At 44.7% G+C, this 57,146-nt stretch carries 66 protein-coding genes, 1 tRNA gene, 1 pseudogene and 1 riboswitch (1 of these 69 running past the window's edge); of the genes and pseudogenes, 12 read left to right on the plus strand and 56 right to left on the minus strand.

The window, feature by feature from the left end; all coding sequences use genetic code 11:
- The 42 genes from Q5873_RS07875 to Q5873_RS08080 form a co-directional block, all read right to left on the minus strand.
- Window positions 1-1,822, minus strand: a 1,822-nt coding sequence (locus Q5873_RS07875) for a hypothetical protein (protein WP_303060270.1), incomplete at its 3' end; no start/stop codon positions are given.
- Complete coding sequence (locus Q5873_RS07880; RefSeq protein ID WP_303060272.1) at window positions 1,809-2,444, minus strand: putative phage tail protein; 636 nt, start codon at window positions 2,442-2,444, stop codon at window positions 1,809-1,811. The genes Q5873_RS07880 and Q5873_RS07875, both read right to left, overlap by 14 nt.
- Window positions 2,441-3,454 (minus strand): baseplate J/gp47 family protein, encoded by a 1,014-nt coding sequence (locus Q5873_RS07885; protein WP_303060274.1) that lies wholly within the window; start codon window positions 3,452-3,454, stop codon window positions 2,441-2,443. The genes Q5873_RS07880 and Q5873_RS07885 overlap by 4 nt, the downstream gene beginning before the upstream one ends.
- Window positions 3,447-3,869 (minus strand): DUF2634 domain-containing protein, encoded by a 423-nt coding sequence (locus Q5873_RS07890; protein WP_303060276.1) that lies wholly within the window; start codon window positions 3,867-3,869, stop codon window positions 3,447-3,449. Before Q5873_RS07890 ends, Q5873_RS07885 begins: the two co-directional genes overlap by 8 nt.
- Window positions 3,866-4,294, minus strand: a complete 429-nt coding sequence (locus tag Q5873_RS07895; protein WP_303060277.1) for a DUF2577 family protein — start codon at window positions 4,292-4,294, stop codon at window positions 3,866-3,868. The genes Q5873_RS07890 and Q5873_RS07895 overlap by 4 nt, the downstream gene beginning before the upstream one ends.
- Entirely contained in the window at window positions 4,278-5,258 is a 981-nt protein-coding gene (locus Q5873_RS07900) for an XkdQ/YqbQ family protein (protein WP_303060279.1), read from the minus strand. Before Q5873_RS07900 ends, Q5873_RS07895 begins: the two co-directional genes overlap by 17 nt.
- A complete protein-coding gene (locus tag Q5873_RS07905) occupies window positions 5,255-5,956 on the minus strand; it encodes a hypothetical protein (RefSeq protein ID WP_303060281.1) in 702 nt (233 codons plus the stop codon). The genes Q5873_RS07900 and Q5873_RS07905 overlap by 4 nt, the downstream gene beginning before the upstream one ends.
- Complete coding sequence (locus Q5873_RS07910) at window positions 5,953-9,048, minus strand: phage tail tape measure protein (protein WP_303060283.1); 3,096 nt, start codon at window positions 9,046-9,048, stop codon at window positions 5,953-5,955. The genes Q5873_RS07905 and Q5873_RS07910 overlap by 4 nt, the downstream gene beginning before the upstream one ends.
- 3 nt (window positions 9,049-9,051) lie before the next feature.
- Window positions 9,052-9,183: a hypothetical protein gene (locus tag Q5873_RS07915; protein ID WP_303060285.1), complete on the minus strand. Its 132-nt coding sequence runs from the start codon at window positions 9,181-9,183 to the stop codon at window positions 9,052-9,054.
- 56 nt (window positions 9,184-9,239) lie between these two features.
- On the minus strand, window positions 9,240-9,608 hold the full coding sequence (locus Q5873_RS07920) for a phage tail assembly chaperone (protein ID WP_303060287.1): 369 nt from the start codon (window positions 9,606-9,608) through the stop codon (window positions 9,240-9,242).
- Window positions 9,609-9,626: 18 nt separating this feature from the next.
- On the minus strand, window positions 9,627-10,082 hold the full coding sequence (locus Q5873_RS07925) for a phage tail tube protein (RefSeq protein ID WP_303060288.1): 456 nt from the start codon (window positions 10,080-10,082) through the stop codon (window positions 9,627-9,629).
- Between the two features lie 16 nt (window positions 10,083-10,098).
- The gene (locus Q5873_RS07930) at window positions 10,099-11,229 is read right to left on the minus strand and encodes a phage tail sheath subtilisin-like domain-containing protein (RefSeq protein WP_303060290.1); all 1,131 of its coding nucleotides are present in this window, start codon (window positions 11,227-11,229) and stop codon (window positions 10,099-10,101) included.
- Entirely contained in the window at window positions 11,219-11,680 is a 462-nt protein-coding gene (locus tag Q5873_RS07935; protein ID WP_303060292.1) for a phage tail terminator family protein, read from the minus strand. The genes Q5873_RS07930 and Q5873_RS07935 overlap by 11 nt, the downstream gene beginning before the upstream one ends.
- Entirely contained in the window at window positions 11,673-12,041 is a 369-nt protein-coding gene (locus Q5873_RS07940) for an HK97 gp10 family phage protein (RefSeq protein WP_303060294.1), read from the minus strand. The genes Q5873_RS07935 and Q5873_RS07940 overlap by 8 nt, the downstream gene beginning before the upstream one ends.
- Window positions 12,025-12,411, minus strand: coding sequence for a hypothetical protein (locus Q5873_RS07945; protein WP_303060296.1), 387 nt, complete (start codon window positions 12,409-12,411; stop codon window positions 12,025-12,027). Before Q5873_RS07945 ends, Q5873_RS07940 begins: the two co-directional genes overlap by 17 nt.
- Window positions 12,408-12,770 carry an HAD family hydrolase gene (locus Q5873_RS07950; RefSeq protein ID WP_303060297.1) on the minus strand — a complete coding sequence of 121 codons (363 nt, stop codon included), beginning with the start codon at window positions 12,768-12,770 and terminating at the stop codon, window positions 12,408-12,410. Before Q5873_RS07950 ends, Q5873_RS07945 begins: the two co-directional genes overlap by 4 nt.
- Before the next feature lie 53 nt (window positions 12,771-12,823).
- Window positions 12,824-13,009, minus strand: a complete 186-nt coding sequence (locus tag Q5873_RS07955; protein WP_303060299.1) for a hypothetical protein — start codon at window positions 13,007-13,009, stop codon at window positions 12,824-12,826.
- Window positions 12,978-14,654 (minus strand): minor capsid protein, encoded by a 1,677-nt coding sequence (locus Q5873_RS07960; protein WP_303060301.1) that lies wholly within the window; start codon window positions 14,652-14,654, stop codon window positions 12,978-12,980. The genes Q5873_RS07955 and Q5873_RS07960 overlap by 32 nt, the downstream gene beginning before the upstream one ends.
- Window positions 14,655-14,666: 12 nt before the next feature.
- Entirely contained in the window at window positions 14,667-15,584 is a 918-nt protein-coding gene (locus tag Q5873_RS07965; protein ID WP_303060303.1) for a major capsid protein, read from the minus strand.
- 88 nt (window positions 15,585-15,672) lie between these two features.
- On the minus strand, window positions 15,673-16,302 hold the full coding sequence (locus Q5873_RS07970) for a phage scaffolding protein (protein WP_303060305.1): 630 nt from the start codon (window positions 16,300-16,302) through the stop codon (window positions 15,673-15,675).
- Window positions 16,292-17,707 carry a phage portal protein gene (locus tag Q5873_RS07975; RefSeq protein WP_303060306.1) on the minus strand — a complete coding sequence of 472 codons (1,416 nt, stop codon included), beginning with the start codon at window positions 17,705-17,707 and terminating at the stop codon, window positions 16,292-16,294. Before Q5873_RS07975 ends, Q5873_RS07970 begins: the two co-directional genes overlap by 11 nt.
- Before the next feature lie 5 nt (window positions 17,708-17,712).
- On the minus strand, window positions 17,713-18,948 hold the full coding sequence (locus Q5873_RS07980; RefSeq protein WP_303060308.1) for a PBSX family phage terminase large subunit: 1,236 nt from the start codon (window positions 18,946-18,948) through the stop codon (window positions 17,713-17,715).
- Window positions 18,938-19,387 carry a terminase small subunit gene (locus Q5873_RS07985; protein ID WP_303060310.1) on the minus strand — a complete coding sequence of 150 codons (450 nt, stop codon included), beginning with the start codon at window positions 19,385-19,387 and terminating at the stop codon, window positions 18,938-18,940. Before Q5873_RS07985 ends, Q5873_RS07980 begins: the two co-directional genes overlap by 11 nt.
- Before the next feature lie 368 nt (window positions 19,388-19,755).
- Window positions 19,756-20,298, minus strand: coding sequence for a hypothetical protein (locus Q5873_RS07990; RefSeq protein WP_303060312.1), 543 nt, complete (start codon window positions 20,296-20,298; stop codon window positions 19,756-19,758).
- Window positions 20,295-20,528: a hypothetical protein gene (locus Q5873_RS07995; RefSeq protein ID WP_303060314.1), complete on the minus strand. Its 234-nt coding sequence runs from the start codon at window positions 20,526-20,528 to the stop codon at window positions 20,295-20,297. The genes Q5873_RS07990 and Q5873_RS07995 overlap by 4 nt, the downstream gene beginning before the upstream one ends.
- Before the next feature lie 19 nt (window positions 20,529-20,547).
- Window positions 20,548-20,772 carry a hypothetical protein gene (locus tag Q5873_RS08000; protein ID WP_303060316.1) on the minus strand — a complete coding sequence of 75 codons (225 nt, stop codon included), beginning with the start codon at window positions 20,770-20,772 and terminating at the stop codon, window positions 20,548-20,550.
- A gap of 1 nt (window position 20,773) precedes the next feature.
- The gene (locus Q5873_RS08005) at window positions 20,774-21,259 is read right to left on the minus strand and encodes a hypothetical protein (protein ID WP_303060317.1); all 486 of its coding nucleotides are present in this window, start codon (window positions 21,257-21,259) and stop codon (window positions 20,774-20,776) included.
- A 1-nt stretch (window position 21,260) separates the two neighbouring features.
- The gene (locus tag Q5873_RS08010) at window positions 21,261-21,644 is read right to left on the minus strand and encodes a RusA family crossover junction endodeoxyribonuclease (protein WP_303060318.1); all 384 of its coding nucleotides are present in this window, start codon (window positions 21,642-21,644) and stop codon (window positions 21,261-21,263) included.
- Entirely contained in the window at window positions 21,641-21,883 is a 243-nt protein-coding gene (locus tag Q5873_RS08015; RefSeq protein ID WP_303060320.1) for a hypothetical protein, read from the minus strand. The genes Q5873_RS08010 and Q5873_RS08015 overlap by 4 nt, the downstream gene beginning before the upstream one ends.
- Before the next feature lie 15 nt (window positions 21,884-21,898).
- On the minus strand, window positions 21,899-22,354 hold the full coding sequence (locus Q5873_RS08020) for a hypothetical protein (RefSeq protein ID WP_303060321.1): 456 nt from the start codon (window positions 22,352-22,354) through the stop codon (window positions 21,899-21,901).
- Window positions 22,355-22,368: 14 nt separating this feature from the next.
- Window positions 22,369-23,124, minus strand: coding sequence for an MBL fold metallo-hydrolase (locus tag Q5873_RS08025; protein WP_303060323.1), 756 nt, complete (start codon window positions 23,122-23,124; stop codon window positions 22,369-22,371).
- Complete coding sequence (locus tag Q5873_RS08030; protein ID WP_303060324.1) at window positions 23,075-24,142, minus strand: recombinase RecT; 1,068 nt, start codon at window positions 24,140-24,142, stop codon at window positions 23,075-23,077. Before Q5873_RS08030 ends, Q5873_RS08025 begins: the two co-directional genes overlap by 50 nt.
- Window positions 24,143-24,153: 11 nt before the next feature.
- Complete coding sequence (locus Q5873_RS08035; RefSeq protein WP_303060325.1) at window positions 24,154-26,094, minus strand: AAA family ATPase; 1,941 nt, start codon at window positions 26,092-26,094, stop codon at window positions 24,154-24,156.
- A 9-nt stretch (window positions 26,095-26,103) separates the two neighbouring features.
- A complete protein-coding gene (locus Q5873_RS08040) occupies window positions 26,104-27,750 on the minus strand; it encodes a PcfJ domain-containing protein (RefSeq protein ID WP_303060327.1) in 1,647 nt (548 codons plus the stop codon).
- A gap of 22 nt (window positions 27,751-27,772) precedes the next feature.
- Window positions 27,773-28,345 carry a hypothetical protein gene (locus Q5873_RS08045; protein ID WP_303060328.1) on the minus strand — a complete coding sequence of 191 codons (573 nt, stop codon included), beginning with the start codon at window positions 28,343-28,345 and terminating at the stop codon, window positions 27,773-27,775.
- Complete coding sequence (locus tag Q5873_RS08050; protein ID WP_303060329.1) at window positions 28,329-29,060, minus strand: hypothetical protein; 732 nt, start codon at window positions 29,058-29,060, stop codon at window positions 28,329-28,331. Before Q5873_RS08050 ends, Q5873_RS08045 begins: the two co-directional genes overlap by 17 nt.
- Window positions 29,061-29,089: 29 nt before the next feature.
- Window positions 29,090-29,410, minus strand: a complete 321-nt coding sequence (locus Q5873_RS08055) for a hypothetical protein (RefSeq protein ID WP_303060330.1) — start codon at window positions 29,408-29,410, stop codon at window positions 29,090-29,092.
- Window positions 29,411-29,413: 3 nt separating this feature from the next.
- Window positions 29,414-29,926, minus strand: coding sequence for a hypothetical protein (locus tag Q5873_RS08060; protein WP_303060331.1), 513 nt, complete (start codon window positions 29,924-29,926; stop codon window positions 29,414-29,416).
- A gap of 42 nt (window positions 29,927-29,968) precedes the next feature.
- On the minus strand, window positions 29,969-30,148 hold the full coding sequence (locus tag Q5873_RS08065) for a hypothetical protein (protein WP_303060333.1): 180 nt from the start codon (window positions 30,146-30,148) through the stop codon (window positions 29,969-29,971).
- 116 nt (window positions 30,149-30,264) lie between these two features.
- Complete coding sequence (locus Q5873_RS08070) at window positions 30,265-30,447, minus strand: hypothetical protein (protein ID WP_303060335.1); 183 nt, start codon at window positions 30,445-30,447, stop codon at window positions 30,265-30,267.
- Window positions 30,435-30,815 (minus strand): SAM-dependent methyltransferase, encoded by a 381-nt coding sequence (locus tag Q5873_RS08075; protein WP_303060337.1) that lies wholly within the window; start codon window positions 30,813-30,815, stop codon window positions 30,435-30,437. Before Q5873_RS08075 ends, Q5873_RS08070 begins: the two co-directional genes overlap by 13 nt.
- Before the next feature lie 365 nt (window positions 30,816-31,180).
- Entirely contained in the window at window positions 31,181-31,339 is a 159-nt protein-coding gene (locus Q5873_RS08080) for a hypothetical protein (protein WP_303060339.1), read from the minus strand.
- 57 nt (window positions 31,340-31,396) lie between these two features.
- On the opposite strand from Q5873_RS08080, the gene Q5873_RS08085 reads away from it, so the two are divergent.
- On the plus strand, window positions 31,397-32,041 hold the full coding sequence (locus tag Q5873_RS08085; protein WP_303060341.1) for a hypothetical protein: 645 nt from the start codon (window positions 31,397-31,399) through the stop codon (window positions 32,039-32,041).
- On the opposite strand, the gene Q5873_RS08090 is transcribed toward Q5873_RS08085, so the two are convergent.
- Both Q5873_RS08090 and Q5873_RS08095 read right to left on the minus strand, forming a co-directional pair.
- Window positions 31,998-32,213, minus strand: a complete 216-nt coding sequence (locus tag Q5873_RS08090) for a hypothetical protein (RefSeq protein WP_303060343.1) — start codon at window positions 32,211-32,213, stop codon at window positions 31,998-32,000. The two genes, Q5873_RS08085 and Q5873_RS08090, sit on opposite strands and share 44 nt — an antisense overlap.
- A gap of 32 nt (window positions 32,214-32,245) precedes the next feature.
- The gene (locus Q5873_RS08095) at window positions 32,246-32,446 is read right to left on the minus strand and encodes a helix-turn-helix domain-containing protein (RefSeq protein WP_303060344.1); all 201 of its coding nucleotides are present in this window, start codon (window positions 32,444-32,446) and stop codon (window positions 32,246-32,248) included.
- A gap of 147 nt (window positions 32,447-32,593) precedes the next feature.
- Here Q5873_RS08095 and Q5873_RS08100 point away from each other — a divergent pair, with 147 nt between their 5' ends.
- The 4 genes from Q5873_RS08100 to Q5873_RS09695 all read left to right on the plus strand — a co-directional run bounded on the left by Q5873_RS08100 (window position 32,594) and on the right by Q5873_RS09695 (window position 36,066).
- Complete coding sequence (locus Q5873_RS08100) at window positions 32,594-32,983, plus strand: helix-turn-helix domain-containing protein (protein WP_303060346.1); 390 nt, start codon at window positions 32,594-32,596, stop codon at window positions 32,981-32,983.
- Complete coding sequence (locus Q5873_RS08105) at window positions 32,980-33,255, plus strand: hypothetical protein (RefSeq protein ID WP_303060348.1); 276 nt, start codon at window positions 32,980-32,982, stop codon at window positions 33,253-33,255. Before Q5873_RS08100 ends, Q5873_RS08105 begins: the two co-directional genes overlap by 4 nt.
- Window positions 33,256-33,269: 14 nt before the next feature.
- Window positions 33,270-34,391, plus strand: a complete 1,122-nt coding sequence (locus tag Q5873_RS08110; RefSeq protein ID WP_303060350.1) for an SAP domain-containing protein — start codon at window positions 33,270-33,272, stop codon at window positions 34,389-34,391.
- Between the two features lie 175 nt (window positions 34,392-34,566).
- Complete coding sequence (locus Q5873_RS09695; RefSeq protein ID WP_367997321.1) at window positions 34,567-36,066, plus strand: recombinase family protein; 1,500 nt, start codon at window positions 34,567-34,569, stop codon at window positions 36,064-36,066.
- On the opposite strand, the gene Q5873_RS08115 is transcribed toward Q5873_RS09695, so the two are convergent.
- Both Q5873_RS08115 and Q5873_RS08120 read right to left on the minus strand, forming a co-directional pair.
- Window positions 36,029-36,104, minus strand: a tRNA-Lys gene (locus Q5873_RS08115). The genes Q5873_RS09695 and Q5873_RS08115 overlap by 38 nt on opposite strands.
- A 62-nt stretch (window positions 36,105-36,166) precedes the next feature.
- Entirely contained in the window at window positions 36,167-36,697 is a 531-nt protein-coding gene (locus Q5873_RS08120; protein ID WP_303060353.1) for an SHOCT domain-containing protein, read from the minus strand.
- Between the two features lie 233 nt (window positions 36,698-36,930).
- A riboswitch (SAM riboswitch) is annotated at window positions 36,931-37,022 on the plus strand.
- A 67-nt stretch (window positions 37,023-37,089) separates the two neighbouring features.
- On the opposite strand from Q5873_RS08120, the gene Q5873_RS08125 reads away from it, so the two are divergent.
- Window positions 37,090-37,914, plus strand: a complete 825-nt coding sequence (locus Q5873_RS08125; RefSeq protein WP_028255400.1) for a MetQ/NlpA family ABC transporter substrate-binding protein — start codon at window positions 37,090-37,092, stop codon at window positions 37,912-37,914.
- An 86-nt stretch (window positions 37,915-38,000) separates the two neighbouring features.
- On the opposite strand, the gene Q5873_RS08130 is transcribed toward Q5873_RS08125, so the two are convergent.
- The 3 genes and pseudogenes from Q5873_RS08130 to Q5873_RS08140 all read right to left on the minus strand — a co-directional run bounded on the left by Q5873_RS08130 (window position 38,001) and on the right by Q5873_RS08140 (window position 40,436).
- Window positions 38,001-38,402 carry a cytidine deaminase gene (locus Q5873_RS08130; RefSeq protein ID WP_303060372.1) on the minus strand — a complete coding sequence of 134 codons (402 nt, stop codon included), beginning with the start codon at window positions 38,400-38,402 and terminating at the stop codon, window positions 38,001-38,003.
- Between the two features lie 87 nt (window positions 38,403-38,489).
- A pseudogene (locus Q5873_RS08135) lies at window positions 38,490-39,773 on the minus strand (thymidine phosphorylase); the annotation flags it as partial.
- 42 nt (window positions 39,774-39,815) lie between these two features.
- Window positions 39,816-40,436 (minus strand): 3'-5' exonuclease, encoded by a 621-nt coding sequence (locus Q5873_RS08140; RefSeq protein WP_302227036.1) that lies wholly within the window; start codon window positions 40,434-40,436, stop codon window positions 39,816-39,818.
- A gap of 211 nt (window positions 40,437-40,647) precedes the next feature.
- Between Q5873_RS08140 and pyrF the strand changes: the two genes are divergently transcribed.
- Window positions 40,648-41,367 (plus strand): orotidine-5'-phosphate decarboxylase, encoded by a 720-nt coding sequence (gene pyrF / locus Q5873_RS08145; protein WP_303060355.1) that lies wholly within the window; start codon window positions 40,648-40,650, stop codon window positions 41,365-41,367.
- On the plus strand, window positions 41,364-41,951 hold the full coding sequence (gene pyrE / locus Q5873_RS08150) for an orotate phosphoribosyltransferase (protein WP_028255160.1): 588 nt from the start codon (window positions 41,364-41,366) through the stop codon (window positions 41,949-41,951). The genes pyrF and pyrE overlap by 4 nt, the downstream gene beginning before the upstream one ends.
- Window positions 41,952-42,239: 288 nt before the next feature.
- Here the strand turns inward: pyrE and Q5873_RS08155 are convergent, their stop codons facing one another.
- Together Q5873_RS08155 and nifJ are read right to left on the minus strand one after the other, a co-directional pair.
- A complete protein-coding gene (locus tag Q5873_RS08155; protein ID WP_303060356.1) occupies window positions 42,240-43,868 on the minus strand; it encodes a WG repeat-containing protein in 1,629 nt (542 codons plus the stop codon).
- A 149-nt stretch (window positions 43,869-44,017) separates the two neighbouring features.
- The gene (gene nifJ, locus Q5873_RS08160; protein WP_303060358.1) at window positions 44,018-47,551 is read right to left on the minus strand and encodes a pyruvate:ferredoxin (flavodoxin) oxidoreductase; all 3,534 of its coding nucleotides are present in this window, start codon (window positions 47,549-47,551) and stop codon (window positions 44,018-44,020) included.
- A gap of 584 nt (window positions 47,552-48,135) precedes the next feature.
- Between nifJ and Q5873_RS08165 the strand changes: the two genes are divergently transcribed.
- The 4 genes from Q5873_RS08165 to Q5873_RS08180 all read left to right on the plus strand — a co-directional run bounded on the left by Q5873_RS08165 (window position 48,136) and on the right by Q5873_RS08180 (window position 51,628).
- Complete coding sequence (locus Q5873_RS08165; protein WP_028255163.1) at window positions 48,136-49,056, plus strand: LysR family transcriptional regulator; 921 nt, start codon at window positions 48,136-48,138, stop codon at window positions 49,054-49,056.
- A 15-nt stretch (window positions 49,057-49,071) separates the two neighbouring features.
- Window positions 49,072-49,530 (plus strand): hypothetical protein, encoded by a 459-nt coding sequence (locus tag Q5873_RS08170; RefSeq protein ID WP_303060361.1) that lies wholly within the window; start codon window positions 49,072-49,074, stop codon window positions 49,528-49,530.
- A gap of 550 nt (window positions 49,531-50,080) precedes the next feature.
- The gene (locus Q5873_RS08175; RefSeq protein ID WP_303060363.1) at window positions 50,081-50,566 is read left to right on the plus strand and encodes a hypothetical protein; all 486 of its coding nucleotides are present in this window, start codon (window positions 50,081-50,083) and stop codon (window positions 50,564-50,566) included.
- 378 nt (window positions 50,567-50,944) lie between these two features.
- Entirely contained in the window at window positions 50,945-51,628 is a 684-nt protein-coding gene (locus Q5873_RS08180) for a hypothetical protein (RefSeq protein WP_303060365.1), read from the plus strand.
- A 410-nt stretch (window positions 51,629-52,038) separates the two neighbouring features.
- Here the strand turns inward: Q5873_RS08180 and Q5873_RS08185 are convergent, their stop codons facing one another.
- The 5 genes from Q5873_RS08185 to Q5873_RS08205 form a co-directional block, all read right to left on the minus strand.
- On the minus strand, window positions 52,039-53,367 hold the full coding sequence (locus Q5873_RS08185) for a CitMHS family transporter (protein WP_288190405.1): 1,329 nt from the start codon (window positions 53,365-53,367) through the stop codon (window positions 52,039-52,041).
- Window positions 53,368-53,608: 241 nt separating this feature from the next.
- Complete coding sequence (gene citF, locus Q5873_RS08190; protein WP_303060366.1) at window positions 53,609-55,159, minus strand: citrate lyase subunit alpha; 1,551 nt, start codon at window positions 55,157-55,159, stop codon at window positions 53,609-53,611.
- The gene (locus Q5873_RS08195) at window positions 55,149-56,078 is read right to left on the minus strand and encodes an HpcH/HpaI aldolase/citrate lyase family protein (protein ID WP_038154956.1); all 930 of its coding nucleotides are present in this window, start codon (window positions 56,076-56,078) and stop codon (window positions 55,149-55,151) included. The genes citF and Q5873_RS08195 overlap by 11 nt, the downstream gene beginning before the upstream one ends.
- Complete coding sequence (gene citD, locus Q5873_RS08200) at window positions 56,078-56,344, minus strand: citrate lyase acyl carrier protein (RefSeq protein ID WP_303060369.1); 267 nt, start codon at window positions 56,342-56,344, stop codon at window positions 56,078-56,080. Before citD ends, Q5873_RS08195 begins: the two co-directional genes overlap by 1 nt.
- A gap of 315 nt (window positions 56,345-56,659) precedes the next feature.
- A protein-coding gene (locus tag Q5873_RS08205) for a LysR family transcriptional regulator (RefSeq protein ID WP_288190407.1) crosses the window boundary here: on the minus strand, window positions 56,660-57,146 show its 3' portion. The gene runs 428 nt beyond the window's last position; the window shows 487 of its 915 coding nt (coding positions 429-915); its start codon lies beyond the right edge, outside the window; it ends in the stop codon at window positions 56,660-56,662.

The following is a 57,146-nucleotide window of genomic DNA, read 5'->3' on the forward strand; positions in this document are numbered from 1 at the left end:
TTCCCCCTTGGATAAGTAGGTTAAATCCAACGCAAGGAATCTTTATCCACCATCCATTAGCCGACGAAACATCACCAATGATCGGGCCTGTTGCCAGTGCGCTAATTCGGCTAAGCACCCACGCTGTCGTAGCAAACTGTGTATTATTTGCACTTGACGACGGAGTTGGCCCTGTTACGGTACCCGTGAAACTTGGCGAGGCTAACGGGGCCTTCAATCCTAGCTGCTTAGCGATTGTCGAGGCAAAATTAGCATCATTTCCCAATGCCGCCGCCAATTCTTTCAAGGTGTCCAGCGCACCAGGTGAGCCGTTGATTAATGCATTAATAGCATCTTGCACGAAAGCTGTAGAAGCCGCATATGTTGTATTGTCGCCCCGACTTCGTGTAGGAATAATGATACCACTCTTAGTTGTCACCGTTCCGTTAAATGTCATACTGCCCGACACAATGTGACCACCCTTTGTAGTCAGTAGTTCAGCGCTATCAACAATTGGCCCTCTGTCGGAATTAGAACGCGCAATAAATGCGCGAGTTCCTGTACGACTAATGCCAAATGCCGTTGCTCCACCTGCGTCGCTGCCATCGTAATGATCCATGTACAGCCAATTCTTGTATGAAGTATCCCCCATGACGGATTCATTCGACATTAGCGCACCGACGGTATTACGTCCAAAGTATCCGAGCGGCTGCTTGCCTCCATTTTGTGTGTAGATTCCTTTTAATACCGTTGCTGGCCCGATAAACTCTTTAGCTTCAACCGCCGCAAGCCCAAGCTTTAAATCACCAAATTTCCATTTTTTCACAGGGGAACCCGTGTAACCCTCGCTCCGATAGCCGAGCCAAACTTGCTCTTGGTTATTTGGTGTGCCTGTAAGTACAATCTCATTGCCTCTCGTGATAGCTATTGAATTAGACACACTTGATGTGTCAGCGTTACCTTTCACATCGCCAGTGAGCCATTTTGCCTTTAACACCGACAGAGTCCCGCTTCCTGTGCCGTCGTAGAACGCATACTCTTGTATCCGCCGTGTCCTATCTGCCGCAGCCCAGTTATACAAAATAGACGTGTCTGCATTCGCTGGGCGATTAGACAAGTCATATTTAATTTGTCCGTCATAGCGCGCCTTCACAGCATTAGCCACGCCTGCAGTGTCTGCATTGCTAGCGTGCTCAACATTATTAATTGTTACTGTCGTTGTTGAATTATCGCCCTTTGTGACGGTAAAGGAGTTCTCTGCTTTGCTTTTAATTTTTACGTCTTTGACGAATTTATCGAACAGCACTTTGTGCGCATTAGTATCTTTGTTATGGATGAGAAAAGCAGCAGCATGTGCTGCAGCATCTGCATTATGAAGGTCTAACTCTTCCCTAGTCGCATACTGCTGAGAATTAAATTTAATTTCTATTTTCGCAGCTTTATCGACAGCAAGCCCAATCTTCAGCCGTTTTTCGTTGTACTGTTTCGAGGGCGGGGTGTACGATGCGATATTAGCGTACGTATAAGCATATAGATATTCTTGCCCATCTTCCCCTACCTTGGCATAAACCCCAACTTCACGAACATAGAAGCCTTCATTTAACTTGCTGTTATCATATACAGTTGTCAAAAAAAGGACATTACCATCCTGCTCTTTTTTTGTGAAACCGCTCTCTATGACCTTGTGAATTAGCCCTTCGAACAGATCCGAAGGCTGATTTTCTTTTTTTACACCGTCACCCCATTCAGCGCGGGTGAAAATCAGTGCTTTTTGTTCGCGCAGTGCTTGCGTAAGCATTGCTCTCCCCCGGATTGTCGGGTAGATAGCATCATATTGACTCATTATTTCCTCCTATGTAACTAATCTCAAACACACTAATAGCACCACCAAAATACAGTGTGGCCGTGTCTATATTTATGTCTTCGTCCACCGCGGGGTTGATAGTTTCAATATCTAACTCAGAAACGGATCCGCCTACATATAGATCACCCTTTACTAAAAAAGAGTGCGCAATAACGTACGTCAGATGCGCCGGCTTATAGAAGTTAACTGCTGCCCTCAATTCTTCTAATGCTATGATTGTCTCCATATCGATTCTGAACACCCCAGGCGCCACATTCTCTACAATAGTTGCATCATGCGTCCAAACAATGCTATCAACGAGTGCCTGCATCCGTGACTTTGTTATAGTGTCCCTTGCCCGAATTTTTCGAAGCAATGCCGCCCTGCGTTCTGCTACTCCTCCGATAGAAGGCAAGTCGTATATACGCTCCCAGTCTGCGAGTCCCCATGTGGCCGTTTCAACAAAAAACTGACGAGCAATATCAATGATCGTCAGTCGTAAGTTCTCATGTTCAGTTGAAAGCGCATCCTGGACATCTTTAAAAGTCCCATCATTTGCTAAAAATTTAGGCAGATATCGAAGGACATCTACTTTATGCGTCCGCAACAATTCGAATATCATCGTAGCGTCACCGCCCCTAATACCGGCAATTCATCCGCCGCTAATTCAAGGTTGCCTTGCTCGCCGTTGAGTGTAAGGGCAGTATAATCATCAACCCCTACGGTATGAAATATAATGTCCCCGATTTTAGCCGCACTTACATATGTCGTCGTAATATTTTTAAAATACTCCATAATAGACGATTCTACGCTTGCCTTGTCTGCACGCCCTGTGATTTTGACTGAAATATCTATTGCCTTCTTCCTCGCCGAGACTATAGTAACCCGCGCGCCGATTGGCCTAACAGATTCAATGTATTCTGCTACACTACTCAGCAATTCTTCCGATGCGGCATCACGATTCGCATCAACTATAATGACCTTAACCGTGTTTGGCCCATCCCACGTTGGGATGATTTTTGCCGACCCTACGCCCGGTACAGACAGCGCCCATTCGAGGTAATGCGTTGCATTACCTGTTGTCCCCGGCGTCCGAACATGTAACAAATATCTTGCAAGCAATGCCGCATCAGCCTCTGCATCGTAACCATTTACTGTTGCAGATTCATTTGTCACCCCGGAAATGCCGGGAATAGATGCAGGGATTTCAGTGATTGTTCCTGGCATCACATTGCCTCCAATGCCTGCAACAGCAGCATGAACAGGTACAGATGCTGTATTCTTAATCAAAGCCGGCTCTGTTGTTTCAAATATGACGCCGGATTCTGTTGCAAAGCGAGATCCTGCTGGTAACTCTCCGTTTCCTGTCACAGTAACCGTTCCCACTGCCTGCACAGCCTCTTTTCGAAAAACGCCCGCCTCCGCAGCTCTCATTGTTAAGTACTCACCCCACGCTGTATCCGCAAAGGCAGCCTGATATAGCTGTTCTAGCTCGACTTCGGTCTTGCCAAATTCAATAGCGTTAGATGCGAATACATCATTTTCAAATGTACCCTCTATTTTGCTCACTGTTGATTTGCTAAGCTGCTGTAGTTCCTGTAAAATTTCTTGCTCGTCACGCGCTTTATACATTTATGTTCACCTCCCCATATACCGTTGTTAATGCGATATCACAATGCGTATAGTCACCATCTGTTTGAAAGTCAACACTATCAACGCTTCGTATATACGGGTTAACCATGAGGCACTCAATAATTACCCGCTTCAATTCGCTGTAACGTTCATATACCCCCATGACCTTGCCGATAAAGGGCTTTAACTCAATGCCGTACTGCCACGAATATGCTAAGTACTCATACCGCTCTGTCTTGAGCGCTTTGTACACCCATATTTTGAGCGCCTCATCACCTTCTACTATGATGCGTTTCCCTGCGTCGTCGTAGATAAAGCAATCATTTTCAAAGTCCCATGCATATTCACGAAAAGGAGGCAGTTCTTGTTCTGCAAGGACACTGACCCCGCCGGTAAAGGGAAATTCAACACTCATAACCTCACCACCTTTTGGCCGATGAGATACATCTGTTCAGTTTGTCCCGTGATAGGTGTAACAGAAACAAGATCACCGACTTCTAATGTATCTGTCATGATAATTGTGTCAGTATAATCGTTGTGAATATCATGATTGTGACTGGCGTACTCCGCATAGCCTCCACCGCCGGCGCGATTCTGCGTGGCAGATACAATATGTCCCTTAGCTGTTCGATCATGCCCGACGAGCCAGTAGTCATTACAATAAATTTGTTCGTGCGTGATATCAATATCGTTGCAATGCACAACAAGAAGCGGCGGCGGATTGGTAACGATACCAATCATAGTGCCTTGAGGGACATTCGACTTCGCTACTTCATGCATAACTTCTACAATACCTGCTGCACTATGCTCTGCAGCAGGTATTTTATTTGCGTCTGCCATCATCATCGCCTCCTTTTTCTTCATTCATGGTATTCTCGAATTCAATTTCTAAGCGCATAGTATGCTGCCCGTTTTCGAAAGTATGCGTATCCGATTTCACGTAAAATTGACCTGTGAGCTGCGCAATCATATCAATGATCTTAATTGAATACGATGATACAACCCGATAATCTCCGAGCAAGTCAATTGTTCCTGTACGTTCAGGCCCCTTCATTAGTGCCTTGACTTCCTCTTGCGCATTTCTGTTTGGATTGCTCTTATACGTCGCCATAATCATTGAATACTTCGACACCCATTCCGCGTTCCGTTCGTAACTTTTGAGGTTGCCTTGCTCGTCTGTAACTTTAACAGTATTAATCATATTCTCTATTGATTCGGAGTATGTCGAGTCCTCTTCGTTAACAAATTGATTTGCTTCGAAATCGCCTATGAGCGTACCTTTTTCGACCACGTCAAGCTTATCAATATTCATCACAGGATGATATTTTTTCTTATTTTTCTTCGACGCCTGCGTGTAAGCCATCATAATCATTTGATAGCCTGTTTTATCCGCCGCCACAAACGTCATTTTTACGCCTGTCTTTGCAAGGCTGCCAACTTTTATTCCCATCTCAGCACAAACAGCCGAGGCGATATCCTCGGCTGTCATATTTGTAAACTTCCGTGTGCTCTTCGATTTTGTAAGGATAAATAAATTATCATACGCCGTTACAGTAATTTTGCCGGCCTGCGTTGCCCGTTCAATTTTATAAATATTTCCTTGAAAGACAGGCTTAGCAGAATCCGTCTCAGAGAACCCTTGTACCGTTTCTCCTAAGTTCATGACATACTGAGGTACATTCATGTCCCGGGGATCAAATACATACTCAAATATTAATTTGCGAGCCACCTGCAACCGGGAACCGCTCCATGTACTTTTTTCTACCAGCCCTGATAAGTCGTTGCCTTTGTGCTTGATAATCACTCTTTAATCACCAGCTTTCGTAATTTGTCCGCATTATTAATAGCCAGCGTTTTAAGGTTATTCGACTCCGCAACTCGGCGCCAGTGTTGATACTTTCCATACGCCTTCTTGGCCACATCGAGCACGTCCGCGGCTTTTGTAACCATCGTTGCCTGTGTACCTCGCACTCCTGCATCCGGTCGGCCTCGAAGCCCAGTAGTTCTATTGACCTGATTAGGATTATTTGCCGACGGAGTAACAAGCTCAGGATATTCCGCTAGTTGCAGACTGTAATAGATATCTCCCGTGTTGTCCCGTTTTGAAGGATTGAATTCTTGAATAGCCATCATGAGGTTAATATCGAGCGACGGAATAATCACCCGCACCGGCTGCCGCAACTCTTTCCATTTTTTCAATAGTTGAACGCATTCCGTTGGCTGTTTATAGTCACCGACGACAAAAGGGTACTCATGGTCCGGATGTGGAAAGAATGATTCGAAAGACACCGTCTGCAGCTTAGGTAATCCAAAAATGAGAGCCTCTCCTCTAGCCGCGATATTCACTGTGCGATTATTCTGCCCCATCGTGCTGTCAATCTGATGTGGCGTCACAGGAAATGCTAAACGCTCACCGCCGCAACTTAACACTATTGTTTCACCACGTCGTGAAGGGGCTCCAAGAACAATAGAGAGAATATTTAATACAGAGCCTAACTTCATACAGAAACTTCACCTCCGAAATTACCAGCACCTTCAGCAATCAATCGATATAGTTTATACACTACTTCATCAATGTCTGCCTTTTCGCGAATTATAAATGTATTTCCGCTAATAGAAAGTTTTATATCGCCTTTACTGCGCTGTACCGGTCCACTTGGCACTTGCAGCACAGGTATTTGCTCCGGCTGAAGAAGCGGCTTAACGGCCTCAATATGTCGAGCTGCATCATCACTAAGATGAATCGGAGTAAATGCCCTCACATCTTGCGTAACTAAATCAGATGTCTCCGGCGATTTAATTACCGAAGACCTTACTTCATCTTGAATAATCCGCTTTGTTTGCCCAGCAGGGTATATCCTAGTGCCCCCGGCTAAGTCTATTAACTCTTCGCCGTGTTCATTGATTGTCGTCAAGCCACCCGTAAAGTACATTGTCCCTAGAGCATTTCTTTTTGGAGGTTTTTCACTACTAAAAAAACTATACGTCCCCTCTAATAGACTTCCTCCACTGCCTCCAATTTCAGAAGGCATCGAAATTCCCGAGGCCAGCGTGCTCAAGGTATTAAATTTAGACCGCAGCGGGCCGATGATGTTTTCTTCAAACCACCCAGTAATTCCTTGCCAAACCGCCTTAGCCCCCGCCACCGCATCACTGAACGCAGATATAATTGATTCTTTTGCACTATTTACTGCTGATACAAGCGGCTGCCACACATTCACATCAAACCATCCTTGGCATTCGCCCCACGCAGATTTAACACTTTCCCAAGCACCTTTCCAAGCCTGTGCCCGGAGGTCTGCCATCTGCGCCTCTTTAGAGTTTGTCTCCTCGGTAATACTGCTGAGTTCCGACTGTGATTGCCGATAGTTTTCTACAGCCTTATCGCCGGCTTCCTTAGTTTTATTACTAATCCAGTCCGTGACCGTTCCCCAATTTTCCATGAGTGCTTCACCACCCATGTAGCCGCCGATGCTACCTAAGACCCCGCCAATGGCGGCACCGGGAATGGCACCCACGCCGCCAAACGCGCTGCCGACAGCACCGCCGATAGCGGCACCGGCTTTACCACCAACCCAAGCGCCTGCTAGACCGCCAGCTACATTCGCTGTAGCCTGCATCCGTTGCCCAGGTTGAGCCGTAGCAATTTGATACGCGCCTGTGATCACTGGCAGCCAGCCTACACGCTTAGCTACAGCCTTAACCGGTTTTAATGCGTAACCGCCAACCTTCTTCGTAGCGTCAAACCCTGCACGCCAACGACTGCGTGGTTTTGTTGGAATTGGTGATTCTCGTGGAATTGAAGGCTTGCCCTTTGTTTTTGTCCCATCAGGGCCTACGCCACTATCTGTACCGGGCACTACACTACCGTTGACATATACCGTTGCGGCATTAACGGTCATATCACCGATGCCAGGTATCCCTTGCGAACCGCTCCTAGGAAGCTGTTGTTTCTTTTTAGGCGTTCCTTTGAGCCAATCGTAGGCCCGGTATCCCGTTTGCCCCATTTTCCACAACGCTTTTCCCGCTTTATATGTAACAGCCGTAGCCCCAATCGTTGCTATCCACGTGCCTAGTGAACCGTCAAATTCGTACAATGCTTTCATTGTATCGCCGACTACACGCGATAATAATGTATAGAGTGCATCGCCAATGCCTCCACCGTTTTTAATCGATTGTGTGACTTCGTCTATTACACTGTTTGCTTCCTTCACAATATTTCTCAGCTGCGCCCCCGGTCCATTGTCATCACGACCGTAGAACAACGTCAGCATAAATTCATCCCACTTAGAACCAAACGATTTCAAATCACCTGCAAGGTTATCATTCATGATTTTAGCGACTTCATCAGAGCGCCCTTTTGCCTCATCAATAGCTTTCGCTAATCGATTGAATGCCGCTTCATCTTTATCAACGATGGCAATGAGTCCACTCATCCCTTCTTGCCCGGCCAGCATAGATGCATACTGTGCTTTTTGCTCTTTATCAAGCCCTCTAAAGGATGTTCGCAAATCTGTGAGCAACGTTCTAAACGACTTCATCTTGCCGGAAGAATCTTTCATAGATATGCCCAACATATCCATAGCCGCACTTGATGTTTTCGTCGGCGCAGCTAAATTGGTAAGTAAAGAACGTAACGACGTACCGGCTTGCTCACCTTTAATACCTGCATCTGCCATGGCTCCAATCCCGACAGCTACGTCTTGTACACTATAGCCTAGCGCTCCAGCTAACGGTGCTACATACTTAAAGGTATAGCCCATTTTCCCAACGTTTGTATTGCTGCTCGTAGCAGCTACTGTCAATACATCCGCAAAGTCGCCCGCCTGAGATGCCTGCATATGAAACGCTGTCATAGCATCGGTCACAATGTCCGACACTAACGCCAAATCCTCCCCGGAGGCAGCTGCCAAACTCAATACGCCCGGAAGGGCACCGATAGATTCGTTTGTCTTCCATCCGGCCATAGCCATATATTCCAGTGCCTTTGCTGATTCCGTGGCGCTAAATTGCGTCGTAGCTCCGGCTTGCCGAGCCGCGGCAGTTAATCGTTTAAAATCATCTGTCGATGCACCGGAAATTCCTTGCACTCGTTTCATCTGCGCTTCGAAGTCTTTAAACGTGCTAATTGCACTCGATACGCCAAGCCCAACACCAGCCATACCAAGCATTTGCATAGGCACGCCCATAGTCAAACCGGCAGCCGTTTCGGAAAGCCTGCTTTTTACCTTTCCCATCGTCGGAGCCGTCGCATCTCGCATGGACACGGTGGCTGTATACACCTTACTGCTGAAGGCTTTAGCTTTTGCCGTAACATTACGAATCGTAGTAGTAGCGTAATCTTTAGCACGTAACGAGGTACTGTATACACTGCGCAGGCCGCCCAATGACGATTTTGCCTTGCCTACTTTTACGCCGAGCTCATCAAAGGCACGACCGGTACGTTTCGTTGCCGTGTCCGTTTTATGCAGGATTGGATCCAGTGCTGACGTACGCTTAATGAATTGCTCAAAGTTTGTAGACATCTTGTTGATGTTAGCACTCATATTATCTTTAAGCTCAATAACGGCACTCAGTCGCTGCTCTTCTGCCATAGATTACACTCCTTTCTTTTCGTATAAGCCCCATGATGCATATTTTATCTGCTGTGCTTCCCGGTCGCGTGCCGCTTCCATAGCGGCATGACAAAACAGCTTATCTGTAGTTGATAAGCTAAAAAAATAGTCCACAGGATGACCGCGTTCAATTAAAAAGGCGGCTGTCGCCGCCTCCCAGTCATCCTCTATTAGTTTTTTAGTTCATCATGGAGTTTTGCTTCAATGCCTTTGCCAAAACCGGCAGTTCTTAAAATTGCTTTCGTTAGCTCACCGATTTCGCCGGGTAAGAACAATTTACGCACAATGTCGATAGGCTCTACACATTCATACGCTTGTTGAAGCTCTTTATCTTTTAAGTTAGGTGCTGTTATCATGCTTAAAACAAGGAATTGTTCTGCTTCAGATGTATCATCCATTGTGCTCATTTCTGCCATGAAGGAGAGTGACGGCATTGTTGCCGTCACGGTCCCGATAGATGTATCAAAATCATAGGTCTGTTTTTTCTTAGCTTCAATAGATTCTTTTTTTGCGATTAAATCTTGTACACTTACTGCCATGTCTATATACCTCCAACATTATTCAACAAATTCAATGAATTGTGCATCTTCCGGCGTGAAGCCAAAAGAAAACTCTTTTTCCACTACTTTGCCTTTTTCAAAAGCAAGCAATAATAATTCGTTAAACCATACATTGTCTAGAGAAATACGTTCGTTTTGTCCACCTACTGCGTCCGGGTCTGCTAATAACCCTACGAGCGTCGCCCGTGGATCGCGGCCCGCTTTCCATTCTTCCAGATACGCATTGATGTTCCGGTTGATGACGCTGCGAATCGTAAGCGTCCCTTCCCCTTTGAGTCCGGTAATTTTGCTGTCGATGGAATTACCGATGTAAACATCCTCGCGTTCTGCCGTCACTTTCGCTTCAAATTTAGAAATTTCAAACAATAACTCGCCATCCCACCATACACGCCCGTGGTTACCGTTCCACCGTCGGCGACCGCGATATTTAATATCCTGTGCATCTCTTCCCATATGCCGTTACCTCCTATTACATTGTGAAATCGATCGTCAGATTTTCCATTGCGTCAACAAATACTAAGTTACCAGTCAAGCACACCTTGTCGCCGGTATTGTACTTACGAATTTCCATCGCACTCATTTCCTCTACATTCGCACCGTCGAGAATCGCATAATTCCGCTGGAATTTCTCATCAATATCGATAGTATTCTTACCGTCTTTATCAAGAATATTCCCTTTCAGCCCGTCAAAGTATACCATCGCGGCAGCGCAGAATAACATTTTATGATCATAATCATTAATGCATTTCCCCGCATAGTACTTCTTGAACGTATCGCGTAGGTCATCCGTAACCATATCTACGCCTTCCACAATTTTGATTTTGCGGAATTTCTCACCAACATCTGTCGTAAATGTAGTAAGCGAGTTGCCGGCACGCGCAATTTTAACACCGTCACCGTCTTCCTCATCGATGAGATGTAGCTCGCCCTTGTCGATGAGCATATTAATGTCCTCGTGCTGGCGTGCCGACACAACCTCCGTCAACTTATAATAGGTTGCGCTGCGGTCAAGAGGCAGCCCCGCTAAAATACCGGCAATACGACCTGTGTATTCCGTAGCTGTATATGTTTTGTACACCGGAGTGCCATCTTCACTTTTCCCATTTTGTACCTTAATGTCCTCAGCACAGAAATTAACAATGCCCTTGTCGTCCGCTGCTTGATGTGCCAATACAGCCTTGAATGTTTTGCGCTTAATATTACGTTGTGTTTTAATCCAGGACGCAATATCTTGTGCTTCTTGTTCGGTCGCATTTGGCGCGCATAACCAGTTAAATTTAATAGTATCAATAAGTTTTAATACATCGGCTAACGTGTTCTCTGCACTTTCAACTTCCGTGGTAGGCACCGTATAGAGCAGAATACGAAGCGGTGTCCCCAGCAGCGTCTTTTTAATCAAGTCCACATTACCCTCCGAAATCCCTTTTTCGGGAATATCTGCTACATCATTAATGCGATACCGTTTGATTTCATCAACAGTTTCATTGTGGAGAATCATTAGTACAATGCCTCGCGCCGACCGCTTTATTGCCGTAGTGCCCTTAGTCCGAAAATTGATGAAAATCTCCGGCATGCCAAACAGCTCTTTTTCATTTGCCATCCTCATTACCTCCTACATAATTAATTGTCACGTCAAGCTCCCTCATGAGCTCATATGTAATCTGTTCTTGCTCTTCATCTGTGAAGGCATCAGTGAAATCTAAGTCAAACATATAGTGCAATATACCATCGACGATGGTTTGTTCTGCCTCCATGATGGTAATCGCTCTATCCTCGACATAAAAAATAGGCCGTATGAGCTTTTCTAGCTCATCAGCCATTAGGTAGAGTTCTTTAGTTTGTATCCGCCCATTTCTCTTCGGCGGTGTAAACATAATATCAACCTGGATATATCTGTCGAAATATACGTCATCAAACGACTTAGACCGTATACTCAAATCGATATAAAAAAAAGGCCTATCGGCCTGTATCACTTCATCGAAGCTAACATCATATTTAAGTTTGGAGAGCTTCTGTACAAATGCTCTCTGAATAGCACGTAAGCTAAGCATTTAATATGTCCCCTATCACCTTGGCTATACGCTCAGGGTATTCGTCTTTGAAATTGTCCATGGCCGTATGTAACATCTTGCGCCCTTTGACTACCCCCTTGCCCCCTCGCTTACGATGCCCATATTCAACATGTCTTACATAGTGTGTCTCGTTATATACTTCGCACCGACCATGAATAACATCTGACTGTTTCCAGTCCTCACGCAATTGCCCCGTATCGACCGGAGTAAGCTCCATCGTATCGCTTTTGACATCTTCAGCCATCTGCTTAACGCAGGTATCAATTTTTTCCGGTCCTGCTTTCCGAATACGATCGAGTTTGTCTAAAAATGCCTCATCTCCTTCAAAGTGAAACGGCATCTGCATCACCTTCCTTTGTTAAGCGCACCTCTTGATGTGTCCCATACTTGAACCCATCAGCAGCGAATAGTTCATATCGTTGCCCGGTATGCGTTGTTACCGTGACAGTATCGCCGGCAATAATATCATATGCAGGGGACAAGCACAATACCAACTCCGTTGCCGCTGTCAAAGCTCGCGGTGTATCAGTAGCCGTCAATGCATTTGCTGATTGTATCGCTAAGTGACACGGAACATTCTCATAGACAATTTTATTCTCGTAAGCCAGCGCCCCAATATCATCATATCCATCACCGGCACGAGATACCGTCGCAGAGTCTTTCCAAAAGTAATCAGCGAAATACCGGCGATAGTTAGCAGTATCAATCATCGTGCCAGCCTCCGGTACAGATTCAGTGTTGGACGTAACAATTTAAACTCTTCATCTTCAGTAAGGCCATATATAGGCGTACTATTCACCGCAAATTCAATACGGTTGTCCTTTTCCTGAATCGCCTTTACTGGCGCATCCTTAGCGATTACCTCTCGCTCAATGTTCTTCATTACAAAGTCTAACGCTGTATACAGTAGCGTATCTGGGAAATCATCACGATGGCAATAGTCAAGTACCTTCTTCACAAAGCTTTGCACAGACAACCGCATACGCGGGGTATCATAATCCGGACTAACCTCAATTAGCATATTGCATATTTGCGTCACTGCATCGTCATAGCTAATATATGTCGTCATTGAATCACCTCCTAAAAATGGATATGAAAAAACCGCCTGTATAGCCTAGGCGGTTAATATCCGAACTCTTTAAATATCTTTTTCACAGCTTCACTGTTTGCCCATCGTTCTTCCTCTTCTAAATCACGAGGGCGTGGATTAGACAAAGCTTGTTTAAACTCCTCCGTGGCAAACTCGGTATCATCAATAATAAACAATTCACCGTTATCAGTATTTAACTGTTTTTTCTTTTTTGACATACCGGATTGCTCCTTTCTTGGCCAACTGATCTAAGACGCCTTCAACCTGATGTTCTATTAGCCCGTCCTTGTTTCTTTCATTATAAAGCTTTTCAAAGAGCATATCAACATCTCCATTGCGATTGATATTGCTAATGACATATATATCACCCACCCCGGTGACAACAACTGCCGTATTAACGAACGGCCTTGCCAAATATGCCCGTATGTCAGCTCTCGAAAAGCCAGTGTTATTTGGGTGATTATGTACAATAATTAAAGAATCTTTTCGTGTCAGGTATTCTACTGGGACCCTAATCCCAACTTCATTCGCATTTTCATTTCCCATAGCCGTTCCCACAACAGTGCCTTGTGTAATATCAATAAGCGCTGTTCGCTCCTGATTCTTGCCATTAGTAAGTGCTAAGCAAAGCATTGCTTCTTTATAAAGTGCTTTAGTAGCGTCTTTGGGCAACCCTAGCATATCGAACTGCTTACGGTACTGGTGGGAGTTAAGGTATTGTCTGTCTGCAAGGTAAGGATTAGGTGCATCCGATTTTGTCGGTTTAATCTTAGGCCCCGTATTCTTCGGCTGCTTAGCGGTAATTGTACGTTCCGCTTTCCATTCGTCCAGCGTCTTCGTCTTGTCAATATACACGGCCTTCCAATCTTCATATACCATATCGTTAGGTACATAGATTGTACCACCATTGGCATCTTTCGCAATGCGTTTCCCCTTCCGGTAATTATAGCTCTTGCGAGAACTAACAATAACTGACCGGCAATGCGGATGAAGCGGTGGAGCATTCAGCCCTTGCACCACCTCATCAATAGGATATATCTTGCCGTCATGGTCTCTACATTGCGCAGAAGTCTTCTTATCAAGTGTGGCCACGAATTTAAAGTACTTCATACCGGCATCTTTGATGCTATCGATATGAGCTTTATTCTGAATGTAGTTATGCTCCGTCCGGACAAGCCGGATGGCATTTTTGTATGCTACATTCATTCGCTTAGCTACATTACGAGCCATAGTCCGCACATCAGTTCCACGGTGTAAACCGTTAACCACTTCCTGCTTTAGTACACTAGCAAGTTTATCCGCGTTGCCCCAGATACGCTCGCTGTAATTTTTGCCTGACCACTGTGTGCGTAACGCGGCTTTCACATCGTCATTAGAGAGATGTACAGGCACGTTCGGTACGTACTTTCTAATATCGAAGGCCGATTGAAGAAAACCTTCTTTGTATTGACTACCAAGAAATATATCCATCGTTGTACTTTGCTTGCGAGCCAGCTTATCCACCTCTCGCAGTACTACGCTGTGCAATTCGTCGAGCCGGTTAATCCGACTGCGCATAGCGAGCGTATTAAGTTCTAATAACAGTTTACTGTCACCGGTTCGTTCTATCTCTGACACATAATCCGAGATATCCATTCGCCAATCTTGGAATTCATCGCTGGCGATAAGTTTACGAGCCTCAGAGATAGATACACCATTTTGCGCACTAAATCGCCCATATAGCGCATCAATCTCTTTCTGAATAGCACGTAATGAACGGCGGTACAGCCGTGACAGTTCTTTTTCTATCGTCTGTTCAGACAACTTTCGAGCCGCCGCCTCACGTTCGATATTACGATGCTGCCAATACTCTTCCGCCGTCATAGGCTACCTCCGTTATAACGTTGCGTCCGCCTGATTGATTTTGTGCTTGAAAGCAACCATGCGAATGTCCTTTGGTTCGTATACACGCTTCCAATTTGTTTTATCTTCAAGTTCCTCAGGCGAAACCGATTCAACATTTGCTCGCTTAGCATTCTGCCATGCAATTCCTCGTGGGTGTAAGATGAAAACTCGACGCGTAATGAGGTAATCAATGCCGGCGCCAATCTTTGGATCACGCGCAATTTCTGAAGGCTTGTGTCCTACCGGGGAACCATTACCTAATGCTATTGCGCCACTACCGAACAGATATGTAGTATATACATCCCCATCAACAGGGCACCCATCATCCACAATAACCCGGCGACCTTGATAGGTATCGAATTCAACGTCTGTAGAGTCGCGTTGTGTATCGATTAAGTTGCGCTTCTTCAAATACGATTTTGTGGCGCTGTGCATTACCACGCCTGTAAGCTGACCTTGTGCGTCTCCAAGCAGCTGTAAAGCATCAATGAAACTTTCAGCGCCGATATTGGCCGCCTTGCCAGTCATCCCGGAAATGTCCAGCACATGATCCTTCATGCTCGTTGAAGCAAATACACCTTTGAGTATAGAAATTAGCTCAAGCTGCATTTGACGGGCCCAATAGCCTGCCACTAAATCACCGATAGCCGCCATTGGGTCCGTTCCTGCGAGCGCTGCTGAAAGATTCGTCGCAGCATGCATAGTGAATCGACGAATAGTTGTAGACACATCTTTATTCGACGTGATTTTATTCGCAGCTACTTCTTGTCCTTCAAGCATATTTTGTGCACGGCCGGACAAGTCTTCAAAGAACGGCATGTTGTGCGTCGGTGCCGCTTCCGAAGCTAATTCATCAAATTTCTTTGAATTAACTACAATACCGCTATTGTATAAAGCAGAAAGTTCCATAGTTCGTTTGATGCTATATTTATCAAAAAACTCTGGCACAATTACGTCACTAATAGTAGTCTCTCCCATATTAATTCCCTCCTAACAATTAAATTACTACGCCCGCTTCAGCTGCTAACTGCCGGGCCTGTTCTGGGTTTTCTCTGAACAGTCTGCCCTGTTCAGTAAGATTAAACGTCTCTTTAGCGAACGGATTCTTTGTCGCCGGGCCTGCACCACCCTTAGGTGTATAGCCTGCTGACTTAGGTTCCTCTTTCGCTTTGAACAAAAACGCTTTTTCTTTCTTCAAGGTTTCCAGCTGTTCCTGCAATCCGGTGAGTTTACCGTCGTCACCGAGGACGATTGTTTGACGATTAATTAAGCCGGCGACGATATCTACATCCTGTGCATCACCGGATACGGCTAAGCGGATGGCATTATCTACTTTCAAAGCTTTCATATCCTCTTCGAACTTCTTAGAGGCTGCTTTGTTAGCTTCTTGCAGTTTATTAATCTGTTCCTTCAGCGCATCTGTATCACCACCCGCTTTCTGAAGCTCCGTAAGCTGCTTATCCCGCTCCGTCACCGTTTCGGTGAGTTTCTTTTTCTCCTCGCTGACCTCATTAAAGCGCGCTACAGGTACATACTGACCTTTTAGAAACGAATTGATTTCTGCCGTAGCATTCGCCTTTTTTTCATCTGCGATGCCTAATTTCGCTAATAGTTCATCAAGTGTCATTCTTGTCTCCTTCTTCAGTTTTTACCGTGGTTTTCTGACCCACGCCATCAGGATACATAGAGTCTTGCTCTTCTTCAGCTTGCAGCTCTTTTTCCTCATCCTCTGCATTATCGACAAAGGGATGATTTTTTAAGATTGTCTTGCGGCTAACAACACCCATCGATTGGCTGCACATAGCAACCAATTCGGCATCATTGCGGATGCTCGTCCGTGTCCACGTCTGTGTAATCGTTCCGATATCGTCTCTGCCTTTTGAATGACATATTGCGCGTATCAGCCGATTAAATCCGAGCCGGAACTCCGTTTCTGTCATTCCCGCCTTTAGCTCAAGTAACGAATAGAGAAACTTCATCGCCTCACCGCTTGTACCATCGAGGCCCTGCTGCGTTGGATCAACGCCTTGCCCGTGGTCAAAGATGGCTTTACGAGTCGTATCTAGCATTTCTTTCCTCGCTTCGACCGGAATATCTATTGTCAGCGTCGATACCCCGCTGCGATCGTCTGCGCCCATGCTGTCGATCTGGACTGTTTTCTTGAACTTCAAATCGTTTAGAAACTCGAAGGTGTCTTGCCCTGTGTAGTTAGTCAAAATAAAAATGACCTCTTGCACATCTTCGAGGTCATTAAGAAATCCGCTGTACACTTTGTCGTACGCATCAATCAATTTTTTTACGCGCGACAAGTCACTTGACTCTATGCTGTTGTTTCTGAACTCAACAAAGGGGACTGCTCCCATATTATGCTTGTACACACTCGTTTGCTTTGACTCTCCATTGTCAATTAACTCAAACACCGGAGCATACTCTAGTAGGTCAAGGTCTCCGCTCCGCGTACGAAACACTTCACACTCCGTATCAGTCCAGTACTCGTACACGGTATACGTTTCGCCGCTGTCATCGTCAATATCCTTATACGTCCGGAGAACCGCCTTTACTTCATGAGCTATTGATGGATCATGAATTGAGATAATCTGCTCCGATGGAACAACCGCCCAGCGGAATGTGTTGTTATCATCAATCCAGTAATGCACCCATGCCCTTCCGGCATTACACGCTCTCACGCATAGCTCTTGGGCGTTTTTGGTATACATATCTCCGAGCGTTTCTGCAATGTACTGATTCAGCACATCGTCTTTGACATCAAACAGCGGAGGGGCGGTAAACATATATGCCACTTTTTGGTCTACTAGCAATGGGTAGAAGGCATTCGCTACTCGATTATCCGCTGTGCGCAGAGGGTTTTCTTTCTCTCCCTCGAGTTTGCGTCGTCGTTTATCCTGACCTGGCGCTGTGAGGATATCATTCTTCACGCGATAATACCTGTCTGCCTCTATAGCTTGCCGTGTAAATCCTTCGTGCCCCTGTATATGTTTTTTAATGAGCTTCTTTGCTGCTTCTAAATTCAACTATGTCACCTCCTTTCGCGGCGTGTATATTCTTCAACAGCGTAGCGCATCGCATCCATTAGATGATTAAAATCATCTATAGGGACGTTTAGTTTCTTGCCTGTAGTATCTTCGTCCCATTGATAATTTTGAATTTCAGTAATGAAGTTCACACATTGCGGATGAATGATAATTTCAAAGCCTTGTACAAACTGAATACCTGCCCGGACGCTGTCCTGTCCTTTGCGAGACGGGCGCATTCGCCGGATGCCTTTTCGGCGAATTTCTGCGATAGATTTAGGCTCAGCACTATCCGCCACTATCCGTTCCTTTGCATACCCCATGTCTGTAATCTTCTGCGCTATTTCGTCATTAATAAGACCTCTTTGATATATCTCATCGAATACATACAGCTTCTTTTTCCCCACGTCAATTAGGCCGCAAAAAAGGGCGGTCGGGTCATTAGTAAAACCAAAATCAAGGCCAAACACAGACCGAACGCCCTCTTGTTTAGAGATGTCATTCACATTAAATTCTCTGATATTCCAATTTTCGTATACTAATCCGTCAACAACGCCCCATTCCCCTAGGCCTGCTACCTTGTAGCGCTTTGGATTTATTTCCTTCATACGCTCAAAAACTTTCAAGTCGCTTTCATCAAGAAATTCATTGCACATGTAATTAGTTGTAATCGCCAACGTATCCTCATCAGGGTTATCGAAAAAGCGCTTCTTTATCCAATGTCCCTCGTTCCATGGATTCAGCGAGAGCGTAAATTGCTTATACAATCCCGGAGGTGACTGACCACGAATCGATTCGTCAAGCATATCAAAATCTGCTTCATTCATGATTTCGTACGCTTCTTCAATCCACACGAAACACAGTACACCAACATCAACCGCAATGGATGTAATTTTCAATGGGTCATCTAAACCGCGAAAAAATATCTTTTGCCCCGTGGGCTTGTAGGCAATCTCCAATGGCGATAGCTTGCAATCAAACCATGCTTCTACACCTAGCCGGCGCATTGCCCAGCGTAACTGTGCGTAGCAGCTATCCTTTAACGTTCTAAATGTTTTACGCACAACTAATACATTTGCTTCCGGGTACTTAATGATGTTAAAAATAAGATTAAGTGCCGTTGTAGCCGACTTCTTGCTCGCACGACTACCTTTAACAACCCGATAGCGTCCTTTGAATAGCCAAAAATCGCGATATCCTTTGCCCACGATTTCCGGCAAGGAGATTATTCTATGGCTCAAGGTCATCCTCCCCTTTTATTACTACAGGCACAATGCTGTCAACTTTGACTTTTTCTGTAAAGAGCTGGTGACGCTTGCCCATTAACTCGGCCGCCTTGATACGGTCGCGGGCGCTTACTTGCTTCTTTACAATACGCGCCTCGCTATAGCCTTCCCCCGAGCCTTCGACAACAATCACTTCTTCTTCCAAGTCGCCACGGATTGTCTTCGATAGAAACGCTTCCACTTCGGCAGCAGACGCTATCGCCTTCGTAAAGTATTCAGATCGCAACTCTTGAATCCGGGTTTGAACCTTAACATTTCTTAACAGCCTACTTGCTGTTGCTTCCGCCGTTTTTTCACTGTATCCTGCCCTAATAGCCGCCTGCGTAGCATTTAAATCAACTAGATATTCTACACAGAATTTTTCTTGTTTCGGTGTTAATTTATCATTAGCCACACAGGCCCTCCTTTCACTTTAATACATCGCCACTAGGCCGTTTATACCGTCTGTTCTCCTTACGGATTTTTGGCGTCTTACTTTTAATCAACGTATCCGGCGGTGCATATGATCGACACATACCCTCGATACGAATCGCATGCGCCTTGCACCAGCCTTTTCGGTTGTTCAAGCAATGTTTTTTCTCACAGTACACATCAGTCAATATCTCACCGCCTTTCTTTGCATAAGAAAAAGACACCGCTCTCGCGATGCCTTTTTCAACTATTCTTGCTATAGGAGTGCTATATGAAAACCAGTAAAACCAAGCAACTAACGTTTTACCCAATTTCAACACACTATCATTATAAAATATTCATTCCGCCATATCAACGACAACATTCCGCCAAATTGCCAACTCCCCACAAAAGTATCGAAAGCTCAGATATACCGCGGCTCGCCAGCCTTTCAGCCGTCCTTTGTGACACTCCAATTCTGTTGGCGGTGGCACCCATGTCTTCTCTTTTGACATAAACGCGCCATATTACCTCGAAGGCTTTATCCCCTTTCGCTTCACAGCTCTGCCGGTATGCCAAGAGCATTGTGTTTACATGAGCAAGCATGACAATTGTTTTTTCCCTACTCTGCCTGATGGCGGCAACTTTGATGTGTCCCCGGCGGTCGAAGGTATCTGTTAAGACCGCCTTAAATTCGTTTGGGTTCATATCAACGATTGACACAACGGCGTTATCAATATGCTCATGTAGCCGGTCATATTCTTTCAGCAATTTCTTTGTATTATACAACAGTCGCTTGCGTCTATTTTTCGCAGCCTCTTCAATCTGTTCATTGAATACCCTAATCGCAGTGCGTGATGCAAGAGCGATAATCTCTTCTTGCGACAACACATGAGTTTCCTGATTTTCTATCACTGATGCGAGTCCTCCTTCAAGTTTCTTAATTTGCCTAAAAGCGATTCTTTTCTCGATGCATCAAACATCTCTTCTAAGTTACGAACACGTTGACTGAGCATCCAGTAGTTTTGCCACAGTTGATCCTTCTCTTCTATCGAGTCAGAAATGGCCCTGTATATTCTCCACCCTGCATATATCGCGCAAGCCGTAATTGATATCAAGCCTATTATTTTTAATAACATTTCCATTTTTTCCTCCATAATTACTTCAGAACTGCTCTATCCTTTGCATTTTAAATCTAAACGTTACCGTATCGACAATCAAATTAAGTATGTCACCATCTGACTTCTCTATGCGTAGTAAATCACTAACAATATAAATATTTCTCCCCGCTATAATTTGCGCTTTATCTTTTTGCAACATCATTACTGCTGTAACACCGCTCATAGCACTTAGTATATTCTTTTTCACATTCACAACATGCACTATCATCTTACATTCTCCCTTTATTTGCCATTTTATAAATTGCTCCTTCTAAATCATTTAAATAAGTTTCACCAACTTCAATTACTTTTGATAATTGTGTGCTAGCATTAATCAACATTTTATTATCAGGGCCTGCACTCTTTATTCGCTCATCAATAACCCCCTTTATTAGCTCCCAGCATTTATTCATCATTGTCGCGTTCAAATATTCTTCTATCTTTTCCTCTGCTGTTGTTTTCTCGTCGCTATAAGAGGTTAGCAATTGTTTAATTTCTATGCATCGTCCGCGCGGTAATAAATCAAAATCATCCTCCAAAGGGAATGGATACATTTGATATCCTTCTTCCGGAACTTCATAAAATATAGAATTGATACACTCTCTTCGTATTGGCTTTTTCTTATACGCAGAGGCTCTCAGTGCCTCGTTCTCGTCTCGGGCAAGATACCGGTATCCATTGTCATACAAAAATTCTAATAGCTTCATGTAATTCATATTATTCACCCTCATCCTCAAATGCAGGCCATATTTTTATAATAGCCCGCGGATTTTCTTTATCTAACCCGCAAATTCGTGACAAATTGTAACACAATATCCACTTATCATCTTCAATGATGCCGGCGGTCTGTAATATATCCGACGTCGCCTGCAGCAATCCGACCAAGTCCGGCCACCACCGTCTGTCCGGAAGCCAGTACAAGAACTCCACTTGTACCGGTCCGGTGATTGTCGGGAGGTGTAACGCTTTAATCTGCTTCACAGCATCACGTTCATATTTAATAAATGCTTCCGATGGCAGCACTCTTGTAAAATTTCCTCGACGCACAACCCGGCTACTGTTTTTCTTCGTGGCCGGTCTCCCGGTAATGACAAATTTCATCCAAACAATCCTTCCAACGGCTCCGCCGGGTTTTCCAGCATCAGCACTCGATCACTCACTTTCCTGCGATGCTTCTCTAGCCGGAGTAGCCATTTATATTCAAACTCCAAGCGTTCCTGGCTTTCCGGAGCGGATTTCCCTGTGAACATACCTTCATCGCATATGTGACTACGCAGACTCTGCGTGATAAGTAGAAGCTCCTGAGATGCCTCCTTCATGAATTCAAGTTCAGACATCATATCGCATCACCTCCGTCAGGATGCTTGTTCCTCTGCTGCTTTCACTGCCATTTCTGTTTTCTCGAACAAATTCATCTGTGCGCGCCGCCCACGGGCGAATAGAGTGAGTTCATCTATAAGGTTTGCTACAATAAGCTGCATCCCGCCTACAACCACAATGCGCTGCGTTTTAAATTCCAATCTATCGCCTTTCTCATACGTGCCGACGCCATAAAGTTTAATTTGCCCCGGTACATCATCTGCGCCATAGTTAAAGAATTCAATTTTGTAAAACGATACGTCTTCAAACCCTTGGAGCGGCTGTACTAATCCTAATACATATTTTTTCATTGCGCCCCATACCGCATATAATTCCGGACGAGGGAGCTGCTCTGATGTCAACGATACTTTATCGTTACAGCTATCGAGGGAATCATCGCTGTATTTTAGTTTTATTTTATCCTCATATATTTCTGCTGACGAAATATACATACTATCGCCTCCTGCTATGCGTCTGCAACGGTTACATATTTACCGGTCGCATTTTCTACCTTGCGTATGAACAAATCTGCATCTGAATTATTATCTGAGAGATGTAGCAATCGTATTTCTTTCACTTTAGACAAGTCATTTGCGAGAAGCCATTCTATCGCATTGTCGATAGAGAAATGACTATGCAACAATCGCTTGCGCATCTTACTGTGCATCTCACTTGTCATATAGCGCCGATTTAAAATGTCCACGCTATAGTTGGCCTCTACCAATATGTGCGTCAAATCTTTGAACGTATACCGACAATAATAGGTATCTGTGATATATACCAGCCTCTCATTGCCGGCGCATAGATAAAATCCAACACACGGCACATCATGTTCTAGTCGGAACGCCCGCACAATCCATGGTGTTTCGCCTTCAAAGCGTACAAAACCATCTTCCGGAAGAAGCTTCACATAATGATTACTTGCTACCCCGAGCTCTTCTGCTGTTTCACGGAGCATGTAACACGGCACGCCTAGCTTCAGTAGCTCTTCTACTGCTTTAGAATGATCACCATGGCTGTGCGTAATGAACGCTGCTCTAATAGACCTGATAGCCAGTCCTTGCTTCCACAGTTCCCTCAATGGGATACCGGCGTCAAGCATAATATTGTAACCTGCCGTAATCGATACGATATGACAGTTACCACGCGAAGAGGAGCCGAGGCTCCTCACGCTAATCACGGGTATCGGCGAACAGGTCCACGCCACCTTCCGCCGGCTCATCAATTAATTCACCTGTCACCGGATCCATATACACCGGTTTTGGCATATCCGGTGTATCATCTAGCGGCGGTGCCGGCTTACTTTCCAGTTCTGGGATATCAGCTGCCGCTTGCGCCGGCACATCAATGAATTCTTTATTCGCATTTGCAGAAATTGTCGCTTCTACTTCCATATCGGCCATACGGTCTTCCGCCGCCTTCATCAGATTATACGCATCGTCGATTTTCGATGCGTCGATTGTCAGAGCATTATAGGCGGCCCGCTTAATCGTCTTCAAGCACATTTCCGGATACCAGCCTTCGACGTGTTGTTTACCCGTTTTTCGGCCGTTTTCCCATACATCTTTTTCGCCTCCCCAAAATTCTACAGAGGCGCGCGCCGGTTTGCGCTTTTCAATATCGTCAAGTGACATTGTAACGATTTTATTTTTCGCATTCCCAGGTCCATAGTCGTAGTAGTAGAAGCCGCCGACGATGGTCCCTCGGTCAAACGGATTCGTGATTTCAAACTCATAGTTATCACAGGGAGTATTCATGCCTCGCTTAATTACTTTAAACTTATCCGTGCTGTAGATTAATTCACAGATAACCGCCTGCGGCGGGTCAAGGGCGTACTTCTTCGCTACAAGCTCTAAGCCTTTATACCCTTTCATGAATACGATGTTATATTTGCCTGTATGCTTATTCGCATACGGAATGAGATACAGGTGATTACTCTGCTGAGGATCAAGACCCACGCGGCAATGTGCTACCACATCACGCGCCAGCGATGGTAAGTCAATATTCTCCCAGCTATACGGGATTGGTTCCCGGTATTTCTCCGACTTCGCCAGCCGTTTCTCTTCCGCTAGGTTCAGCACATTGTCAAGATTAACAAAGTAATTCTGCCCTAGCCGTTTCTGCGCATCCGTAAGCGCCAGGCCTTTGCCGTTGATGGCCGTCATCTCCTTGCTGACCATCGCCAGGAATCGTTGCCCCATTGTGGGCTGTGTTTCTTGTGTTGTCGTTACGTTAGACATACTTCTACCTCCTAATTGCAAATAAGCTCTTTACAGCTTTCATTAACAACAAGCCGGATAACCTGACTGTCGCAATCAATAAACCGTGTTACCGCCTCAGCGTTATCGATGAACACCGGCGCCGTGACATCGTAGTGCTTAGATATCGTATTGATAATATCGAGTCCGATGTTAATTCGCGCCGCATTATTGAGCGACCGGAACGGCACATCGTTATACATCGTCTCGCAGCACTCAGTAATGCCACCATTGATCTGCTCTTCAAACAGCTTAAACCGTGCTAGTTTGAAGTTCTCTGCAATGCTATTCTCTATCTCATTGATTTTTATCTTCGTGAACTCTTCAATGAGATACGTTCGTTGCATGAGTTCTTCATACTCAATCGCGAGTGCCCGGTTTTGCTCTTCCAATTCCCGTATACGTTCCTGCGTCTTGACATTAATTTCACATGCAGCAACGTCCATATTCGTTTTTGCTAAATCGATTTTAAATGCGGCAATCTCTTTGTCGATATCAGTTACCCGGTCTGCGGACAATAGTTCCGCATGTTTCACTGCTTCCTCTGATTGCTGAATCGCTACCTGCAGTTGTTTACATTCCTCGTCAGAATTAAAATCGATGCCTGTGTCGAACAGCTTACAACTGAATTCGAAATCATCACGCTCCTTTTCTAACAGCTCGTATTCCTCATTCAGCAATTTATATTTTTGTCGTAATCCTGCAAGCTCCTCTTCTACCTGCGTAAAATCTTCTTTGGCCTTTTCGATAGCCTCTTTCGTCTCTCGCAAATTACGAGATTTTTTCATATTAAACTGCTCACGCGCTCGTTTACGCACCGATTCCACTTGTTCCACAGGCAGCGGCTGATGGCATACATTACAATGCGTATCGATTGTATCCACATACTCTGTCGCATTGATCGTATCGAAGGACATTTGCAGCTCGCTGAGAGTCTTCGACAGCCGTGCTAGAACCTCATGAGCATCCTTAGTACGCCGCCCATTTAGTAGCATCATTCCTTCTAAGTTGTCGAGCTTGTCTGCATACGCGCCAAGTTTACGCTTGTTCGCTGCTTCGCGTTCTCTGGCTGAAGCAACTATCTCATCCTTACGCGCAGCTAGCTTTCTCTTTAGCTGTATCAACTCTCGCTCTTTGTCATGCAAAGCATCTTCCGCCGTGATTAGGGAACGCTCTTTATATTTTGCGTCGATGAGCTTCGATAGCTCATCTCTACGTGAGATGAGGCGATCATAGTCACCAGTATCTTCTACAAGTGTTTTCGCCAACTCATCGATACGCGGCGGAATGAGTTTCAATTCATCGTTAATTGCCCGCCGGCGCTTTTCGATGATTTTCTTCTCATCATCGATGCTACGCTTGCTCACTACCTCTAGCAATGGTTGTAGATTATCGTGACGACTAATGATAGTCGCATCATCTATCTCGCCACAAATAGCAACTAACAGCTTTCTCCTATCCTGCCAACTCATTTGTTCGTTGAAGTAGAGCGGATTTGTAATGAGTTTGAACAAATCTTCCTGAATAAGAGAGCCTATAAACTCTTTGTACTCCTTCTCCTTAATCGGAACCCCGTTCACCTCATATACCGTCGTGTGCCCGGTCAGTTCCTCTGTCGCACTGCCGCGCTTCCGGGTATAGTTTTCCCGGAACGTCCTGCGCAGGGTCACCTCTCCGTCCTTTGTCCGCAGAACTCCTTCCACCGCATGGTCTAAGCGGTGGATCACCTGTCCATCTGGTCCAATTGTCTTGATTTCAAAATCCTTGCGATTCCGGCTATCCTTGCCCCATAGCAGCCAGCAGAATGCATCGAATAGCGTCGTCTTGCCGGTGGCATTATCGCCGTATATTGAAATTGAGCGCCCGTCCGGAATATCTAGTACATAGTCCCGCAAACCTTTAAAGTTTTCTAGTCTTAGTGATAATAGTTTCATAGCATCCTCCTATACAACTGTTGCCTCTATATCAATATCCCGTGTTGCCGGGATTAATTTTCTACTCCGAATCCAGTCCATAACCACGGCATTCATAGTATCGTCACTGGCCACAACTTTGTTGTATGCCAGCTTTGCCTGGACAACCTTCTTCCACCGTCCGTCTTTTTTAGCAATCTCTAAGCAGGCTACCGGCTCTCCGTTATTATTCGCCACCAAGACAACTGCTTTGTCGCCATCTGAGCAACTGCGTCCGTAGCTACCGACGCAAATATGCATACGCTTTCCTGCGTCAATGAGTTGGTTCGTGTTGTCCGGAGAGATGAACCTATACTCTCCCATCTTGGCCACAAACCGTTTATGTACTCGAATTGGCAAATCTCCGCCACGGTCTCGCTGCTGCCACACGAGCAGCGCATCATGAATGTCTCGCATGCGCCGGGGCAAGTTACGAATAGCGTTCTGCTTGTTAAATCGGCTAAGTCCTCTGAACATCAAGAACACATCCGCTAATGCTTGATCTCCATCAAATCGCCTTTCGATGAACTCCACAGTACGGTTATCGCCGTACTGCTTTACCATCGCTTTGGTCAGCATAGTGCATTCTTCTAAATTTACTAGCGGTGTAATTGACCGCCCCAGCACGAATACATCTGAAATTTTGTTTAGCAGGCGCATGATAAGTGACGGCTTATCCGTAAATCCTATCCGCTTAGCGAAGTACGCCATAGATGGATCCTTCGTAATCGCCCTGCGCCACACGCGTCCCGTGAGATTAAATTCACTCATGACTGCATCTACAAACGATATCCCCTTCTTGGTCCGCTCAAACACACCTGCCGGCAATAAATTGTCGTTCATCGTTGACAGCCGGTATAGCGTCAACTGTGTCAGCCTTGATGCATCCGGGGCCAACAGCTTCCAAATCATCGCTCTGATTGGTTGCTCGAAATATCCCTTCTCGTTGCATGCTGTCGGCGGCGCAAAGACATCACGCACTTTATAGCCGACGGTCTTTTCTAGCTTTCGCTTAAACGCATTGCGAAGTACTGTTAGTACATTTCGCAGTCCATCTCGATGCTTACTCGCCCGTGAAGAGCCATTTAAAAATGCCCCCAAGAAGCCTGTTCTATCAATCAGCGCATCATTTCTAAACTCGGTAAGTAAATGAAATGTTTTCCCCGCTGGTAATATCTCAGAAATGGCTTCCCATTTCCGAGTCGAATTGCTACGCATAAAAATAGCTTTTCGCGATTTAAAATCAAAGCGAATTTTCTGACGAACGGCGGCTCTGTCTGTGAATACGTTGGTTTTATCTACCGCCACCGTATTCGCTAAAAATATCAGGTCGATAAAATCTGCCCCCTCCTTGACGGACACATCCATGTCCGTCGGCACAAGCTGGTCCTTCTTAGCAAAATACGTACTGACATTGTCGTCGTATATAGACAATGCCTCTCCGCAAAATGGGCAATAAAAAAATCTGCCCGAACCCACGTACCCGCCTACATTGTATTGCGGGGTAAAGTTTCCGACGAAGGATTCTCCGCATCCATGATGATAGATAGCGGATTGCTCCTTTCCATAGGTATATTCCACATACCGCCGGATAATATCGTATGCCGTCGGAATATAGTAATGTGCTATTGTTTCCATTAGTTGCTCCTATATCTTTTCTTCACTTCATCGTCTTTGCTTCTACGAGCTCAAGTACCTTCTTCTGCAAAGGCAATGCATTGCTTCGTGCTTTTGCCAACGCCGGGCTTGCAGAAATCGCAGCATCTATCCTTGTCGCTTCTTCGCGACGCTCTTCTTCCGCGGCGTATGCCCGCATAAAATGTGCCCGCATAAGCGGAATATTCCCAACGTTGTCGTAACAAATTTCCTGCCAAAATCGTTTAGCTACCGTCTTCACATTATCCGGAAGCGTCTCCAATCCCTTTTCATAGCCATGTGAACCGGCCGCGTGGAGAGCCATGCTCCACGCCTCGTCGGCTGGAATGTACTCTACGCGCTGTACGGCAGCTGATACCTTAGCGCATTCTTCCTTTATCTCTGCAATACTCGGCAAAAACTTGCTTGTATCGATCAAATTAAGGATAGCCGCCTTCACTACAACGGGATTAAGCATTGCCAACCGCTGGATGTATAAATCCATCTGCTCCTCTGTAAAGTCCCTGCGATAGGCGATTTGCAGTAGCCCTACCGCCTTGATAATGTCGCTTAGCCCGGCTTCAATAGTCGTCGGCATCTTTCACACCTCCGTACTTCTCAAGCATCTTCTTTGTTAAATCCACAGCATTACTCTTTTTAGCCGGCGCCGAAAACAGGTTCCATTGCTTACTGTTCCGTTCCCACGTCCGAACCGCAGCCTTCCAGTCCTTCATCTTTGACTTGCCAACCATCCATCCGTTTGACTCGTAGTAGTCGTAGAATTTATCCGGATCGATGTCATTGCCTCGTTCTATACAGTAGGCTCTAACCTCTTCACGGGTCGGCTTAACAAATTGTTTTGAACGGGTGCTTTTCTTTTTTATATTTTCTTTCCCATTGTCTAGTCTAGTCTTGTCTAGTCTAGTCTTATTATTGCGCTCGCCGTGTGGGTCGGCTTGTAGGTCGGCTTGCGGTTCGGGCTGTAGGTCGGCTTGCGGTTCGGCGTGTGGTTCAGTTTGCGGCTCTCTGGTAGCCACAAGGGACACGAAATGGTAAATCGTTGAGAGGTTCCCTTTCCGGGAAGTAAAGTCTATCACTCCAGCCTGTTTAAGCTGATTTCGTGCTCGCTTAACACCGGCCGGGGATAGCTTCGTTTTGGCTTGTAGCGTTGAAATTGACACGGTAATGTCCTTCTGCCATCCTGAACGATTAAATCGATTGAGCAGCGCATACCATAGCGCCACCGCAGGAGTCGAGAGGTCATTGAACTCTAGCAATTCATCGAACGCCTTGGCCTCCTCTATATAACCCATATTTCACCCGCTTTACTAAAATCACCTTCCTAAAACAAATCCATTGGTTCTGCGAATAAATCCACTGTAGCCTCCTCTTCCGGAGTATGTTCTGCCGGCTTAGTTTTTGCAGGGGCGGCTGTTACGGCCGCCTCCTGTTTCACTGACTGTTTCTTTTCGGCAGCTTTCGCTTTCTTAGTTTTCTCTTCATTATCGAGCAATTCGATAACAAGTGATGTTGCCGCAATGCAATCATCGCAGTAACGGAGTGCCGCCTGCTTGCGCGGCTCGTCAGGTATCTTTGCAATCATCTTGCGAATTTCTTCTGCATTACCTTTTACAGACTCCATCATTCCTTTGTTCAGTGCCATAATTTACGCCTCCTCCATTAGCTTAGCCAACTCGGGGGCATACTCATCAGATAGACCGGATAGGCTTGTCAGGCCTTTGGCTTTAACCCACTGATTGAGCTTGATCGTATTGGCCGGCGACTCTTTGTACCAAACTTGTAGCTTCGGTAACAATTCCTTCATCGTCGGGGATTTTCTATTTTCCGGTACCGGCGCAGGCGTTGGTTTCTGCTCCGGAGCTTCTTCCGGAACGGCCGGAATTTCTTCTACTTCCTCTTCCGGATTTTCCGGAACGCTAGGGACTGAGGCAACTTCCTCTTTCTTAGCTACTTCCTGAGCTGGTTCGGAAGCTTTCTCTTGATGTTTAACCTCTGCTGGCTCTTCCTTTTTCAGAGATGTATCTTCAGCACTCTCTCCGGATTCCAATTCCAGCTTCTCCCATTCTTTAGCCGTGTGGACTTGATACCCTAACTCTTTTAAAAATTCAGACATTTCTTTCGATACTTTTCTTAGCGTTCCATCAAATTCAATTTTCATAATGTTCTCCTTGTGTTATACTTAATACGAATAGTTTTTTCTTTAGGCCCTTTTGCCGTTGCCGCGGCGAAGGGCTTTTTCTTTTGTCCGTTGCCGGATATACTTCGCATGGCACAGCGGACATACCTTTTCTACACTGTGAGTTTCTTCTAAATACATCAGGCACTGCGGCCGATGCGTAATCTCTACACCACAATTCTTGCAAATTTGCCTCTTAGCCACGCCGATTCCCCTTTCTTTCTAACTGCGAGATGTCAATTAGACATCCTACTGCCAACATAAATATGCCGATGCTTACGACGAGCAACTCTGTTCCTATAGATGCGTTTGGATCCACATCAAGCGTTGAGACTGCTCCTACGCATAATATCCATCCTGTCACCCACATCAGATATTTGATGCCGTTCATTGTCTCTCACCTCCTTCCACGCTTCAAATTCGGTTACCAAATCCGGGTTACGATTGAACGCAGCCCGGATTTCCCACGCAAGGTCATGGCAGAAATCCTCTAATCTATGCACTCCAGCTCCTCCCTTCCGTCTTTGAAAAAGATAAACCATCGTGTTTTACCTTTCTTGTCTCCTAAGAGCGGCTCACGGCCGATTGCCTTGAATAAGTCTCTCGCCGATATCTGTACCGTTGACCACTTCATGATAAGCGTTCCGCCGGTTGCGAGTACCCGCCATGCCTCGTCAAAGCCAGCCTTGATGTGCGGCTGCCAGTTCTTAGGCAACACACCATACTTACGCGCAAGCCACGAGTTCGCTCCGGCTCGGTTCAAATGCGGCGGATCGAAGATGACGAGTGGAAAGATGCCATCCTCCCATGGTAGATGTCGGAAATCATGAAGAGAGTCCGGTTTGATAACTAGCTTCCGCCCATCTGACATTTTCTCGTCCACCTCACGCCAATCATTGAAGTGGACTGCCGGTGTGTTTTTATTGAAGTAGAACATCCGACTTCCGCAGCACACATCTAATGCCGTCTCCGGATACTCCGGAAATTTATTTTTCATTCGCTGAACCCTCCGTCTTTGTAAATCCATACGCAAACCGAAGTGACGTCGCTAACATTTGTATGAAAAGCGTTAACTCTCTATCTGTTAAGCCCTTTAAATGGCTCGTTATATAATCAACCTTCTGCCCAACGGCTCTCACTAAAAACTTGTATCGAGCTCTGGTAGAGTACTGGTGATTACTGTGCACTTGATTCACTTTGTTCTCCTCCTTTTCATCATCTCCAGCGTTATAACAGTTAATCATATTTAGGCCTTAGAACCACGGTATAACCTTCGGCAATTGGTGTACAATCATATTCATCAATTACTGCAACGGTTATACCGTTTTCATTTACCACTCGAATCTGTGTATACAAATCGCTAAGCATACGATTCTCTTCCTGTTGGTTGTCCATTTATGTCACCTCCCTAACTGCCATATGTTATAATTTCCCTAAAAAGGATGTGTTATTATGTCTAAATACTCTAAAAATCCCACTTCAATTAGCGCCATTGAATCTATTAAAGAATCACGAAATTTTATCAACGACTGTATAAGCAGTCCTTCCTCCAAAAGAGAAGCTGAGTATAAAAACAGGACTGAATATTTAAAAGAATTGCGCAAGTGGCAAGAAAATGAAATCACTCTAACTACCAAGGAAATAGAACTGTTAGTATTGACTATTGGTGAAGGCACCTCTACTTATCAGAAGTTACTCTCTGTCGTCCCTCGCCTAAATTCCGCTACGTTATGTACGTATCTAATTAACCCGCCTGCCCCCAAAGAATTTGCGGGTATGATTTCATCTATAGGCAATCTCTATGATTACAATCCGAAATTCTTCAAGTTAACTTCAACGTCTATAGACCTCATCGCCCCTTATGAATTTAAACAGTCAGATGCTTTTGCTCTCTCTATCGCCGGAGAAAATACACTGTATCGGCTAAAGAAGGAGCAATATATGCTAGAATTAGCTGAGAAAAGCTTGTCCATAGCTGAAGAAAGTTTAGAACAAAGCAAGAAATCAACAAAATATTCTAAATATGCGACATACACAGCAATGGCAAGTATCGTTACCGGTATCCTAATAGCAGCCATGCAATTCTACTTAAATTAAACAGAATAATTATTACTGATATCGTTATAATCACGATATTAATTCGGGTGAGGTACTTTGCATCATCTACTGCTTCTTCTGGGGTTTTATAGTCTTTTCCCTTCAAAGCTTCAAAATATCTCTTTACCGCTTTAACTACTGCCTCGCATTTGCGGGGCTTTTTTTCTTCCATTCTGTCCACCTCTTTATGTTGCTTTTTGGCAACTATGGAATTAAAAAAAATTCGCTTGCAGATAATCGATAATGCTTACACATCCTACGGACTTCTTCTAGCCCAAAATCTGCCCCATTTCGTCTATGAAGCTTATTATTAAATGTAGCACGGTCAATTCCTAAAAAATCTGCAGTTTCTGATTGTTTAATGCCATTTTCTACTAACCATGCTTGAAATTTTTTATATGCCATCTCTACCACCTCCTTTGTTTCCACTTGGCAACTATATAATACCCTGAACGAGTTGCTAAGTCAACAACTTTATTTAAATATTCCGCAATTTTGTTGCGCTACGGAAACTTTTATAGTACAATTATTACAGACGGGAGGTGTAACAAAATGACCTTAGGGCAAAAATTAAAAAATTTACGAACACGAAAGGGATTGTCGTTAGACGAGCTTACAAATGAATTAAACAGCTTATATAATCTTAATCTTTCTAAGGGTTCTATATCTCGCTGGGAAAATGATTTACGAGAACCAACTAACTCTAAACTTAGTGCATATTCTAAATACTTCGGCGTATCACTGGACTGGCTGCTAGGAATAGATTCTCAAGCGGGTTATTATACAGACCCAGAAACAGCCGAACTTGCCGAAAAATTTAGAAATAACAGTGATCTCCGGGTACTGTTCCAAGCATCCGCGGACCTCTCTCCCGAAAAAATGAGAGAGGCATATAATTATATTAAGTTCCTACGTGACCAAGAAAAGAGTGAAGCTGATTGAACATAAATATTCTATTTTCCAATAATTTTCCTGTCGATCAAGGAGCCGCCGTTATTGATAACTTCGATGGCAGTTATACAATGATAATCAGTCAGCATCTATGCGAAGAAAAAAGACGGGCTGCAATCGTCCATGAGCTGACACATATTAAACGAGGAGATTTAGACACTATTGATATTGAGACTAATATTATCGAGAGTTTAGTTCGGCACGAATTAGAGGAAGATACCCGTCTCGATGGAATTAACTTTTATTATCACATTGTTGATTAAAAGGAGGTTGTATTGTGTTTACTCCCATCCTGGTAATAATTACGCTCTTCTTAATATACAAACTTGCGAGCTGGTATGTTAAAAATTCATCAACTATGTCATCCAGTCCCCCACAAAATACAGATATCACGGACACAAATGAGCCTGATGTTGATAATTGTGAAAGTTATGAGGATTATGAGGGGCACGCGGCAAGATATTCATATCCGCCTCTTCCTAAGGAAATAAAGGAGAAAATATACTTAGCTCGCATAGCAAATGCAATTAGTGGAAAAAGGTTTGACGTTAGCAAGCCTCAATCTTTTAAAGATAAATATGGCTATCATTGGAAAAAAACAGTAAAACTACTCTTAAAAGATAATTATCTATATTTAGAAAATAACTATAGCTCTCTTAAAATTTCAGAACTAAAAGATATTTTAAAACATCATAATCTAAAGATTTCTGGAACAAAACAGCAATTAATAGATCGGCTGAATACCTTAAACACTAAGGTAGACTTAGGATATAAGAAAACATATGCTCCTACTGATTTAGGATTACAGTTAATAACTGCATACCAACCTTTTGTATGGAGTGAGTCATCTGCATTTTTCGATATACAAGATGAAGAGCTATATTTTTTCCTGACTAAATTAAAGGAATATGGAAATTATCAATCCGATTATGAGGCAATGTGTGACCTTTTGAAACTCAGATTTAAAAAGTCGATTATAGAAAAAGAATGGCATCATGCCTCAGGACTCATGAGTTCCCTCTATAGTTTTCAAATGTCTCGTAAAAAATGGGAAGAATCATTAAAAAGCTTCACAAAATACTTTTATTGCACTATTTCAGGGCTATCTTTTAATGACTTTGTTTATCCGATCAATAAAATTGAATTATATCCGTTCCAAAGAAAAGATTTAAATAGAATATTACAGGAATTAAACATTCCTGACGATGCTATAAAAACAATATGTTTTTTAGCGCTAGATGAAATTGTTAACGAATGGCCCTTCTCATATTTTAAAAAAGAAACAGTCTATGAATTTCTTTTAGACTTTATAGAGTCGCTAGATATTGATTTGACCTCATATGAATCTCTGCCGATTCCGTCTCAATTTCGATATCCTAGATACCTCTTGAGAAGATAAAAAATCCCCGCCCACTCAACGGGATGAGATAGATTGACAAAAAAATCCCCCACCCCGCTGCAACGGGGTGAGGGAGAACTTAATCAGCACAGGGCGTGCATAAGAAAGTCCAAACAACTTATATTATACACGCTCCGGGCTAAGTTTACTATACCTAAAAAGGAGCGTGTTTTTTATGTCCAAAAATAAAAAAACAGCAGTTATATACGCACGATATTCGAGCGATCACCAACGAGAGGAATCTATCGAAGGTCAAATTCGCGTCTGTAAGGAATTTGCAAGCCGTCAGGATATAACTATCATAGGCACTTATACTGACCGTGCTATGAGCGCAAAAACGGCTCACAGGCCTGAATTTTTACGAATGATACGTGATAGTGCCTCCAAGGCATTCGATTATGTCATAGTGTATCAGCTTGACCGCTTCAGCCGTAACCGGTATGACAGTGCAACTTACAAAGCCCGCCTCCGGAAAAACAACGTCAAAGTATTATCAGCGATGGAGAACATCAGCGATGATCCATCCGGCATCCTAATGGAGTCGGTACTCGAAGGCATGGCAGAATACTATTCGGCCGAACTGGCGCAGAAAATAAAACGAGGCATGACCGAAAACATATTGAGCGGTCGCTGGGCCGGCGGTACAGTTCCGTGTGGGTATAAGCTTAGTCCGGACAAACGATTATTACTGAATGATAATGCCGGGGCTGTGAAGCTGGCCTTTGAAAAATACCTCGAAGGATATTCTAAAAAATCAATTGCCGAGATACTAAATCAAGCCGGCTATCGTCAAAATACCGGTAAGCAGTTTACTCAATCGACTATCAAGGTTATGTTAGCTAATGAAAAATACACCGGTGTGCTGACTTGGCGAGATGTTCGAGTTCCGGATGTACTGCCACAAATTATCTCTCCGGAAATGTTTGCGCAAGTTCAGGCCTCTCTGAAACGCCGTTTTAAAAAGACGGGCGGACGAAGTGAGCAATACCTTTTATGTGCCAAGTTGCGATGTGGAAAATGTGGTGCCAATTATATTGGATCCTCCGCCATTAATCGTCACAAAATAAAATATTATTATTACACCTGCATGAACCGTCGCAAGCACAATACATGCGACGGCAAAAATCACCGGCAGGAAGTATTAGAAAACTTTGTCATTGATCACACCGTGGCTTTGCTCAAACATCCTAAAATGATAGAACTAATTGCTGAGCAGTGTATAAAACTGAATACAAATGATGATGCTATCGAAAAAGAACGACTCACTGAAAAGTTAACCGTCGCAAAAAAGAAAATGGATAATTACCTTGATGCCATTGCCTCCGGAGTAAGCGCCGAAGGATTGAAAGATCGCATTGCGGCAGTAGACAAGGAAATTAGTGGTATAGAAAGCCGGCTATCTGAGTTACAACTAACCAGTAGAGGATTCAATGTAACGAAAGAACACATCATGTTCTTCCTAGAAAAAATAATAGCAGGCGACCTCAGAACCGAGAGCGCCCGCCGCAAAATCATTGATGCCTTTATCCGGGAAATTGTTATTTACGATGATAAAATCGAAATCTCCTATAATTACAAAAGCGAACTCCCTACACTCCCCAACGTAGAGGAAGTAGAAAGTTCGCGAATAAGCAGTGTGGTGGACCACCAGGGGTTCGAACCCTGGACACCCTGATTAAGAGTCAGGTGCTCTGCCAGCTGAGCTAGTGGTCCTCATGACATCGACTATTATATACGGAAATGCCCTGTCTTGTAAAGACCTAATTTAAACTTTTTCAAATTCTCTTTAATAGTACCGCTTTTTTCGCTTCAAACTCCTCTTCGGTTAGAATATGAAGATCATAGAGCTCCTTTAATTTTTTTAACTCTTCATATACGTCTTCCCCATCAGCCACTGATGCAGCAGACGTTAATGACGCTGAGTGTACCGTTGCCGATTCGCCTTGCTGCCCATCTATCTCAGTTGCTGCATTTGCTTTTGGTGCGATTTCTTCTGCACTGGGCAACCGTGCGTCTATCCAAGTTTTCGCATTGTCACAAACACCGCGACGCAACACATCCGTTGTAAACAAAGTCCCCTCATTCCCTTGTATGAGAAGCACTCCGTGCGTATTACTTACTGCCTTATATTCTACCGTTCGTACATCTCGATTTTGAAACGAACCGCGCATACCATACCGCCCTTGATATTCAATAGTGCCGGTAGAGGGCGTAAAAATTAATGTTATCCCGTCAATGCGACTTCCCGGTGAATATGTTTCTGCATTAGCTGCCTTTGATGATTTAAAAAAGTCAAAGAATCCCATACATACCTCCTAGCCTATATCCGCATATGCATTGCTTCCGCAAACTACGTCTATCTTACCGCTTCCAACGGCTCATCGTTTTCCCGATTTTAATTGCTTTACAACGACTTTCCCTCTTGTTACTTTTCTTAATTATATCATATTCTTTTTTAGATGTTGTAACTCTCTCTCATTTGCCTCTTTACAAACCTTAACTTTCACGATATACTACTGTCCATAGGAGAACAACATATTTTTTATCGAGAGCGATGGAGGGACTGGCCCTATGAAATCCGGCAACCATTCGATGGTGCTAATTCCTGCGGTGTAGACCGAGAGATAAACTTGTACATACAACGATGACTCGGCACACGCAGTCATCGCTTTTTTTATGAGAAAGAAGGAGGATTCCCATGAAAAAATTATTTGCTTTAGCCGCCACGGTTGTACTTGGTGGGGCCCTATTATTATCCGGTTGTGGCAGCGACAAAACCGCATCAGCCGGTGGCGATCAGAAACAAGTAACCTTAACTATCGGAGCATCTCCGGTGCCCCATGCTGAAATTTTAGAGCAAGTAAAACCAATTCTTGCTAAAGAAGGCATCAACTTAAAAGTAATTGAATTTACTGATTATGTAAAACCGAATATGGCTCTTAACGATAAAGAGCTGGATGCCAACTTCTTCCAGCATGTACCGTACATGGAAAAATTTGCCAAAGAACACAATGAAAACTTAGCATCTGCCGGTTCCGTTCATGTCGAACCGATGGGCGTATACTCGTCTAAGATCAAAGATTTGAAAGAGTTGCCGGACGGTGCTAAAGTAGCCATTCCTAATGATCCTACTAACGGTGGTCGCGCACTTCTTCTCTTGCAAAAAGCCGGCCTCATTTCCTTAAAGGATCCCAAAAATATTACGGCTACTAAAGAAGATGTAGTAGACAACAAGAAAAATCTTCAGTTTGTAGAATTAGAAGCTGCACAATTGCCGCGTAGTCTTGATGATGTAACGGTTGCTGTTATCAACACCAACTTTGCATTGGAAGCCAACCTTAATCCGTTGAAAGATGCACTTGCCTTGGAAGATAAAGATTCCCCGTACGCTAATATCGTAGCTGTACGCAGCGGTGACCAAGATCGTCCGGAAATTAAAAAATTAATGGCTGCACTCCAGTCTCCGGAAGTAAAGAAATTCATCGAAGACAAATACAAAGGTGCTATTTTACCGGCCTTCTAAGGTCTTACCGGTAAATTCACACGTAAAATAAAAAGAAGCTGTAATGAAACGAGTGAAACATCTCATTTCGTTACAGCTTCTTCTTTTTATTGCTTATTCTGTTTTATATCCTTTGCCGTAAATGAAAGGGGCAACAACTCTTCCGCCGTGTATGTTGCTACACGTCCCTCCATATTTGCTAAGATAATATACGGAATTGCAAATTCACTGATTACCTGTCGACAAGCTCCGCACGGTGCACACACATCCGGCGTATCCGCAATAACCGCCAATGCCTTGAAACGTGTATGCCCATCGGCTACAGACTTGTAGATAGCTGTCCGTTCCGCACAATTTGTAAGACCAAACGATGCATTTTCAATATTACAGCCGCCATAAATCGCACCCGATTCCGTCAACACCGCCGCACCTACGGGAAAGTGTGAATACGGTACATATGCTTGTTCGCGTGACATTCTTGCCTGCCGCAGCAATTCATCGCTATCTATCTCTTTTGATAACCCGTCAGCTACTTGTCCTTCCCTTATATCTTGCCCTCGATCAAATCGTTCAACGCCATCTTTCGTAACACGTGCCAAAATCAATGGCGCCCGTTGTACAGGTGTATCGCCGATAGTTACCGCCGCCGCGTACCGCTTGCACGCATCCACTAATCCTTCCTTAGAATCCGAAGTCAGCTTCGCCAGCGCTTCACCGGCCTGAACAGCATCGCCTATCTTTTTCAAGACATATATGCCCGCCCGATAGTTAATGGTATCTCCCTTGTTAAGTCGACCGGCACCAAGATGAACAGCGGAAAGACCGATTGCTTCCGCATCCATGTGTGTCACATACCCATTGCTAGATGCGTACACATATGCTTCATGCGCAGTTGTTACCGCTTCCTTTGTTTCGACGGCGAACACATCGCCCCCTTGCGCTTCTATCATGGCCGCCAATTTTTCTAACCCGCTACCATCGCTCAGTGCATTTTTCACCTTAACTTGACACTCTTCATAGCTTCCTTTGCCGCATAGATAGAGCATATTCGCTGCGATCAGCAATGCTTCTTCCGTTAAATCGGCCGGTCCCTTACCTCGCAATGTGGCAATGACCTCGCGCATTTCATTTGCGTTACCTACCGCCTGTCCCAACGGGCAATCCATATCTGTCAATAACGCTACGGTACGACGTCCGTTAGCTTCACCAATATGTACCATTAAACGTGCCAAAGCCAAGCCATCATCAACGGTTTTCATAAATGCGCCGCTTCCGACCTTAACATCCAACAGAATGGCATCACTACCGGAAGCCAGCTTTTTACTCATCACCGAGGATGCAATGAGAGGCATACTGTCTACCGTTCCGATAACATCACGCAACGCATATAATTTTTTATCCGCCGGTGCCAGCGTATCGGATTGACCCACAATACTAACACCTATGGTATTTACAATACGAAAGAATTCATCTTGCGCCAACGCAATGCGTACGTGAGGAATAGATTCCATCTTATCAATGGTGCCTCCTGTATGCCCAAGACCGCGACCGGACATTTTAGCCACCTTGCCACCGCAGGCTGCCACCAACGGGCCAACAATAAAAGTCGTCTTATCACCGACACCGCCGGTGCTATGTTTATCGACTTTAATACCATCAATCGCCGACAAATCAACCATCGTTCCCGACTCGGCCATAGCCTTGGTAAGAGCCGCCGTTTCTTCATCTGTCATTCCCTGAAAGTAGATAGCCATCAGCATAGCGCTCATCTGATATTCCTCAATTTCGCCGGCTACGTATGCGTGTATCATGTAGCAAATTTCCTCTGCTGACAACGCCTCCCCGTCACGTTTTTTTATCAGTAAATCATACATATGCATTATTATCACCTCTACTAACCACAGGTACGTACTATGCCTGTCTTAAAAGAAAGACATCTGCTCGCCCACATCCTTGGCCTGCTGTTGTGCTCGTTTTTCTTCCGTCACAAAGCTTTCACGCTCCAACTTAATAGCATGCAACAATGCTTCCATAGAATCTACGCCTCGCTCCTTGGCCGCTGCAACGGCTACCTTGGCACAAGTTTCCGCATCATCCAGTGCGTAATGATGTTTAAAGGTTACTCCCAAGAAAGCTGCCAATGTATTCAATTTATGATTTTCCAAATCAGGCCATACGCGTCGCGAGATTTTAACCGTACAAGTATAATCCAGCTCCGGCCATTCCAGTCCGTATTCATCAAGCATTGCCCGCATAACACCGATATCAAACTTGGCATTGTGTGCAATAATCAATTTATCTTTTAAATGATTTTCATAAATTGCCGGCCACAGCTTGTCAAAGGTAGGCTTATCCGCTACATCCTTTGGTAAAATGCCATGTATGTCAATACATTCCGGATCAAACTGCATCGTCGGCGGCTTAATCAAGCTATATCCACGTTTTATAATCTCACCATCCTCCACAGTCACTACCGCTAACGAGCAAGCACTGTTTGGCAATTTGTTGGCTGTTTCAAAATCTATTGCTACAAAGTTTAACATATATATTCCTTTCTATTCTACGATATGCTATCCCACCACACTCATTCATGATAGCGATGAAAAAACCTCCCATCTCATCACCATCATATCACCTCTACATCCTTGTCAGTATTATATCATACCTCCCTCTTTTGTATATTGACTTTACAAAGATTTTATGCAAAAATTGTAAGGATATAAATATAGAGAGAGCCTAATAGGAGGATATGCTATGGCAGATGACAGACTCATAGTGGCCCTCGATGTATCGACAATGGAACAAATGAAAAACATTGTAGATACATTAGGGGATGCGGTTAGTTTTTACAAAGTAGGCATGGAACTTTTCTACGCCGCCGGCGAAGACACCGTTGCTTATTTACGGGATTGCGGCAAGTCCGTGTTTCTTGATTTAAAACTCCACGATATTCCCAATACCGTGGCGCAAGGAGTTAAATCATTAACACGTCTGGGGGCCAACCTCATCACTATTCACGGACAAGGCGGTGCAGTGATGCTTAAAGCAGCTGCCGATGCTGCGCGCGAAGCTGCCGAAGAACTCGGTGTGGAACGTCCGAAGCTGTTAGCTATTACCGTATTAACCAGCTTTGACGATACAACTTGGTCCGGAATCGGCGGTCAACTTCCCATTGCCGATCAAGTGCGTAGACTGGCTCTCTTAGCGAAAGATGCCGGCGTCGATGGCGTCGTAGCCTCTCCGCTGGAAGCAAAATTAATTCGTGAAGCCTGCGGCGATGACTTTCTCATCGTCACTCCCGGCATACGTCCCGCCTTTGCTGCGGCCAATGATCAGAAGCGTATCGCTACGCCAAGCAGTGCGCTTAGAGACGGAGCTTCTCGTCTCGTAATCGGACGACCGATTACCAAAGCGGATAACCCCCGTGAAGCCGTTCGCATGATTCTTGAGGAAATGGAGGCTGTTAAACCATGATGACAGAACAGGAAGTAAAACAATTATTAATCGATACGAAAGCTATTTTAGAAGGTCACTTTCTTTTGACCTCCGGCTTGCACAGCCCTATGTACGTAGAAAAGTTTAACGTGCTCCAGCATCCGACATATACGGAAACGTTGTGCAAGGAATTGGCTCGTCGCTTTGCCGACCAAAATGTAGAACTCGTTATCGGACCTATGACCGGGGGTATTCTCTTGGCTCACGAAGTCGGTAAAGCCTTAGGTACCCGCGCTATCTTTACGGAACGTGAAAAAGGTGTCATGACATTGCGTCGCGGGTTCCGCATCGAACCGGGCACTCGCGTTCTTATCGTCGAAGATATTGTAACCACCGGCGGTTCCGTTCGCGAAGTAGTTGATGTTGTCAACCAAAGCGGTGGCGATATCGTAGGCGTTGGTCTTCTCGTCGACCGCAGTGGCGGAACGGCAGACTTCGGTATTCCCAACGATAAAGTAGAAGCCTTGCTTCACCTGACCGTACCTACCTATCATCCGGAAGATTGCCCGCTTTGTAAAGAAGGCAAACCAATGACTGAACGCGGAAGCAAACATATTAAATAAAAAAGAGTAAAAAAGAATATGAAGTAAAAGAAGGATATGAACTCAGAAACGCGAGCTACGCAGCGTTTCTTCCGTTCATATCCTTCTTTTTTGGAAAACAGCTGTCATGTACGGCTTGTACTCTAACGCTAGTACTCAAGTCGCCCTCTTCATAGCATCTTCTCCGTTCGTATCTTTTTTGCAAACGGTTGTCGTGTACAGCTTGTTATTCTAGCACTTGTCTTACAATTTCACCGCATAGTATCCGACCAAATCTTTTTACCCTGACAGCTGCCACAAGGGAACAAGCTAGCGACGACTAACGGTAAGCTTATTTTCACTTTGCAACATATATAAATCATCGTACACCGGCTCTACTGCCCATGTACCGTCACGGCGAATGGCTCCCCATTTGCCGTTTTTCTTTATCGCTGCATAATCACCGTGGAAGCTTCCCACATCATCAATCGCTTTATCGTCCAAGGAAAGTAATACCTTTCCATTTTCATCGATTAATTTATACTCATGTTCATCGCCACCCAGTGCCGTATCTTTGTAAACCCAAGCTACGCCGTTGATATATGGACCAAACTCAGCTTTTTTCGACAAAGTAAATACTTCATGACGTGACGGCTCTAGCGCATATACTCGCTTATCTGTAGCCGTAGTCGCTACGAAACGATCCGTATCCCATAAATTTATTTTTTCATACAAGAACGGCAACACATCCGAACCATCCATATAATTTTTTATGCCCCGCTTTTCCGTATTCGTATCCTTTAATACAAAATACGGTTTAGCAAACGTAATTTCTTCCATTTCGTAATCACCGAAAGGCATGAGCATATTCCCCTTGCGATCGATGGTCCCCAACTGACGATCATCGTTGATAACAACCGTGCCAAATGGCATCATCGGATATACATACTCCCATTGTTTCTTAGTAATCCAATGCCCTTCCCGATCGATATAACCACGTTTAATATTATCACGGCTCACAACAAAGCCATTGAAATAATCATCCGAGTACCGGCCTACACCAATATAAATATGATGTCCGTCACTTCCGCCAAACACATTACCAATCATAATACCGGCCACGGCACCTAATAAATTAAAACCCGATGTACGACGCTGAATTTCTGCCAGTCCATCGTGGTACGGAGAGAAAAAGTCACCATCTACCGCAAACAATTCTTTACCTTGCCCATCAATAGCCACCTTGTCGCCATGACTGTTTTTGACAAAAGCAATACCCTCACTAAAGCCGGTATATACTTCCTTCAATGTAGGCTCAATGGCAACAGTGCCATCTTCTCTTTTAAACCCGTAGCGCTTCTTATCATTTTTAAACACCACATAACTGTCTGAAGGATTTACGCCTTCGCCCACAGCCGGTTCATCATGGCTCAAACGAATAGGCGCTAACGATACAGCAATAGCGTCCTTTCCCTTTTGCGAAAAAATAATATCGCCATCAACAGACTGTGCCACCGTCTTATATGTAGGTGCTACTAGCTGTCGTCCCCGTTCATCTACAAGACCCCAACCGTTTTTTGTCTTTACCACCATCATAGCCTTTTCACTGTTGGTTGCCTTTATATCTCCGGTATCCTTCGCGGTCTTATTGCCGATATCCTTTGCAGTCTTATTGCCGGTATCCTTTGCAATCTTATCGCCGGTATCCTTTGCCACCTTGTCACCAACCACTGCCTCTATCGTGCTGTCATGTCCATCAACCTCTGTTGCTGTACCTTGTGACAAAATAGTTCCGTCTCCATTCATAGTTATATGAATAACCGCATCGTTGGGAACAGTTTCAAGATGCTGTGATTTTTCTATAATAGCGGCACTTACCGCACCGTATCCAATGCAAGTTGTACATACCATGGCAATCAGCATCCGGCGTAATCGATTTACTTTTGAATTAGCTTTCATCTATGTCACGTCCTTTCTCCATCTTTCCCCTTACATGTATTATAACAAATCGCAGAACCAATAAAAAAGAAGGCAACAGACCTGTGCGTCCACAGGCTGTTGCCTTCTTTATACTACCACTATATCATTCAAACGATATATGGAATTTCTTATTTAACTTCATCGAAACCTTTCTGGAGACGAATGTAAGTCTTACGACGTTCCTGAGCATCAGCTTCCGTCTTAGCGAAGAGTTCTTCAGCCATTTCCGGAGCTGCTTTCTTCAAGGAAGCGTAACGAACTTCGTTCATCAAGAAGTCACGGAAGGATTCCGTAGGTTCTTTGGAGTCTAAGCTGAACGGGTTCTTACCTTCTGCTTTGAGAGCCGGGTTGTAACGATAGAGATCCCAGTAACCGCAAGCCACTGCACGACGAGCTTCTTCCTGAGCATTGCCCATACCGCCTTTGATGCCGTGGTTGATACACGGAGCGTAAGCGATGATGAGGGACGGTCCCGGATAAGCTTCTGCTTCGGTAATAGCTTTCATCAACTGGTTCTTATCAGCACCCATGGAAACCTGAGCTACATATACATAGCCATAGCTCATAGCCATCATGCCAAGATCCTTTTTCTTCGTACGTTTACCGCTGGCAGCGAACTGAGCAACGGCAGCTACGTGCGTAGATTTAGAGGACTGACCACCGGTGTTGGAGTAAACTTCGGTATCGAATACGAGAACGTTAACGTCTTCGCCGGAAGCAAGAACATGGTCTAAGCCACCGAAACCGATATCGTAAGCCCAGCCGTCACCACCGAAGATCCACTGGGAACGTTTAACAAGATACTGTTTCTTGTCAAGGATTTCCTGCATATCTGCAGTCTTATTAGCTTCTTTTTCAAGAAGTTCTACAACGAGGTTAGCGCGATCACGAGAGCCTTCGCCCTGATTTACACCTTCTACCCAGTTGTTAAGAGCTGCTTTCAATTCGTCGGAAGCACCTTCAGCTACGCGAGCAGCTGTTTCAGCAAGCTGTTTGCGAATCTTCTGGGAACCGATGAACATACCATAACCATATTCAGCATTATCTTCGAACAAGGAGTTGCCCCATGCAGGACCATGACCTTCCTGGTTCGTAGTGTACGGAGATGCCGGCATGGATGCGCCCCAGATGGAGGAACAACCTGTTGCATTGGCAATAACCATACGATCACCGAAGAGCTGAGTTACAAGGCGAGCATACGGAGTTTCACCGCAACCTGCGCAAGCACCGGAGAACTCGAGAAGCGGAGTTTCGAACTGGCTACCTTTAACGGTAGATTTCTTCATCGGGTTTTCTTTCTTCGGCAATTTAACTGCATAATCCCAAGTTTCAGCAAATTCCATTTCGCCGTCGATTGGGCTCATTACGATAGCTTTACCCTTCGGAGCCGGGCAGATGTTTACACAGTTACCGCAACCCAAGCAGTCAAGCGGGGAAACAGCAATGCGGAACTGAAGATCTTTTGCACCAAGTGCCGGGATAGCTTCGAAGTTTTCCGGACCTGCAGCCACTTCTTCAGCAGTTGCCAATACCGGACGGATAGTAGCATGCGGACATACGAACGCACACTGGTTACACTGGATACAATTTTCTTTAATCCAATGCGGAACGAAGAGAGCTGCACCACGTTTTTCGTAAGCAGCAGTACCTGCCGGCAATGTGCCGTCTTCGTAACCGTTGAATGCACTTACAGGAAGGTCATAACCAGCCTGAGCATTTACCGGTTTGCAGATATTTTCAACATAGCTCGGGCAAGACTGGCAACCCGGTTTAACGGCAGCAGCACCTTCGTCGGTAGCGTCTTTCCAAGAAGCCGGTACATCAATCTTAACAAGAGCGTCAACGCCTTTATCGATAGCAGCGTTGTTCATATCAACAACGTTCTGACCTTTTTTACCATAGGTCTTTTCAACGGAGTCTTTCAAGTAAGCAATAGCATCGTCAACAGGAATGATGTTCGTCAATTTGAAGAACGCAGCCTGGCAAACCATGTTAATACGACCGCCCAAACCGATTTCCTGTGCAATCTTAGCTGCATTGATGATGTAGAAATGTAATTCTTTTTCAGCAATGGTACGACGAAGTTTTGCCGGGAGTTTTTCTTCTAATTCTTCCGGCCCCCAAGTACAGTTAAGAAGGAACGTGCCGCCTTTCTTAATACCGCGGAGTAAGTCGTATTCATGTACATAAGACTGACGATGGCAAGCAATGAATTCCGGTTCCGTTACGAGGTACGGTTTGTTAATTGGAGTCTTACCGAAACGAAGGTGAGACATCGTTACGCCGCCGGATTTCTTGGAGTCATAGTCAAAGTATGCCTGTGCATACATATCAGTGTGGTCACCGATGATTTTGATTGCGGATTTGTTAGCACCAACAGTACCGTCAGAACCGAAGCCCCAGAACTTGCAACCAGTCAAGCCTTCTGCAGAAATGGAAACACCTTCGGCACGTTTCAAGGACAAGTTGGTAACGTCGTCTTCGATACCCAAAGTGAAGAAACGTTTCGGTTCAGCAGCTACCATGTTATCGAAAACAGCTACGATGTCTGCCGGGATAACGTCTTTGGAGCTCAAGCCATAACGGCCGCCGAATACTTTAGCGTTTACATCGCCCTGTACAAGAGCTGCCTGTACGTCGAGGAACAACGGTTCAGCCAATGCGCCCGGTTCTTTCGTACGGTCAAGTACGGCAACGCGTTCTACAGTCTTAGGCAATGCAGCCAAAAGACGATCGGTTGCGAACGGACGGAACAAATGAACTTTAATCATACCTACTTTACGGCCCTGCTTGTTGAGGTAGTCAACAGTTTCTTCTACTACCTGGCAGCTGGAACCCATAGCTACGATTACGTCAGTAGCATCAGGAGCACCAACGTAGTTGAACAGCTGATAGTTACGGCCAGTAAGCTTATTGATTTCGCCCATGTAATGTTCTACAACTTCAGGAACCTGTTTGTAGAACGGATTGCTTGCTTCACGATGCTGGAAGTGAATATCCGGGTTTTCGGCAGTACCGCGAGTTACAGGCGCATCAGGATTTAATGCGCGTTTGCGGAATGCAGCCAATGCTTCCTGGTCAACCAACGGCTTTAATTCTTCATAATCAAGTACTTCGATTTTCTGGATTTCATGAGAAGTTCTGAAACCATCGAAGAAGTTAACGAACGGTACGCGCGTTTTGATAGCTGTCAAGTGAGCTACCGGAGCGAGGTCCATAACTTCCTGTACAGATGCTTCGGAAAGCATAGCGCAACCTGCGGCACGAGCTGCCATTACGTCCTGATGGTCACCAAAGATGGACAACGCATGGGATGCAATAGCACGAGCTGCTACATGGAATACGCCCGGCAACAATTCACCCGCAACTTTGTAAAGGTTCGGGAGCATTAACAGTAAGCCCTGGGAAGACGTGAAAGTCGTCGTCAAAGCACCTGCCTGCAAGGAACCGTGTACAGCGGCTGCTGCACCAGCTTCAGACTGCATTTCCACAACCTGTACAGTGTGGCCGAAAATGTTTTTACGACCTGTAGCAGACCAAGTATCCACGTGTTCCGGCATCGGAGAAGACGGAGTAATCGGATAAATGGCAGCAACTTCCGTAAAACCATAGGCAACGTGAGCTGCAGCCTGGTTGCCGTCCATTGTTTTCATTTTACGCATGTTTAAAAAGCCTCCTTAAGCATAAAGAATGAGTTGATTGTACACTTGCTTACCCTTATTATCTCAGGAATTCTTTCCCCCCCAGCAAGCCCTGTGCACCCATTATAATCTATTGTATACTCTATAGCATCAAAAACAATAGAAGATGCTGTATACACTATAGCATTTAAAAGGGCACAAGGAACATATAAGAAACAAGCTTTTACATGTGAATAATCCCTCAACACGAAAATTTAAGATAAATTTTCATGTTGAGAGTTCATATTTTAGTAAAAGGATTGCTTATATTGCAAAAATGTAATAATATAATATTTATTAAAACCCTTTTGCATTTGGAGGACTCAATTTATTCCTAAAATAACAAATCGATATAGCCTCATGTCCTCATTATACAATCCTAAGGGTAAGATAGCAACACCAATGAGGCTAGATAGTTTGCTAATTGTGAGATAATCACTTTACATTTTTTCATAGTTAATTGACTTAAGCTCATACATGCTATGCATTAGACATCAATCAAGTATTAGATGTTAAATAATACATATCATATGAGCGTGTATTTCTTGAAGGGTTAGAGGTGTACCATGGATTTTCATCATTTAAAATACTTCGTAGAAGTAGCCGATCAAAAAAGTTTCAGTAAAGCAGCTAGAAATTTACATATTTCTCAGTCGGCCATCAGCCGTACCATCAAGGCGCTGGAAGATGAACTCGGCGTTGTTCTTTTCATGCGTAATGCTAAATCCGTAGAATTAACCGATGGCGGTACGATTTTCCTTACCCATGCCAAACGTGTTGTATTCATGTTTGAACACTTGAAGGTTGACTTCGAAAATGAATTCCGTCTCGAACAGGGCTCTATCCTCATCGGTTTACCTCCGATTACGGATGCACCGATTTTTGCGCAGCTTCTCGGTGAGTTTAAACGCGCCTATCCGCAAATTGAATTGGAATTGTACGAACATGGTTCCAAAAAAATCGAAATCAGCGTACAGGAAGGTCTTATCGATATCGGTATTATCTGTACAAAACCGAATCCGAAAGAGTTTGAATCGTTCTACTTAACCAGCGATCCGTTGTCCGTTATTTTGCCGCGTGACAACCCGCTTGCCAAAGAAAAAGAAATCTCTCTCGACATGTTGTCCGAAGAATCCTTCGTACTTCACAAGGATGACTTCAATTTGCATGACGAAATCGTAAAATCCTGTAAACATGCCGGCTTCCAGCCACACATCGTTTTTGAAACCAGTCAACGCGATTTGATGTTACAAACGGTAGGCGCTCACCTTGCAGTCGCTTTATTGCCGAGCCGTCTGTGCCCGGTTAAGGGTGAAAATACAAAAATCGGTACTAATGTTGTCGTTCGACCGTTAGTAAAACCGGAAATCACTCATACCTTGTACGTTATTTGGAAGAAAGGTCATTACCTCTCCCACGCATCCCGTTTGTGGCTTGATTTCGTTACCTCGAAGTTACCGTTACCGGGCTTGGCTGAATCGAAATAATCGGCGGAGGTCATTATGAAGGTGGCTCTTCCCCCTTATCTGTCGTCACTAGGTTCATGGATGCGTACACACGGCTTACTTATTATCGCACTTATTATCATTGCCTGTATGAGTTGGTATATTTATTTTCTGCAGGTTCAAGTCGACGAACTGCGCCGCCATGTGGAGTCAGCTTACGACTTCTCCAACCATGACAGTTTTGACTATCGCATCACCAATTTGGAGCACATCAGTAACAGTCACGGCGATCGCCTTAAAGATCTGGAAACAGACACGTGGCGATTGAATGGTTATGTAAATCGATTGAACTGGCGTACCATGCAACTGGAATGGGCCACCCCTTCTGTTACGGTTCACGGTGACATACCTAAAGAAGAGGCGATGCCTAACTTTAACAGCAATCCCGGAAATGTACCTTGGCCATCGTTTCCCAATAACGACATTTACATACATCCCGGTGATTCGCCAAATTAACCTTAAAATAAAAGGAGCCTTTCGGCTCCTTTTTTATTTTTACGCACCAGCAATCCCTGTTATATCTACGTTACATCTACGTTACATCTCTGTTACATCTCTATTACATCTACGTTATATCTCTGTTGTATCTATGCTATATCTTTGTTACAACATCTATTCCTATTGTAGTATCTGTTTCTTTTACCGAATTTCAAATTTATATTCATGTGTTGTCAATCCCCGGAACTATATCGTTATAATTCTTAGCCCTATGATTATATTGTTATTATCTTTTTTCTTTTTTATTCATATATTATGTATTAATCCGATAATCTGCATTTCTACCTTTAATTAGAATATCTTATTTATATACATAGGTGAATTTCACTGTAATTTCATATAACTCACATCTTATCTTCATTTTAGCGCCCTATACTGTACACATGATATATCAAACAACTACATTGACCGGTCAAGCTAGATTATTATCATTAATACAGATAATAACACTCGCACGTGAGTACTTACATAAATAGTGTATATTTAAGATAGTATAACGGAGGTCTGTATGAAATTTTCTACATCATTAACAAAAAAAGCGTTGGTATTTTCCATGGTACTCGGAAGCTTAGGCAGTGCTTATGCTGCTACCCCGGCAACAACCGACGGCATGCTCACTAACGATACCACGACAGCTACATACCAAACCAGTGCCAAGGGTGATACTCTATCACAACAGCCGAATGATGTGAGTTCACCCTCCGACAATGCAACCACTCCGATTACACCCATTACCCCGGATGCTACCCCGGCACCAACGGGATATGACGGCAATACACAGCCGGTAGGTAACGATGACAGTAATAACACAGCAAACACTACCGCCACGGACAACGCGGCAGACACTACTACCACAGATAACACGACAGATAGCTCCGCAGTGAATACTGAAGCAGATACATCCGTAGTAGATAACAATACAACGGATGATCACGCAACAACCGATACCACACCGGATTCGGAAGAAGCAAAAGCATCCTCGGAAGAAAAATAATATAGCAACGACATACGTTGCCATCCCCTTATCATAACTAATTACATTACAACACTCTAGTAAATAAATTACATAACAACTAACACTCTACTTTTAACAACACTAACACTCTTTTAACATAACTAACTCCACTCGTATATAAAATATAACTGTGTGATGAAAGCCCCCAGCCTATACTCTCCCTCGGCCGAGGGCTTTTGTCATATTAGTGATTGACGTTCTAAATCGCTCTCTTTAATTTCATTAAACGTTCATTTTCGTTACATGTGCCGTTCATTTTCACAGACTATACTAATCACATGATAAATGATGTACACAAATCCTATGTTCCTATTTGAGGATCATGAATAGGAAAGAGCCTTTCATGAGGAGGTTAGTATGAAATTCCCTACTCTTTTATATAAACGCATCATGGCGTTCTCTCTAATACTAGGCGGCATCGGCAGTGCCTATGCATCCGGAGCGATTACCCGAGAAGCTCCGCCGACACCGCTTGCACCGAATACAGGGACTACCAATGAGCAGCGCCTGCTTCGGGACGCGCGCCCATCAACTACGGTAGAAACTCGAACCGCTTCAATGAACGCTAAGCGAAACAACTCTATGCTAGATGCGGACCATCATATGTCGTCTTCAACAATATATGATCGCGCTGTTTATCTCGCTTCCCATGCCCGTTCACAAATCGAAGCCAACCGCGGTATTTTTCTAATGGCGTCTTCGCCTACTTTCACCAACGATACTACGAACAACAATCATCCCGATTATGCAATAACCTATACGGCCGGTACTGGTAGCTATACACCTGTACAACCTACTCCATCGGCTGCTAAGGAGACAGTAACTACTATGCAATACCCTAATTTTGAATCTGCTCGGCATACAAAAAAGAAATCCGCTGCCGAAGCTCCCAAAGCAACCACTCATCGGCTGAAAATTGCTATACAGCCACTGCACGACTCACATCGTTATATCGCCTCCGGTTCACGTGCAGCCCAGTACCCCAACTTTTACGGCGCTGTTCACGATACATCGCACGATACTGACGATGATACCAATTAGATCCTATCCGCTGGATCCTACTAATGCAGATGCAACCAATTAAATACTACTATAGATACTACGACAGATACTGCTATAGATGATATAAGTTAAAGGAGATGCCTATGACACTACATGCTATCTTCGTGCATCGGTATACCCGAGCACCAACCGGGAGCATCTGACTCCTACCCTTATAACTCAACTATATTTAACAACACAATTCACTCTCACATAACACTTAACACTCAACAAAAGCCGAGCGCATTCAAATCCCCAACCACATCGAATACGCTCGGCTTTCTCTTCTTCCCCTGGTATGCTGAAAGGGCGATGCCGACTGGCATCGCCCTTTTGTAATTTCTATAGCTATACTACACGTCACGTGTAATTAAATTATGTTTGCCTAAAGCAATTGCTCGCGCCTCTGATTAAAGAGCGAACAAGCCTAACGCTGCACCGCAAACGAGGGAAATCAAGGATAATACGTACAAACGCGGAGCGCAGAAACGTAACAATTCTTTGATTTCGATACCTGCCAAACCACAAGCAAGGAACGTAGTTGCTGCGTGCGGAGTAACAAGTACGCCGTAGTTCTTAGCGATCAACATAGCCATGGACATATCCTGCGGATGAACACCGAACTGTTTACCTACACCGATAGCCAACGGCAAGAGACCGAAGAAATAGGAGTCAGTACCGAGAAGCATACCGATTGGCAAGCCCAAGATACCGAAGATAACCTGAAGATGACCGCCCAATGCCTGCGGAACGATGTTGATAAGCATTTCAGCCATAGCTTTCATCATGCCCGTGCCGCTCAAAACACCGAGGAATACACCGGATGCCAAGAGAATCATCGGCATGGTAACAGCTGTATCAGCGTGCATCTTAATTGCTTTCGCCTGTGCCTTGGCACCAGGGAAGTTAACGATAAGAGCCAATGCCAAACCGAACATGAAGGCACCGTAAAGAGGAATCTTCGTGAAGCAAAGAAGACCAATTACGCCAAGAGTCAAGAGAGCATTGAACCATAAGAGCTTCGGACGTTTCATAGCGTCGAGTTCTGCCTGGTTAGCCGCTTCTTCTACGGAATCCATAGAAGCATCGAGTTCAGCAGCTTTACCTGTCGGTACAAGACCTGCACCGCGGCGTTTTTCAACCATACCCATGTAAGCAGCAAAAGCTACCAAGATGATGAGACCGATACCCTGTAACGGAATCAAAGACTTCCACAATTCGTTAACGTCTGCATTAAGCACAACGCCAACACGAGCTACCGGGCCGCCCCACGGTACAAGGTTCATGATACTCATAGCCGCACCGATGATACATACCAACACAACTGGACGCATGTGAAGCTTTTTATAAAGCGGCAACATAGCCGGGATAGTAATAAGAAGCGTGGATGCCAATGCACCGTCAAGGTGAGCAACTACGGCGATCAAGGACGTAGCTACGGTAACCATTACGATGTTGGAGCCTGCTTTTTTAACGAGCCAGTTAACGAGTGGGTCGAACAAACCAACGTCACCCATCAACGAGAAGTAGATAATGGAGAAAATAAATAATACCGCTGTGGACCAAGTTTTCGTCACACCTGCTTTAATAAATCCATAAATCTCAGTAGGACCGAAGCCTGCAATCACAGCCATAATAATCGGCACGATTACGAAAATAGGCACCGGGTTCGTTTTGGACTGAATCAACGCCCAAACGATGATGACAATCATCAATAGGCCTAAAATACCTAAGAACATAGTAGGAAATCCTCCTTGTGTTGTTAAATGTGAAATTACGTTATCGATGGGCTCCATGTCCGAAACCTGCATCGATGAGCGAAATTACAGTGCTGTTTTACCAGCATAGCTATAGGGGTACCCGGCGAGGCAACTGCCTCGCCTAAGTAACCGGAGAATTACAAGTATCAGCATATATTGGGTAGGAATCCGCGCTTAACTAACACGCGAATGTAACTGATTTGTAAGGTACTGCTATTGATTAAAGAAGCGGTTTACGTACTACGTCGATGATGGAGCCATCACGATATTCAACGATAGCTACTACATCTTCGTCTTTGTCGCTTACTTCTACATCCTGCGGTTTGCCAACGCGATCGTATGCCATCTTCTGCAATTCTTCGATGGTATAAATCGGCAAGTTGGAATCCTTGAATTTTTCGATGAGATCCTGACGGTTCGGGTTAATAGCAAGACCGCGTTCCGTTACGATAACGTCTACGGACGTACCCGGAGTGATTACAGTCTGCACATTTTCACGAATCATCGGCAAGCGGCCGCGGATAAGCGGGCAAGTAATAACCGTTACCTTGGCACCGGCTGCCGTATCGCTGTGACCGCCGGACGCACCCATGAGGATACCGTTGGAGTCGGTCATGCAGTTAACGTTGAAGTTAACGTCTACTTCCGTAGCACCGAGGAACACAACATCAAGGTAATTCGTCATGCAATCCGTCCAAGGATCGGCATACATGGAAGCACTCATTTCGATGTGGTTCGGGTTATCGTGAAGGGATGCTGCTGCGGTAGTATCGAATGTCTGCGTATCGTAAATAGCTTTGATGAGACCATCTTCGAGCATGCCTACCAATACGCCGGTAGCACCACCAACACCGAAGCCGCCGACTACTTCTTTTTCCTTCAACTTCTGACCGATGAACTTAGCTACTGCAAGCGGAGCTCCGCCGGCACCAAGCTGGAAGGAGAAGCCTTCTTTAATAATATCGGCCTGATCAAGGAATTCTGCAGCAAGCTCAGCGATTTTGAGCTGTACCGGATTCTTCGTAATGCCGATAGCACCGGACGCAATACCTGCCGGATCGCCGATAGCTTCTACTTCTACTACATAATCAACATCCGTCTGCGGAATGCTGTACGGGTATACATAGTCAACAAGATTGTCAGTGATAAGAACTGTCTTGTCCGCAAAGTGTGCATCCACCATAGCATAACCGAGAGCACCGCATGCTGCTTTACCCATCATACCGGTTGCATTACCGCGCGGGTCGCAAGTCGGTACACCGAGGAATGCTACGTCGATGTGTGCTTCACCGCAGGATACGGCACGAGCACGACCACCATGAGAGCGGATAACTACCGGGCGTTTCAATACGCCGGGATTAGTGGAAAGGAACTTACCGAGTGCATCGCGAAGACCGGAGGTTTCGATAGCAGTTACGGTACCGTCCTTAACGTAATCGATAAGGAATTCATGACACGGTGCCAAGGAGCTGGACAAAATCGTAAGATCCTTGATACCTTTTTCATGAATGCGTTCCATAACGAGCTTCATAACATAGTCACCGTTACGGAAGTGGTGATGGAAGGAAATGGACATGCCGTCCTTAAGACCTGCCTTTTCGATAGCTTCATCAATGGAAGCTACCACTTTATTTTCACCCGGGCGCGTAGCACGTACGGGACGGCCTGCACGGCGTGCGTTAGTAGCAAGAGCAAATTCGCCCTGATATACTTCGCGGCCTTCCAGGCACGGTAAATTCATCGGAATATCGCGACCAGCTTTATTTAACATCGTATTCGGCTCCTTCCTCGAGTTCTACTTTAATACCTGCGGCACGTGCTTTATCAACAACACGTTGTGCACGTACAACAATCGGACCATCGATCATCTTACCGTCAACAGCAATAACGCCTTTATTGTTGCGCAGTGCATCGGCATAGCTGTTGAGGACTTTAACGGAATGAGCGATTTCTTTAGCATCCGGCGTAAATACATCATGAATAATTTTAATCTGGCTCGGATGAATGCAGGATTTACCGTCAAAGCCGAGGGCTTTAATAAATTCAACTTCTTCGCGGAAGCCCTGCGGATCCTTAACATCGGAGAATACCGTGTCAATTACGCGGATGCCGGCTTCTCGAGCAGCGTGAAGAATTGTCTGACGAGCAAACAACAATTCTACGGCCGGTTTGTTCTTCGTCGTGCGAAGGTCTGCACGGTAATCTTCAGCGCCTAGCGCAATAGCTACAACACGCGGGCCGTGGCAGATTTCACGAACATTGTAAAGGCCCTTTACGCTTTCGATAGCTACGATGATATTAATCGTACCTTCTTCCCAGCCGTTAGCCTTTTCTACTTCTTCAATTTTTTTAGCAACGATTTCTACTTCGGATACATCTTCCGTTTTCGGGAGACGAATCAAATCCGGTTTAGCCGGTACGATAACATCAAGGTCATCGTAACCATACGGAGTCTGTGTCGGGTGATTGATACGTACTACCGTTTCACCTTTGAAATCCAGTGTCTTAAGAGCTTCTGCCGTCAAAAGACGAGCCGTATCCTTTTCCGTTACCGGAATGGAATCTTCAATATCGAACATGATGCTGTCCGCACCATGAATGTCTGCACTGTTAATCATTTTCGGGGTATTGCCCGGAACGAACATCATAGAGCGGGATAACCGTTTCTTTGCTTCTTCGAACTTGCTCATTATTTACTACCCCTTTCTAACGCACCAAGTACGCGCGCTTTAATCGTATAGTCCCAAGCAGCTTTGTCTGCAGCGATTACTTTTACGCCGTCAAAGCCGGCTTCCTTTACTGTCGCCGTGATGAATTCTTTAATGTGTTCTCCGTACTGACGCATTACTTTGGAAGTAAGCTCCACTTCAATACCGGCCTCAATCGGCTCTACCGTAACCAACACATCATTTTTTTCATCGAAACCGGCCGTAGCCGCCTTCACTAAGTGTTTCATACGTATCGTCCTTTCTGATGTAGGTCATCACCCGTTATATGTTACACGCTCATCTGCGTGCTAACCTTCTTGCAATCTAATTATAGGTAAGATGCCTTTATGTGAAAAATTAAAACCCCTTATAGGCTCCATAAATTTTTTATGACGGTTATTTTTATGACTGTCATTACTTTTTTGCATCCCCTAAAAAACCGCATAACAAAAGGGCCAACTCATCATTACCTTGAGTTAGCCCTTTTAACTTGTCTTTCATTTGCGGATTTCACATACCCTTCATAATTGACGGCATATCTACTATTCATCCGCTACATATACTTATTTGTCTACTACTACATTATATCCCGGCAAGTGTACCACTTGATTTTTCTTGTAATAATCGATGACGTAATCGATAAACGTGCGTACCGCTGCCAGCTTAGTACTGGTTTCGTTATAATACATGTACGTCGGCCGAATCAGTGGATTGCCCTTTTTGTCAAAAATCGGTTCCACATAAATATTTTCTTCCGCACAACTGCCAAGTCCCATGTATGGTAAAATGGCCCAGCCCAACCCTTCGCGCACAAAGTGACGACAGGTAACCATGGAATCCAGCTCCATCGAAGCCATCGTTTCCTGTGGCAAATTTTCACTGCACCAATTATCGATGACCATGGCAATGGACGGATCCGTGTGATACTGAATCAACGGCAATCGCGCCAACTCCTCATGGCTGACCTTTTCTTTATACACCAAGCAGTACGGCTCTTCCAACAGCTTGACCCTAGCTCCGGAATTTTTATATTCACCGCGCACAATGGCG

The organism is Veillonella magna (genome assembly GCF_959600285.1).
GTDB classification, from domain to species: domain Bacteria; phylum Bacillota; class Negativicutes; order Veillonellales; family Veillonellaceae; genus Veillonella_A; species Veillonella_A magna.

Coding starts and splice junctions, on each gene's coding strand:
- Q5873_RS07935 (WP_303060292.1), bottom strand. CDS start 11,680: ATGCTTAGCTTACGTGCTATTCAGAGAGCATTTGTACAGAAGCTCTCC.
- Q5873_RS07955 (WP_303060299.1), bottom strand. CDS start 13,009: ATGTCAAAAAAGAAAAAACAGTTAAATACTGATAACGGTGAATTGTTT.
- Q5873_RS08080 (WP_303060339.1), bottom strand. CDS start 31,339: ATGGACAACCAACAGGAAGAGAATCGTATGCTTAGCGATTTGTATACA.
- Q5873_RS08025 (WP_303060323.1), bottom strand. CDS start 23,124: ATGAGCCGGCGGAAGGTGGCGTGGACCTGTTCGCCGATACCCGTGATT.
- Q5873_RS08125 (WP_028255400.1), top strand. CDS start 37,090: ATGAAAAAATTATTTGCTTTAGCCGCCACGGTTGTACTTGGTGGGGCC.
- Q5873_RS08095 (WP_303060344.1), bottom strand. CDS start 32,446: ATGGCATATAAAAAATTTCAAGCATGGTTAGTAGAAAATGGCATTAAA.
- Q5873_RS07880 (WP_303060272.1), bottom strand. CDS start 2,444: ATGATATTCGAATTGTTGCGGACGCATAAAGTAGATGTCCTTCGATAT.
- Q5873_RS07910 (WP_303060283.1), bottom strand. CDS start 9,048: ATGGCAGAAGAGCAGCGACTGAGTGCCGTTATTGAGCTTAAAGATAAT.
- Q5873_RS07945 (WP_303060296.1), bottom strand. CDS start 12,411: ATGATTGATACTGCTAACTATCGCCGGTATTTCGCTGATTACTTTTGG.
- Q5873_RS08035 (WP_303060325.1), bottom strand. CDS start 26,094: ATGAAACTATTATCACTAAGACTAGAAAACTTTAAAGGTTTGCGGGAC.
- Q5873_RS08085 (WP_303060341.1), top strand. CDS start 31,397: ATGTCTAAATACTCTAAAAATCCCACTTCAATTAGCGCCATTGAATCT.
- nifJ (WP_303060358.1), bottom strand. CDS start 47,551: ATGCGTAAAATGAAAACAATGGACGGCAACCAGGCTGCAGCTCACGTT.
- citD (WP_303060369.1), bottom strand. CDS start 56,344: ATGAAACACTTAGTGAAGGCGGCTACGGCCGGTTTCGATGAAAAAAAT.
- Q5873_RS07920 (WP_303060287.1), bottom strand. CDS start 9,608: ATGGCAGTAAGTGTACAAGATTTAATCGCAAAAAAAGAATCTATTGAA.
- Q5873_RS07950 (WP_303060297.1), bottom strand. CDS start 12,770: ATGACGACATATATTAGCTATGACGATGCAGTGACGCAAATATGCAAT.
- Q5873_RS07960 (WP_303060301.1), bottom strand. CDS start 14,654: ATGACGGCGGAAGAGTATTGGCAGCATCGTAATATCGAACGTGAGGCG.
- Q5873_RS08060 (WP_303060331.1), bottom strand. CDS start 29,926: ATGAAAATTGAATTTGATGGAACGCTAAGAAAAGTATCGAAAGAAATG.
- Q5873_RS08055 (WP_303060330.1), bottom strand. CDS start 29,410: ATGGCACTGAACAAAGGAATGATGGAGTCTGTAAAAGGTAATGCAGAA.
- Q5873_RS08195 (WP_038154956.1), bottom strand. CDS start 56,078: ATGAGCAAGTTCGAAGAAGCAAAGAAACGGTTATCCCGCTCTATGATG.
- Q5873_RS07895 (WP_303060277.1), bottom strand. CDS start 4,294: ATGGCAGACGCAAATAAAATACCTGCTGCAGAGCATAGTGCAGCAGGT.
- Q5873_RS07970 (WP_303060305.1), bottom strand. CDS start 16,302: ATGACACTTGATGAACTATTAGCGAAATTAGGCATCGCAGATGAAAAA.
- Q5873_RS08090 (WP_303060343.1), bottom strand. CDS start 32,213: ATGGAAGAAAAAAAGCCCCGCAAATGCGAGGCAGTAGTTAAAGCGGTA.
- Q5873_RS08075 (WP_303060337.1), bottom strand. CDS start 30,815: ATGTCAGATGGGCGGAAGCTAGTTATCAAACCGGACTCTCTTCATGAT.
- Q5873_RS08100 (WP_303060346.1), top strand. CDS start 32,594: ATGACCTTAGGGCAAAAATTAAAAAATTTACGAACACGAAAGGGATTG.
- Q5873_RS07940 (WP_303060294.1), bottom strand. CDS start 12,041: ATGCCGTTTCACTTTGAAGGAGATGAGGCATTTTTAGACAAACTCGAT.
- Q5873_RS08165 (WP_028255163.1), top strand. CDS start 48,136: ATGGATTTTCATCATTTAAAATACTTCGTAGAAGTAGCCGATCAAAAA.
- pyrE (WP_028255160.1), top strand. CDS start 41,364: ATGATGACAGAACAGGAAGTAAAACAATTATTAATCGATACGAAAGCT.
- Q5873_RS08040 (WP_303060327.1), bottom strand. CDS start 27,750: ATGGAAACAATAGCACATTACTATATTCCGACGGCATACGATATTATC.
- Q5873_RS08000 (WP_303060316.1), bottom strand. CDS start 20,772: ATGATAGTGCATGTTGTGAATGTGAAAAAGAATATACTAAGTGCTATG.
- Q5873_RS09695 (WP_367997321.1), top strand. CDS start 34,567: ATGTCCAAAAATAAAAAAACAGCAGTTATATACGCACGATATTCGAGC.
- Q5873_RS08010 (WP_303060318.1), bottom strand. CDS start 21,644: ATGAAATTTGTCATTACCGGGAGACCGGCCACGAAGAAAAACAGTAGC.
- Q5873_RS07890 (WP_303060276.1), bottom strand. CDS start 3,869: ATGAGTGTTGAATTTCCCTTTACCGGCGGGGTCAGTGTCCTTGCAGAA.
- Q5873_RS08030 (WP_303060324.1), bottom strand. CDS start 24,142: ATGTCTAACGTAACGACAACACAAGAAACACAGCCCACAATGGGGCAA.
- Q5873_RS08175 (WP_303060363.1), top strand. CDS start 50,081: ATGAAATTTTCTACATCATTAACAAAAAAAGCGTTGGTATTTTCCATG.
- Q5873_RS07930 (WP_303060290.1), bottom strand. CDS start 11,229: ATGGCAAATGAAAAAGAGCTGTTTGGCATGCCGGAGATTTTCATCAAT.
- Q5873_RS07885 (WP_303060274.1), bottom strand. CDS start 3,454: ATGTATAAAGCGCGTGACGAGCAAGAAATTTTACAGGAACTACAGCAG.
- Q5873_RS08140 (WP_302227036.1), bottom strand. CDS start 40,436: ATGTTAAACTTTGTAGCAATAGATTTTGAAACAGCCAACAAATTGCCA.
- Q5873_RS08155 (WP_303060356.1), bottom strand. CDS start 43,868: ATGAAAGCTAATTCAAAAGTAAATCGATTACGCCGGATGCTGATTGCC.
- Q5873_RS08015 (WP_303060320.1), bottom strand. CDS start 21,883: ATGATGTCTGAACTTGAATTCATGAAGGAGGCATCTCAGGAGCTTCTA.
- Q5873_RS07905 (WP_303060281.1), bottom strand. CDS start 5,956: ATGAAGTTAGGCTCTGTATTAAATATTCTCTCTATTGTTCTTGGAGCC.
- Q5873_RS07925 (WP_303060288.1), bottom strand. CDS start 10,082: ATGGGAAGAGATGCACAGGATATTAAATATCGCGGTCGCCGACGGTGG.
- Q5873_RS08180 (WP_303060365.1), top strand. CDS start 50,945: ATGAAATTCCCTACTCTTTTATATAAACGCATCATGGCGTTCTCTCTA.
- Q5873_RS08050 (WP_303060329.1), bottom strand. CDS start 29,060: ATGGGTTATATAGAGGAGGCCAAGGCGTTCGATGAATTGCTAGAGTTC.
- Q5873_RS08120 (WP_303060353.1), bottom strand. CDS start 36,697: ATGGGATTCTTTGACTTTTTTAAATCATCAAAGGCAGCTAATGCAGAA.
- Q5873_RS08020 (WP_303060321.1), bottom strand. CDS start 22,354: ATGTATATTTCGTCAGCAGAAATATATGAGGATAAAATAAAACTAAAA.
- pyrF (WP_303060355.1), top strand. CDS start 40,648: ATGGCAGATGACAGACTCATAGTGGCCCTCGATGTATCGACAATGGAA.
- citF (WP_303060366.1), bottom strand. CDS start 55,159: ATGTTAAATAAAGCTGGTCGCGATATTCCGATGAATTTACCGTGCCTG.
- Q5873_RS08170 (WP_303060361.1), top strand. CDS start 49,072: ATGAAGGTGGCTCTTCCCCCTTATCTGTCGTCACTAGGTTCATGGATG.
- Q5873_RS07965 (WP_303060303.1), bottom strand. CDS start 15,584: ATGGAACTTTCTGCTTTATACAATAGCGGTATTGTAGTTAATTCAAAG.
- Q5873_RS08045 (WP_303060328.1), bottom strand. CDS start 28,345: ATGCCGACGACTATTGAAGCCGGGCTAAGCGACATTATCAAGGCGGTA.
- Q5873_RS08005 (WP_303060317.1), bottom strand. CDS start 21,259: ATGAATTACATGAAGCTATTAGAATTTTTGTATGACAATGGATACCGG.
- Q5873_RS07995 (WP_303060314.1), bottom strand. CDS start 20,528: ATGGAAATGTTATTAAAAATAATAGGCTTGATATCAATTACGGCTTGC.
- Q5873_RS08185 (WP_288190405.1), bottom strand. CDS start 53,367: ATGTTCTTAGGTATTTTAGGCCTATTGATGATTGTCATCATCGTTTGG.